General features: G+C 66.2%; 54 protein-coding genes and 1 pseudogene (1 of these 55 cut by a window edge). 32 read left to right on the top strand and 23 right to left on the bottom strand.

All coding sequences use genetic code 11. The annotated features are described in order from the left end of the window. Positions 1-62: 62 nt before the first annotated feature. From J1C48_RS15695 to lgt, 7 genes are all read right to left on the bottom strand, one after another. On the bottom strand, positions 63-1,307 hold the full coding sequence (locus tag J1C48_RS15695) for an autotransporter outer membrane beta-barrel domain-containing protein (protein ID WP_207258942.1): 1,245 nt from the start codon (positions 1,305-1,307) through the stop codon (positions 63-65). 522 nt (positions 1,308-1,829) lie between these two features. After that, positions 1,830-2,762 (bottom strand): ribose-phosphate pyrophosphokinase, encoded by a 933-nt coding sequence (locus J1C48_RS15700; RefSeq protein ID WP_207258943.1) that lies wholly within the window; start codon positions 2,760-2,762, stop codon positions 1,830-1,832. A gap of 456 nt (positions 2,763-3,218) precedes the next feature. Then, positions 3,219-4,262: a hypothetical protein gene (locus J1C48_RS15705; protein WP_207258944.1), complete on the bottom strand. Its 1,044-nt coding sequence runs from the start codon at positions 4,260-4,262 to the stop codon at positions 3,219-3,221. A gap of 227 nt (positions 4,263-4,489) precedes the next feature. Further along, entirely contained in the window at positions 4,490-5,641 is a 1,152-nt protein-coding gene (locus J1C48_RS15710) for a M24 family metallopeptidase (RefSeq protein WP_207258945.1), read from the bottom strand. Between the two features lie 4 nt (positions 5,642-5,645). Then, on the bottom strand, positions 5,646-6,449 hold the full coding sequence (gene pgeF, locus J1C48_RS15715) for a peptidoglycan editing factor PgeF (protein ID WP_207258946.1): 804 nt from the start codon (positions 6,447-6,449) through the stop codon (positions 5,646-5,648). Positions 6,450-6,482: 33 nt separating this feature from the next. After that, the gene (locus tag J1C48_RS15720; RefSeq protein WP_207258947.1) at positions 6,483-7,607 is read right to left on the bottom strand and encodes a class I SAM-dependent methyltransferase; all 1,125 of its coding nucleotides are present in this window, start codon (positions 7,605-7,607) and stop codon (positions 6,483-6,485) included. Next, the gene (gene lgt / locus J1C48_RS15725; protein ID WP_207258948.1) at positions 7,604-8,494 is read right to left on the bottom strand and encodes a prolipoprotein diacylglyceryl transferase; all 891 of its coding nucleotides are present in this window, start codon (positions 8,492-8,494) and stop codon (positions 7,604-7,606) included. Before lgt ends, J1C48_RS15720 begins: the two co-directional genes overlap by 4 nt. Before the next feature lie 262 nt (positions 8,495-8,756). On the opposite strand from lgt, the gene J1C48_RS15730 reads away from it, so the two are divergent. From J1C48_RS15730 to J1C48_RS15745, 4 genes are all read left to right on the top strand, one after another. Further along, positions 8,757-9,029, top strand: coding sequence for an accessory factor UbiK family protein (locus J1C48_RS15730; RefSeq protein WP_207258949.1), 273 nt, complete (start codon positions 8,757-8,759; stop codon positions 9,027-9,029). Positions 9,030-9,314: 285 nt separating this feature from the next. After that, entirely contained in the window at positions 9,315-9,815 is a 501-nt protein-coding gene (locus tag J1C48_RS15735; protein WP_207258950.1) for a type III secretion system chaperone family protein, read from the top strand. Between the two features lie 109 nt (positions 9,816-9,924). Further along, positions 9,925-10,731: a pyrroline-5-carboxylate reductase gene (proC, locus tag J1C48_RS15740; protein WP_207258951.1), complete on the top strand. Its 807-nt coding sequence runs from the start codon at positions 9,925-9,927 to the stop codon at positions 10,729-10,731. A 58-nt stretch (positions 10,732-10,789) separates the two neighbouring features. After that, positions 10,790-11,146 (top strand): tRNA-binding protein, encoded by a 357-nt coding sequence (locus J1C48_RS15745; RefSeq protein ID WP_207258952.1) that lies wholly within the window; start codon positions 10,790-10,792, stop codon positions 11,144-11,146. Positions 11,147-11,188: 42 nt separating this feature from the next. Here the strand turns inward: J1C48_RS15745 and lpdA are convergent, their stop codons facing one another. Genes lpdA through J1C48_RS15770 form a run of 5 tightly spaced genes read right to left on the bottom strand, consistent with a single transcriptional unit; the run spans position 11,189 to position 16,429 of the window. Then, entirely contained in the window at positions 11,189-12,586 is a 1,398-nt protein-coding gene (gene lpdA / locus J1C48_RS15750; protein WP_207258953.1) for a dihydrolipoyl dehydrogenase, read from the bottom strand. After that, positions 12,583-13,893, bottom strand: a complete 1,311-nt coding sequence (locus tag J1C48_RS15755; RefSeq protein ID WP_207258954.1) for a dihydrolipoamide acetyltransferase family protein — start codon at positions 13,891-13,893, stop codon at positions 12,583-12,585. The genes lpdA and J1C48_RS15755 overlap by 4 nt, the downstream gene beginning before the upstream one ends. Further along, positions 13,894-14,907 (bottom strand): alpha-ketoacid dehydrogenase subunit beta, encoded by a 1,014-nt coding sequence (locus tag J1C48_RS15760; protein WP_207258955.1) that lies wholly within the window; start codon positions 14,905-14,907, stop codon positions 13,894-13,896. It lies immediately after the preceding gene. Positions 14,908-14,956: 49 nt separating this feature from the next. Continuing rightward, positions 14,957-15,154, bottom strand: coding sequence for a DUF2283 domain-containing protein (locus tag J1C48_RS15765; protein ID WP_207258956.1), 198 nt, complete (start codon positions 15,152-15,154; stop codon positions 14,957-14,959). A gap of 48 nt (positions 15,155-15,202) precedes the next feature. After that, entirely contained in the window at positions 15,203-16,429 is a 1,227-nt protein-coding gene (locus J1C48_RS15770; RefSeq protein ID WP_207258957.1) for a 3-methyl-2-oxobutanoate dehydrogenase (2-methylpropanoyl-transferring) subunit alpha, read from the bottom strand. Between the two features lie 352 nt (positions 16,430-16,781). Here J1C48_RS15770 and J1C48_RS15775 point away from each other — a divergent pair, with 352 nt between their 5' ends. The 5 genes from J1C48_RS15775 (at position 16,782) to ruvB (ending at position 19,928) form a co-directional block, all read left to right on the top strand. Further along, a complete protein-coding gene (locus tag J1C48_RS15775; RefSeq protein ID WP_207258958.1) occupies positions 16,782-17,207 on the top strand; it encodes a hypothetical protein in 426 nt (141 codons plus the stop codon). A gap of 233 nt (positions 17,208-17,440) precedes the next feature. Beyond that, positions 17,441-18,061, top strand: coding sequence for a Holliday junction branch migration protein RuvA (gene ruvA, locus J1C48_RS15780; RefSeq protein ID WP_207258959.1), 621 nt, complete (start codon positions 17,441-17,443; stop codon positions 18,059-18,061). Between the two features lie 59 nt (positions 18,062-18,120). Further along, entirely contained in the window at positions 18,121-18,408 is a 288-nt protein-coding gene (locus J1C48_RS15785; RefSeq protein WP_207258960.1) for an AbrB/MazE/SpoVT family DNA-binding domain-containing protein, read from the top strand. After that, positions 18,405-18,803 (top strand): type II toxin-antitoxin system VapC family toxin, encoded by a 399-nt coding sequence (locus tag J1C48_RS15790; RefSeq protein ID WP_207258961.1) that lies wholly within the window; start codon positions 18,405-18,407, stop codon positions 18,801-18,803. The genes J1C48_RS15785 and J1C48_RS15790 overlap by 4 nt, the downstream gene beginning before the upstream one ends. Before the next feature lie 78 nt (positions 18,804-18,881). Continuing rightward, positions 18,882-19,928, top strand: coding sequence for a Holliday junction branch migration DNA helicase RuvB (gene ruvB / locus J1C48_RS15795; RefSeq protein WP_207258962.1), 1,047 nt, complete (start codon positions 18,882-18,884; stop codon positions 19,926-19,928). 152 nt (positions 19,929-20,080) lie between these two features. On the opposite strand, the gene J1C48_RS15800 is transcribed toward ruvB, so the two are convergent. After that, entirely contained in the window at positions 20,081-20,335 is a 255-nt protein-coding gene (locus tag J1C48_RS15800) for a hypothetical protein (protein WP_207258963.1), read from the bottom strand. A 349-nt stretch (positions 20,336-20,684) separates the two neighbouring features. After that, a complete protein-coding gene (locus J1C48_RS15805) occupies positions 20,685-22,064 on the bottom strand; it encodes a DUF2254 domain-containing protein (protein ID WP_207258964.1) in 1,380 nt (459 codons plus the stop codon). 286 nt (positions 22,065-22,350) lie between these two features. Here J1C48_RS15805 and ybgC point away from each other — a divergent pair, with 286 nt between their 5' ends. From ybgC to J1C48_RS15865, 12 genes are all read left to right on the top strand, one after another. Next, complete coding sequence (gene ybgC / locus J1C48_RS15810) at positions 22,351-22,803, top strand: tol-pal system-associated acyl-CoA thioesterase (protein WP_207258965.1); 453 nt, start codon at positions 22,351-22,353, stop codon at positions 22,801-22,803. Between the two features lie 476 nt (positions 22,804-23,279). After that, complete coding sequence (gene tolQ, locus J1C48_RS15815; protein ID WP_207259004.1) at positions 23,280-23,984, top strand: protein TolQ; 705 nt, start codon at positions 23,280-23,282, stop codon at positions 23,982-23,984. 50 nt (positions 23,985-24,034) lie between these two features. After that, a complete protein-coding gene (gene tolR, locus J1C48_RS15820) occupies positions 24,035-24,481 on the top strand; it encodes a protein TolR (RefSeq protein ID WP_207258966.1) in 447 nt (148 codons plus the stop codon). Positions 24,482-24,498: 17 nt separating this feature from the next. Continuing rightward, entirely contained in the window at positions 24,499-25,596 is a 1,098-nt protein-coding gene (locus J1C48_RS15825; protein ID WP_207258967.1) for a cell envelope integrity TolA family protein, read from the top strand. A 234-nt stretch (positions 25,597-25,830) separates the two neighbouring features. After that, positions 25,831-27,141 (top strand): Tol-Pal system beta propeller repeat protein TolB, encoded by a 1,311-nt coding sequence (gene tolB, locus J1C48_RS15830; RefSeq protein WP_207258968.1) that lies wholly within the window; start codon positions 25,831-25,833, stop codon positions 27,139-27,141. 235 nt (positions 27,142-27,376) lie between these two features. Beyond that, on the top strand, positions 27,377-27,904 hold the full coding sequence (gene pal / locus J1C48_RS15835; RefSeq protein WP_207258969.1) for a peptidoglycan-associated lipoprotein Pal: 528 nt from the start codon (positions 27,377-27,379) through the stop codon (positions 27,902-27,904). Between the two features lie 10 nt (positions 27,905-27,914). Further along, positions 27,915-28,202, top strand: coding sequence for a hypothetical protein (locus tag J1C48_RS15840; RefSeq protein WP_207258970.1), 288 nt, complete (start codon positions 27,915-27,917; stop codon positions 28,200-28,202). Between the two features lie 99 nt (positions 28,203-28,301). Further along, complete coding sequence (gene ybgF, locus J1C48_RS19185; protein ID WP_207258971.1) at positions 28,302-29,288, top strand: tol-pal system protein YbgF; 987 nt, start codon at positions 28,302-28,304, stop codon at positions 29,286-29,288. 99 nt (positions 29,289-29,387) lie between these two features. Next, complete coding sequence (gene tilS, locus J1C48_RS15850; protein ID WP_207258972.1) at positions 29,388-30,749, top strand: tRNA lysidine(34) synthetase TilS; 1,362 nt, start codon at positions 29,388-29,390, stop codon at positions 30,747-30,749. 144 nt (positions 30,750-30,893) lie between these two features. Then, the gene (gene ftsH / locus J1C48_RS15855; RefSeq protein ID WP_207258973.1) at positions 30,894-32,813 is read left to right on the top strand and encodes an ATP-dependent zinc metalloprotease FtsH; all 1,920 of its coding nucleotides are present in this window, start codon (positions 30,894-30,896) and stop codon (positions 32,811-32,813) included. A gap of 291 nt (positions 32,814-33,104) precedes the next feature. After that, complete coding sequence (gene glmM / locus J1C48_RS15860; protein ID WP_207258974.1) at positions 33,105-34,451, top strand: phosphoglucosamine mutase; 1,347 nt, start codon at positions 33,105-33,107, stop codon at positions 34,449-34,451. Between the two features lie 302 nt (positions 34,452-34,753). After that, entirely contained in the window at positions 34,754-35,695 is a 942-nt protein-coding gene (locus J1C48_RS15865) for an outer membrane protein (protein ID WP_207258975.1), read from the top strand. Positions 35,696-35,827: 132 nt separating this feature from the next. Here J1C48_RS15865 and J1C48_RS15870 read toward each other — a convergent pair whose 3' ends face one another. Then, positions 35,828-37,720, bottom strand: a complete 1,893-nt coding sequence (locus J1C48_RS15870; protein ID WP_207258976.1) for a monovalent cation:proton antiporter-2 (CPA2) family protein — start codon at positions 37,718-37,720, stop codon at positions 35,828-35,830. Positions 37,721-37,918: 198 nt separating this feature from the next. Between J1C48_RS15870 and J1C48_RS15875 the strand changes: the two genes are divergently transcribed. From J1C48_RS15875 to lpxK, 6 genes are all read left to right on the top strand, one after another. Next, positions 37,919-39,259, top strand: a complete 1,341-nt coding sequence (locus J1C48_RS15875) for a TldD/PmbA family protein (RefSeq protein WP_210345424.1) — start codon at positions 37,919-37,921, stop codon at positions 39,257-39,259. A gap of 1 nt (position 39,260) precedes the next feature. Further along, a complete protein-coding gene (locus J1C48_RS15880) occupies positions 39,261-40,067 on the top strand; it encodes an inositol monophosphatase family protein (protein ID WP_231081835.1) in 807 nt (268 codons plus the stop codon). Positions 40,068-40,109: 42 nt separating this feature from the next. Continuing rightward, complete coding sequence (locus J1C48_RS15885; protein WP_207258977.1) at positions 40,110-40,340, top strand: DUF4170 domain-containing protein; 231 nt, start codon at positions 40,110-40,112, stop codon at positions 40,338-40,340. A gap of 135 nt (positions 40,341-40,475) precedes the next feature. Next, entirely contained in the window at positions 40,476-41,174 is a 699-nt protein-coding gene (locus J1C48_RS15890) for a lysophospholipid acyltransferase family protein (protein WP_231081836.1), read from the top strand. Next, positions 41,171-42,502: a lipid IV(A) 3-deoxy-D-manno-octulosonic acid transferase gene (gene waaA / locus J1C48_RS15895; RefSeq protein WP_425523514.1), complete on the top strand. Its 1,332-nt coding sequence runs from the start codon at positions 41,171-41,173 to the stop codon at positions 42,500-42,502. Before J1C48_RS15890 ends, waaA begins: the two co-directional genes overlap by 4 nt. Beyond that, positions 42,499-43,623, top strand: a complete 1,125-nt coding sequence (gene lpxK / locus J1C48_RS15900) for a tetraacyldisaccharide 4'-kinase (RefSeq protein ID WP_207258978.1) — start codon at positions 42,499-42,501, stop codon at positions 43,621-43,623. Before waaA ends, lpxK begins: the two co-directional genes overlap by 4 nt. On the opposite strand, the gene J1C48_RS15905 is transcribed toward lpxK, so the two are convergent. Beyond that, positions 43,586-43,801: a DUF2093 domain-containing protein gene (locus J1C48_RS15905; RefSeq protein ID WP_207258979.1), complete on the bottom strand. Its 216-nt coding sequence runs from the start codon at positions 43,799-43,801 to the stop codon at positions 43,586-43,588. The genes lpxK and J1C48_RS15905 overlap by 38 nt on opposite strands. A 412-nt stretch (positions 43,802-44,213) precedes the next feature. Next, on the bottom strand, positions 44,214-46,106 hold the full coding sequence (mutL, locus tag J1C48_RS15910; protein ID WP_231081837.1) for a DNA mismatch repair endonuclease MutL: 1,893 nt from the start codon (positions 46,104-46,106) through the stop codon (positions 44,214-44,216). A 453-nt stretch (positions 46,107-46,559) separates the two neighbouring features. On the opposite strand from mutL, the gene J1C48_RS15915 reads away from it, so the two are divergent. From J1C48_RS15915 to xylB, 5 genes and pseudogenes are all read left to right on the top strand, one after another. Continuing rightward, the gene (locus J1C48_RS15915; protein ID WP_207258980.1) at positions 46,560-47,387 is read left to right on the top strand and encodes a hypothetical protein; all 828 of its coding nucleotides are present in this window, start codon (positions 46,560-46,562) and stop codon (positions 47,385-47,387) included. A gap of 252 nt (positions 47,388-47,639) precedes the next feature. Then, a pseudogene (locus J1C48_RS15920) lies at positions 47,640-48,131 on the top strand (sugar phosphate isomerase/epimerase family protein); the annotation flags it as partial. After that, positions 48,128-49,303, top strand: coding sequence for a Gfo/Idh/MocA family protein (locus J1C48_RS15925; RefSeq protein ID WP_207258982.1), 1,176 nt, complete (start codon positions 48,128-48,130; stop codon positions 49,301-49,303). The pseudogene J1C48_RS15920 and the gene J1C48_RS15925, both read left to right, overlap by 4 nt. A 456-nt stretch (positions 49,304-49,759) precedes the next feature. After that, entirely contained in the window at positions 49,760-51,073 is a 1,314-nt protein-coding gene (gene xylA, locus J1C48_RS15930) for a xylose isomerase (RefSeq protein WP_207258983.1), read from the top strand. 61 nt (positions 51,074-51,134) lie between these two features. After that, positions 51,135-52,592, top strand: coding sequence for a xylulokinase (xylB, locus tag J1C48_RS15935; protein ID WP_207258984.1), 1,458 nt, complete (start codon positions 51,135-51,137; stop codon positions 52,590-52,592). A 36-nt stretch (positions 52,593-52,628) separates the two neighbouring features. On the opposite strand, the gene J1C48_RS15940 is transcribed toward xylB, so the two are convergent. The 6 genes in view from J1C48_RS15940 to thiC are tightly spaced (at most 20 nt apart) and all read right to left on the bottom strand, a layout consistent with a single transcriptional unit that may run on beyond the window. Next, positions 52,629-53,453, bottom strand: coding sequence for a hydroxymethylpyrimidine/phosphomethylpyrimidine kinase (locus tag J1C48_RS15940; RefSeq protein ID WP_207258985.1), 825 nt, complete (start codon positions 53,451-53,453; stop codon positions 52,629-52,631). A 20-nt stretch (positions 53,454-53,473) separates the two neighbouring features. After that, the gene (locus J1C48_RS15945) at positions 53,474-54,106 is read right to left on the bottom strand and encodes a thiamine phosphate synthase (RefSeq protein WP_207259010.1); all 633 of its coding nucleotides are present in this window, start codon (positions 54,104-54,106) and stop codon (positions 53,474-53,476) included. Next, positions 54,106-54,891, bottom strand: a complete 786-nt coding sequence (locus J1C48_RS15950) for a thiazole synthase (RefSeq protein ID WP_207258986.1) — start codon at positions 54,889-54,891, stop codon at positions 54,106-54,108. Before J1C48_RS15950 ends, J1C48_RS15945 begins: the two co-directional genes overlap by 1 nt. Positions 54,892-54,894: 3 nt before the next feature. Beyond that, positions 54,895-55,083, bottom strand: coding sequence for a sulfur carrier protein ThiS (gene thiS / locus J1C48_RS15955; protein ID WP_210345430.1), 189 nt, complete (start codon positions 55,081-55,083; stop codon positions 54,895-54,897). A gap of 5 nt (positions 55,084-55,088) precedes the next feature. Further along, positions 55,089-56,066 carry an FAD-dependent oxidoreductase gene (locus tag J1C48_RS15960; protein WP_207258988.1) on the bottom strand — a complete coding sequence of 326 codons (978 nt, stop codon included), beginning with the start codon at positions 56,064-56,066 and terminating at the stop codon, positions 55,089-55,091. A 5-nt stretch (positions 56,067-56,071) separates the two neighbouring features. Then, positions 56,072-56,959, bottom strand: partial view of a phosphomethylpyrimidine synthase ThiC gene (thiC, locus tag J1C48_RS15965; protein ID WP_207258989.1) — the end only. Its footprint extends 948 nt past the window's final position; only the last 888 of its 1,836 coding nucleotides appear in the window; its start codon lies beyond the right edge, outside the window; the stop codon is at positions 56,072-56,074.

A 56,959-nucleotide genomic window follows, 5' to 3' on the forward strand; every position in this document is an offset into this window, starting at 1 on the left:
GCCGATGGGCCGGCTGAATAACAGGGCGCGTCCCTTGTGCGTCCTTTCAGACCCACGGCGCCCTAGAAGTCCCAGCTGGAGGACAGACGCAGGGTTTTCGGCCGCCCTTCGGCGATCGGCTGGGATTCGACGTCGAGGTCGAGCGCCACCTCGTCGAACAGCTTGACGCTGGTACCGATATCGAGGCGCAGCGTCCGTCTGGCGCTGAAGCTGCCTTCGGCCATGCCCGAGGCATTGCCGTTGAGGGCCGTGAGTCGGGCGTCGGCGCGTCGATCGAGGGAATAGCCGAATTCAACGCCGGCCTTCGGTTCGAGATGGATCCAGTCGGGCAGTTGGCGCAGCGGCAACTGGGCCTTGAGGCCGATGGTGCCGGATAGGCTCGAGGTCTGTTGAGCCGACAGGTGATAATCGGCCCCGTCGATTCGCTCATAGGTCGGGCCGAGGCGGATCGTCTGGCCGGCGGCGGTGAGATAGGGCGACAGCTTCAGATCGCCGAAATGCTCGACCCGGCCGACGGAGAGAGTGGCGAAGGCGCCGTAGCCGCTCGAATCGGCCGAGCCGGAGAGAGCGTCGGTGGTGCCGTCGACCCGGTCGCTGATACCGATGCGAGAGGCGCCGATCGCCGCTTCAGCAAAACTCGACTTGCTCGGATGCAGCGACACATAAGTGGCCACCGAACCGAGCGCAGCGCGGCCGACCGTTCGGCCTTGAGACACAATGGTGCTGCCATTCGATCCGCCGATGGCAAAACCGACGGCCAAATCGGCGGCAAGGCGCGCGTCGAGCCCGGCCGACAAATTGGTCTCGACGCGTTGGTAGCCGTGGCCCGAATCGTCAGGATCGTCCCGGGCGAGCGTTACGGCGCCCCGCGTCCAGGCTCTCCCGGCATTGGCGCAATTGTCGTCGGTGCTGTTCTTCAGCGTCTTCGATCGGCTGGTCGTGGCGTCGTCGTCGATCAGTGCCTGCCAGGAGTCTGTCGCCTCCGTCTGGCCAACCGAGACATTGACGGCGAGCGGGCCGCAGGCGTCGTTGCGCAGGCCTTCCAGATGGCTTTGGAGATTGGCGGTCTGCCCCTTCTCCAAGCGCATGGCCAAGGCGCTCTGCCGGCTGACCGTCGATAGGGCAAAGGATTGCGTGTCGTCATCGAGGTCGTCGGCGTGGGCGGCGGGCGTGTCGAAGGGCACCGTCAGCCCGGCAAGAATCAGGGCGGCGAGCGTCGAGGCGAGGCCGAAACCGAGGCCCCAACCTGCGGTCCGTCGCTTTCGTGTCGAAACCTTGCATGGCTGCAGGGTGGCACTGGTCGTCATGGTCCGCTCGTCTTCGCAGTTGCGAGAATTCGCCCTTCGAAGGACACTTGCGCTGGTTAACGAGCGGTTAATTTGGGTGCCACTCACCGCGACGTGAAGCCACCGCAGCCGATTGCGCGGTTCGCCGGTGAGATCGTCAGTCACTCTTCAAATGGCGTGGTTTTTCAGAAATCTAAGGGCGGCCATCGGTCGGAGCCGAAGGTGGGGCGGGTCGGCCTTGCTCAGGCTCTTTGCCAGCGCTGCGATGCACCAAAGTCACGATTACCGTTAGGGAATATTTTGCCCCTTTGACGTGTTTTTCCTTTGAATAAGCGTTTTCAGTGTCTGATTCTGAGCCTGGGTCAGGCCGCCAGCCGGAGCCGATCGTCGTGCTTGCGGTCATGCTGTTGACACCCGTCTGACCGCAGTGCGCGCGGCGGCGCCGGGCACCGTGCCGTGTGAAACGCGCGGGATGTGTTTTGAGGCCTCGGCCTCGGCGTCGCGCTTGGCCGAAGCTTGCGTCCCCTCAGTCGGGCGGGGGGCTCAGTCGAACAGGCTGGAGACGGATTCTTCGGACGCGGTGCGGGCGATCGCCTCGCCAAGCAGGTTGGCCGTGGTGATGACGCGGATGTTTCCGGCGCCCCGGATCGCCTTGGTCGGCAGGATCGAATCGGTGATCACCAGCTCTTTCAGGCTCGACGCGGTGATGCGCGAGACCGCGCCGCCGGACAGGACGCCATGGGTGATATAGGCCGAAGCGCTGATCGCGCCGGCCTTCATTAGGGCGTCTGCGGCGTTGCACAGGGTGCCGCCGGAATCGATAATGTCGTCGATCAGGATGCAGTTGCGTCCGGTGACGTCGCCGATGATGTTCATCACCTCCGATTCGCCCGGCCGGTCGCGGCGCTTGTCGACGATGGCGAGCGGGGCGTCGAGACGCTTGGCCAGCGCCCGGGCGCGCACCACGCCGCCGACATCCGGCGAGACGACCATCAGATTCGACAGATCCTGGTGTTCCTTGATGTCGCGGGCAAGCAGCGGCACCGCGAAGAGGTTGTCGGTCGGAATGTCGAAGAAGCCCTGGATCTGGCCGGCATGGAGATCGAGGGTCATTACCCGATCGGCGCCCGCTTCGGTAATCAGATTGGCAACCAGCTTGGCCGAGATCGGGGTGCGGCCGTTGGCCTTGCGATCCTGCCGGGCGTAGCCGAAATAGGGCAGCACGGCGGTGATCCGCCGCGCCGAGGCTCGCCGCATCGCGTCGATGATGATCAAGAGCTCCATCAGGTGATCGTTCGCCGGATAGGAGGTCGACTGGATGACGAAGACGTCCTCGCCGCGCACGTTTTCCTGGATCTCGACGAAGATTTCCTGGTCGGCAAAGCGCCGGACCATGGCGTCGCCCAGCGGCAGCTCCAGATATTGCCCAATGGCTTCAGCCAGGGAACGGTTGGAATTGCCGCTGAACAGCTTCATCTTTTTCTTTCCAGTCGAACGGAGGGCGGATTGATCGTGGTGGCGCAAGCTGCAGTTCCTTCCGGACAAGGACCGTTGCGTGGGGCTTCGAAAGGCCTGATGTCAGGCCGTGTAGACGAGAACATGGCGACCGTCGTCTCCGCCCCTTGCCAACCTGCCGCTCCGGATGTGTCGGGCATTGACGCCGTCGGATCGCGGAGACCAGTGCCGGCGGGGCGGCACGACATCCGCCTCATCTTCGTCCGATCTTCGCTGGACGCTCTAGCAGCCTTCGCCAAATCTTCAACCCGACTCGTGATGCGGGATATATCAAGGTAAAGGGGAGTCGCAATCCGAACTCATACCAGGTCAGGATTGTTTCTTCCTGAAGGTAAATCTTAAGATTGCTGAAGCGTTGTGCCGCGAGGCGGAAAGCGGCGTTCTGTGACGTCTATTCTGGCGGGCGTCGAAGGGTGTTCAGCTGATGTCGGCCGGCAGACTGGTGGTCTGGCGCATCGTTTCGGCCGCGACCTTCCGCAAGGTGTCGAAGTCGATCCTCGACCAGGGATCGGGGCTGGTCCCGGCGACGCGTTCCTGGCCCTGGAAGCGATGGACGCGCTGATCGTTGTGGTCGAGAACATCCCAGACATAGACGAGGACGGTTTGATTGCCCTCGGCGAAAGCGGAGAAGTAACCCTTCAGGCGGAGCGGCCCGACCGGTCCGCTGGCCGGGCGGATTTCGACATTGGTGCGGCTGGCTTCTTCCGACAGCGCCCGGGCGAGCAGCTCGGCGTCCTTTTGCGGGGCGCCGACCACCGGCAGGAACTGGATCTCGCGCCGTGCTGAGCCTGGCTGCGCGGTGCCTCGCATGGCGGCAGGGCGCAGCGGCGCCGGATTCGTCGTCGGCGGGGCGAGGGCGGCCTGGCGCTGTTCGGGCTGCGGCTCGGGGCTCAGCGGCTGGTCGGCTGCCGGTTCTTCATCGATTCGCGGCAGGCGCCGTGGCGGGCTGGCCGGCGGCTCGCCGTCGGCGACGCGCGTCGTCGCCGGCTCGGGGATCCGAGTCTGGACTTGGGTCTGGGCGAGATCTGCCTCCGGCAGGTGCGGCTGCGGGCGATGCGGCGTCGCGACCGGCTGTGGCCCGGTCTCCCAGCGCAATCTGGTCGTGCCACGGCTTGCGGTTTCCTGGCGCGACGGCTCGTAGCGTGGTGTTTCATAGCGCGGAGCGGTGTCGGCGTCTCGCGGTGGTGGCGGCGCCAGCGGACTCTCGCTGATCGGCTCGGAAGGCGGTAGCGGTTCGGCGGCGACCCGTCCGACGGGGCTCGGACGCAGTGGCGCGGCCGAGCGGAGCGCCAAGGTCGAGGCGGGCGGAGCGCCGAGCGCCAAGGTCGAGCCGATGTTTTCGGGCGGGACCGGGCCGTTCGGGCCCATGGCGATGTCGATGTCGGAGCCCGTACAACCGGACAACAGCGCCCCGACGCCCACGGCGACGAGCGGTCCGAATCTGGCGATTTTCGTTGCCACGGGCGATCTCCTTCCGGCCGTTTAACGGCATCGAAGCAGGAGCGATCTTGCCGCCTCGGTCGGAAGATTTCGTTAAAATCGTCACCAAATGTTGCAATGCATTGCCAGGGCCGCGCAGTGGTTGGCGCGGGCCGTCCTCCTGCCGCCGGACACATGACGAGACCGCGAAAATCAGGTCTCGTCCGCCCAAGGGCTTCATGCGCCACTCAGGGATCTCACTGTCGACGTCAGCCGGCGATCGGCAGGTCGAGGGAAAGCCGCGATAGCGGTTCCGGATCGCCTTCGGTGGTCAGATAGGTGCGCCCGAGGGTCATCGCGGTGCCGGTCTCGGAGTCCATGATGATCATATGGGCAAACAACGTCATGTTGGGCACGATCTCCGCCGGATTGCCGACATGGAACATCGGTGAATCCATCCAGGAGGGCGCATAGCGGGCGCCGAGCGAATAGCCGCAGGCGCTCAGCCGGTGGCGCACCAGCTCGTGCTTTTCCATGACCGACGCATGAGCGTCGAAGACGTCGCCGAAGCTTTGCGGTGGCTGCATTGCGGCCTCGACCGCTGCGAGCGCCTCGGTCGCGGCCCGATGCAGCGCCAGGTGCCGCTCGCTCGGTTCGCCGACGATCACCGTGCGCATGAGTGCCGCATGATACTGCGCTTTTACGCCCGCCCATTCGAGGGTCAGCTGATCGTTGGCGTCGAGTTTGCGCCGGCCGGATTTGTAACGGCACAAGAGCGCGTCGCGGCCGGAACCGACGATGAACGGATTGGCCGGATAGTCGCCGCCGCGCTTGAGGATGTGCCCTTGCATGGCGGCGAGGATGTCGGCCTCGTCGGCGCCAGGGCCGATCAGCGGCAGTGCCACTTCGAAGGCCTCGTCGGCCAAAAGCGCCGCCTCGCGGACATAGGCGATCTCGGCCTCGGTCTTGACCGCGCGCAGCATCGGGACGAGGTCGGAGGCGTCCTTCAGCGAGGCGAAAGAGCCAAGCCGCTCGTTGACGGCAAGGCCGGCGGCGCCGGTCAGACCATGGCTTAGCCATTCGACGCCGATGCGAGTGCCGAGCAGGCCCATATCGTCAAGCATGTTGCGCAATTCGATGACCGGATCGGCGTTGCCCCGGTCGCGCCAGACGACGATCGTGCCGAGGATCGAGGTGTGCCGCGCCTGGCGGATGTCGGCCGAGCGCGTCAACAGCTGCATCTCGCCGTCGGCCTTCATGACCAGGCACTGGAAGAAGCAGAAGCCGAAGCTGTCATAGCCGGTCAGCCAGTACATCGACTCCTGGGCAAACAGCAGCATGGCGTCGAGTTTGCGATGGGCCATCTCGGCGAGCACGCGCTCACGCCGCTGGGCGAATTCGTCGCGTTCAAAGTGAAGCATGACATCAATCCCGCAAGGCGATCGCCGCGAGCTGCCGTCCGTAATCGGGCTCGCCGCGATGGGTGGTGCGACGAAACGAGAAGAAGCTCTCCGGCTCGCCATAGGTGCAGCGACCGACGAATCGGCCCGCAACACCAGCCTCTTCGAGCACACAGACGATGAATCCGGGAAGATCGAACTGCCGCTTGTCCGAGCTTTTCCCGGGTTCAAAGAAGCGCTCGCGCGAGGGATCGCCGTTGAGGAACGCGTCCATCATGTCGAGACCGACTTCGTAATTTTTTTGGGTGATCGCCGGGCCGAGCACGGCTTTGATCGAGGACCGCTTGGCGCCGGCCGTTTCCATCGTCGCGATGGTCGCGGCGATGACGCCGCCGAGGGCGCCGCGCCAGCCGGCATGGGCCGCCCCGATGACGCGGTTGTCCGGATCGGCAAAGAGCAGCGGGCCGCAATCGGCAGTGACGACGCCGATGGCCAGGCCCGGCGTCGCGGTGACGATGCCATCGACCCGGGGGCGGTCGCCCTCGAACGGCCGGTCGACCAGCACGGCCTCGGCGGAATGAACCTGCCAGGGGGTCGCCAGCCGGCTCGCCTCGAGGCCGAGGGTCGCCGCCGCCCGGGCCCGGTTCTGCGCGACGTCGGCTGGCGCGTCGCTCGAGCCGCTGCCGACATTCAGCTCCGCGTAAAGGCCGCCGGAGACGCCGCCCCGCCGGGTGAAAAAGGCATGCGCGATGCCGTCGCCCATCAGCTCAGGGGCGCGGATGACGTCCGTCTCGGACAAAGGCGGGGCCGTTCGGGTCGCGTCGGACATGGGGCGGGATGGTGGTTGAGCGGGCACGGGAAGTCAATCGGCTCCGGATGGGGGCGCGTGCGACGGCGCTGCGGCGAAGGGCGGCAGGGCGAGCGGTGCGTTGGCGACGGCGAGAACCTTGAACAGCGCGCCCATCTGGCCTTTGCCGGTGCCGGCGAGGCGGGCGACGGCGGCTTCGATCGCCTGGCGTCCGGCGGCATCGAGCGGTGCGCCGAGCACGCCGGCGCGCTGGACCAGCCCGAGGGCGATGAGGAAGTCGCCCTGGCCGACGATCGGCGAAACCGCCAGAGATCGCGCGGCGAAGAAGCCGGCGAGACGGGCGAAGTCGACATGGCTGGTGATGTCGCATTCGCCGGGGCGATCGAGCGGGTCGGCAAAGGCGTGGTCGTGCAACGCTTGCAGCGTGTCGCCGTAACCGGTGACGGCGTGGCCGTAATCGATGAACAGCCCGGCGCCGCCCTGATCCGCAAGGCGCGCGGCGAGCGCGCCGGCGAGGCGGTCGCGCTCCGGCGAGACTTCGATGACGGCGCCCGCCGCCGGGGGATGCGGCAGCATGTTGGCGCCGGGCTGCGTATGATGGCACCGGCACAGGACGAATTCGAAGGTGCCGTTGTCGCGCAAGGCCACGCAGCGCTGGCGAAAGACCTCGCCATCGAAGACCAACTGGCGGATGGCGACGGCGTCGAAAAGCTCGTTGGCGACGACGATGCTCGGGCCGGGGCCGATTTCGGCAAGGCTGCGATGGCGCAGGATCGGCAGGTCGAAGCCGGTCAGCGTTTCGGCCTGGATCGCCGCCAGCGTCTCGCTGGTTTCGACGAGATGGACTTGCGCGGCGGCAAGGCAGCCTGGCGCGACGCGGCGCAGGGTGCGCAGCATATCGGCCATCAGCGTGCCGCGGCCGGGGCCGATCTCGACCAGCCGGAACCGGCGCGGGGCGCCAAGCCCTATCCAGGCGGCCGCGACCCAGGCCCCGATCAACTCGCCGAACATCTGGCTGACCTCTGGCGCGGTGACGAAGTCGCCGGCCCGCCCAATCGGATTCTGCGTCGCATAATAGCCGGCCTGACGGTCGAACAGCGCCAGATTCCAGAAGCGGTCGAGGCCGATCGGGCCTTCGGCGCGGATGATGGCAGCGATTTTGCGATGCAGATCGTTCAAGGCCGGGCCACGTCCTCGCTGGTCGTGCCGCTCGCGTCGTCCGGACGCGGCTCGTAGGTCTTCGGCTTGGCGGTGGCGATTGCCCAGAGGCCGACGAGCAGCATCGGGATCGACAGCACCATACCCATCGTCAGCCAGCCGCCATAGAGATAGCCGAGCTGCTTGTCGGGCATGCGCCAGAAGGCTTCGACCATGATCCGGAAGATGCCGTAGCAGAGGATGAAGATGCCGGCGGTCAGCCGGGGCCGGCCGAAGCTTTTAAAGACATGGGTGGCGATGCGCAGGATGATCCACAATAAGATGCCCTCGAGCGCCGCCTCATAGAGCTGGCTCGGATGGCGCGGCATCGGGCCGCCGGTCGGAAACACCATCGCCCAGGGCATGTTGGAGGGGGAACCCCAAAGCTCGCCATTGATGAAATTGGCGATGCGGCCGAAGAACAGGCCGAAGGGCACCGCCGCCGCGACGACATCGATCAGGCTGAAGAACGGCACGCCGCGCTGCTTGCAGAACAGAATGATCGCAACGGTGACGCCGACCAAGCCGCCATGGAACGCCATACCGCCGTCCCAGACGGAGAATACCTGCAGCGGATGGGCGAGATAGACCGCCGGATCGTAGAAGATGACGTAGCCAAGCCGCCCGCCGAGGACGATGCCGAGGGTGAGGTAGAGGATGGCGTCGTCGATTTCGAGCTTGGTAATCGGCGAGACGCCGTTCGGCCAAAGCTTGCGGTTGGAGACGAGATGCCGTCCGTAGAGCCAGCCGAGCAGGATACCGGCGACATAGGCAAGGCCGTACCAGTGCAGCTGCACCGGTCCGATCGACAAGAACACCGGATCGATATGCGGGTACGCCAGGACGCCGAAGGTCGAGAGTGGGAGCATGTGCGGATCGGGCCTCGTCGTCCATTTTTCAACCGTGATGGCCGTTCGGGGCGCGGCCGCTCGGCTCCCTCATAAGGCGAAGCCGCGACGCTTTGAAGACCGCGGGCGCAAGAGCGGTGCTCGGCCGCGCATCGCCGGGCGCTTTTGCCGCCGGCCGTCGGTCCGCTTTGGCGCAAACGAGGGCGCGGCATGGCAGCGGCACTATTGTCTTGAGCGCGCCGCGCCTCTACCTGCGAAGAGACAGTTCAACCCGGAGACGACGATGCCGAACCGAGCCCCCAATCGCCTGCTAGACGAGTTCGCCCGCGTGATGACCGATGCGGCCGGCACGGCCCAAGGCATGCGCCGCGAGGTGGAAAACCTATTCCGTACGCAAGGCGAGCGTTTTTTCAACCAGCTCGATCTCGTCCAGCGCGAGGAGTTCGAGGCGGTGCGCGAAATGGCGATGAAGGCGCGCATGGAGAACGAGGCGCTGAAGAAGCGGCTGGCCGATCTCGAGGCCAAACTGGCCGAGACGCCGCCGGCCGAGGCCTGATCGGCGATTATCCACAGGGATTCAACAGCTTCCGCGGCGTATTTTCGCGCCGTGGCTGATTCCGAAAGTCCTGTCGGCAGAGTCGCTTAAGCATTTCGGCTTGCGCGATTCGGTGAACGCTCGACGCCAAAATCGTGAAAAAACGGTTAACGGCCTTAGCGTGAAGACTCCCCCACTGTATGCTGATTCTCAAGGGTGATTCGTCGGCGGCGGCGAAAGGATCGCCCTGCGGGTGGCTGCCGCGGCGGGCGGCTGCCCGCCCAATTTTTGAAACGAGGAATCAGCATGCATTTCGACGATATGGCGGTGTTGCGACAGTCGAACCCTGTCGACGTGATCGAATGGGTTGCGACGTCGCGCGAATGGGCGTTCGAGCGCTCCTGCGAGGACGAGCTGGCGGTTGCGGTCGCCGGCGTGTGGACCGACTATTCGGTGTCGTTTTCCTGGATCGACGACATGGAGGCCCTGCATCTGGCCTGCGCCTTCGATCTCAAGGTGCCTCCGCACCGCCAGGCGGAGATCCAAACCCTGCTGGCGCGGATCAACGAGAAGCTGGTGGTCGGCCATTTCGACCTGTGGCGCAAGGAAGGCGCGGTGATGTTCCGCCATGCGCTGCTTCTGTCGGGCGGTCTCGACGCGACCAGCGGCCAGGCCGAGCGGATGCTGGCGATGGCGCTGGAAAGCTGCGAGCGGTTCTACCAGGCGTTCCAGTTCGTCATCTGGGCGGACAAGTCGGCCGAAGAAGCTTTAACCGCAGCGATGTTCGAGACCCACGGGCGGGCCTGAGCGCGCTTTGCGGCGGTTTCGACCGGCACGCTTGGAAACCGGTACCGGTCAAGGTCTCGATATTGTAGGGGGACAGCATCCTTTCCACGGCATTGGAGGCCTCAGTCCGATGATCGACGCGCGCATTCTCCTCCTAGGCGGCGGCAATATGGGTTCGGCGCTGCTCGGCGGCTGGCTGGACAACGGCCTTGACCCGGCGAAGGTGACGGTGGTCGATCCGGCCGTCGGGCCGGCCTTGCAGCCGTTGCTGAACAAGGGCGTCACCCATCGCAGCGTGGTGCCGGACGAAGCGTTTGACATCGTGCTTCTGGCGGTCAAGCCGCAGATGATGAGCGCCGCCGTGCCGCCGCTGAAGGCGGCGATGCAGCCCGACACGATGGTGGTCTCGATCGCGGCGGGGACGACGATCGCGGCGATCGAAGCGCTTCTCGGCGAGCGGCCGGTGGTGCGGGCGATGCCCAACACGCCGGCGCTGATTGGTCGCGGGATCACCGGCGCCTATGGCAATGCGAGCACCAGCGCGGACAACCGCGCGGCGGCGACGAGCCTGCTCGAGGCCAGCGGGCCGGTGGAATGGGTGGACGCCGAGCCGCTGATCGACGCGATCACCGCGGTGTCCGGCAGTGGCCCGGCCTATGTGTTCCATCTCGCCGAATGCATGGCGAAGGCGGGCGCGGCGCTCGGCCTCGATGCGGATCTTGCCATGCGCCTGGCCCGCCACACGGTGGCCGGCGCCGGCGAATTGATGATCCGCTCCGACGATGAGCCGGCGCAGCTGCGCAAGAACGTCACTTCGCCGAACGGCACCACCCAGGCGGCGCTCGACGTGCTGATGGGCGAAGAGCGGCTGGCACGGCTGATGGACGAGGCGATGCGCGCCGCGCGCGACCGGGCGGCCCAACTCGCCAAGGGCTAAGCTCCAGCGGAGCTCGCGCAACGACTGAGATTTAAAGACACGGCGACGGAGCAACGGCATGGCAGGCAGCGAGCGCGCGCCGGAGATCGGCTTTGACGATTTCCTGAAAGTCGATATTCGCGTCGGCACCATCGTCGAGGCGGTGCCATTTCCCGAAGCGCGCAAGCCGGCGATCAAGCTGATGATTGATTTCGGCGACGAGATCGGAGTGAAAAAGTCCTCGGCCCAGATCACCGTGCATTACACGCCCGAAGAACTCGTCGGCCGGCAGGTGATCGCCGTCGTCAACTTCCCGCCGCGCCAGATCGGCCCAATGCGCTCGGAGGTGCTGACCCTCGGCGTGCCGGACGACAACGGCGAGGTGGTGCTGCTCGGCCCGGGGCATTCGGTGCCAAAGGGCGGCCGGTTGTATTGAGGGCGGACGAGCGCATTGTAATGCTGCCTGTGGAGAGAGGTCTCACACATGCAGCGCCTTGCCGAGGGCGGCCAGCGCGGCTTCCTGAAAGCTTTCGCCGAGCGTTGGATGGGCGTGGATGGTGCCGGCGACGTCTTCGAGGCAGGCGCCCATTTCCAGGGCGAGCGAAAAAGCCGCCGACAATTCACTGACCGTCGCGCCGACCGCCTCAATGCCGAGGACGAGGTGATTGTCGGTCCGCGCCACCACCCGCACGAAGCCGTCCTCGCGGTCAAGGCTCATCGCCCGGCCGCTGGCCGAAAGCGGAAACCGGCCGATGGTCGTCTCGATCCCCGCTGCCTTGGCGCCCAGCGGCGACAGGCCGACCGTGACGATTTCCGGATCGGTGAAGCAGACGGTCGGGATCGCCCGATGGTCGAACACCCGGCGGTGGCCTGCCGCGATCTCGGCGACCATTTCGCCCTCGGCCATCGCCTTATGGGCGAGCATCGGCTCGCCGGCGACGTCGCCGATCGCATAGACGCCGCACATCGCCGTGCGGCGGCTGTCGTCGGTGCGGATGAAGGGGCCGTCCATTTCGAGCACCAGTTCGTCGCGGCCCCAGCCTTCGGTGACCGGACGCCGACCAACGGTGACGAGCACGCGGTCGCAGGCGATCCGGCGCTCCTCGCCCTTTGTGGTCTCGATGATCAGATCGCCGTCCTCGCCGGCGAGCCCTTGCGCCGTGGCGCCGGTCATCACCGTCACGCCGAGCTTTTGCAGGCGCTGGCGCACCGGCTTGACGAGATCGCCGTCATAGAGCGGCAGGATCTCGTCGGCGGCCTCGACGATCGTGACCCTCGAGCCGGCCTTGGCGAAGGCCGTGCCGAGTTCGACGCCGATATAGCCGCCGCCGACGACCGCGAGCGTTTCAGGCGGGGCGGACAGCGACAGCGCCTCGGTGGACGAGATGACCTTGCCGCCGAAGGGCAGGGTCTTCAGTGCGATCGGTTCGGAGCCGGTGGCGATCACCACGGTTTCGGCCGAAATGCGCTGCTCGCCGGTCTCGCTGGTGACGATGACCGTCTTGCCGTCGACGAAGCGGGCGCGGCCCTCGACGAGCTTGACGCGGGCCTTTTTGAACAGGCCGGTGACGCCGTTGTTGAGGCGGTTGACGATGCCGTCCTTCCAGCCGACGACGTCTGACCAATCGAGGCTGGGCGTGCCCGCCGTGACGCCGGGAATGGCTTCGGCTGCCGCGGCTTCCCGCATCCGGAAATATTCGTCCGCGGCGTGGATCAGCGCCTTGGACGGGATGCAGCCGATATTGAGGCAGGTGCCGCCGGGCTTGATGGAATCGACGACGACGGTGTCGAGGCCGAGCTGGCCGGCGCGGATCGCCGCGACATAGCCGCCGGGGCCGGCGCCAATGACGAGAAACTGGCAGGACATCTCGTTCATGCAGACGCCTCGACGAAGATCATGGCCGGGGTTTCCAGAAGTGTTTTGATCCGCTGGACGAAGACGGCCGCGTCGTAGCCGTCGATCACCCGGTGGTCGAAGCTCGACGACAGATTCATGCGCCGGCGGGGGACGAATTGGCTGCCGTCCCAGACCGGCCGGACCTCCATCTTGTTGACGCCGATGATCGCCACCTCCGGATGGTTGATGATCGGGGTGGTGGCGATGCCGCCGAGCGCGCCGAGCGAGGTGATGGTGATGGTCGAGCCGGACAGCTCCTCGCGCTTGGCGGTGCCGGCTTTGGCGGCTTCGCTCAGGCGGGCGAGTTCGCCGGCGCAGCTCCAGATGTCCCGCGCCTCGCAATGGCGCGCCACGGGCACCATCAGGCCGGAGCCCGTCTGCGCCGCAACCCCGATATGGACGCCGCCATGCTGGTGCAGGATGCCGGCCTCGTCGTCATAGAGCGCGTTCATCACCGGTTGCTCGCGCACCGCGATCACCAGTGCCTTCATCAGGAAGGGCAGGAGGGTGAGCTTCGGGCGGTCGTCCCGGCGGTCCTTGTTCATCGCCGCCCGCAGCTGCTCGACCGCCTCCATGTCGATCTCGTCGACATAGGTGATGTGGGCGATGCGCCGGCTCGCCGTTTCCATCTTTTCGGCGATGCGGCGGCGCAATCCTGCGATCTTGACCTCGGTGACCGTGGTGTCGACCATCGCCGCGCGGCCGGGCGCGGTTGTGTCGCCGGCTTCGAGATAGGCGTCCAGGTCGTCGGCGAGAATGCGCCCGGCGGGACCGGAGCCGGCCACCCGGCGAAGATCGATGCCGGCCTCCATCGCCCGGCGGCGGACGGCCGGCGCGGCGAGCGGCTTTTCGCCGGCCTTGCGCTGCGGCGCGCGCGGCGGCGGCACTGTGGAGCGGAAGTGGTCGTCGGCCGTCTTGTCGGCGCGTTGGCTGGCGTGTTGATCTCCGGCCGCGGGCGCGATGTTTTCAGATGGGCGTTCCGAAGGATCGTCGCCGGTCTGAAGCTGCTCTTGCGGGTTCGCTTCCGGCTCGGTGCCGCCGGGGCCGTCGACCTCGAGCTTCACCAGCGGCGAGCCGACGGCGATCGTGTCGCCGATTGCGCCTGCCAGCCAATTCACCGTGCCGTCGACCGGCGAGGGGATATCGACCGTCGCCTTGTCGGTCATCACCGCGGCGAGCGTCATATCCTCCTTGACCGGATCGCCGACCTCGACATGCCATTCGACCAGTTCGGCCTCGGCGACACCTTCGCCGACATCGGGAAGCCTGATGGTGACGGTGCCCATTCAGCCCTCCATTACGCGCTTCATCGCTCCGCCGACCCTCGCCTGGCCGGGAAAATAGTCCCACTCCTGGGCATGCGGATAGGGCGTGTCCCAGCCCGCGACCCGGAGGATCGGGGCTTCGAGATGGTAGAAACAGGCGTCCGCCACCACCGCGACCAGCTCGGCGCCGAAGCCCGAGGTCAGCGTCGCCTCGTGGACGATGAGACAGCGGCCGGTCTTTTTCACCGAGGCTTCGATCAGCGGCATGTCGAGGGGAATGAGGGTGCGCAGATCGATCACCTCGGCGTCGATGTCGACGCTCTCAGCGGCGGCCTCGGCGACGTGCACCATGGTGCCATAGGCCAGCACGGTCAGGTCGGCGCCCTCGCGCCGGATGATGCCCTGGCCGAGCGGAACGGTGTAGCGGCCTTCCGGCACCTCGCCGAGCGGATGTTTCGACCAGGGCGTGACCGGCTTGTCGTGATCGCCGTCGAAGGGGCCGTTATAGAGGCGCTTGGGTTCGAGGACGATCACCGGATCGTTGTCCTCGATCGCGGCAATCAGCAGGCCCTTGGCATCGTAGGGATTGGACGGGACGACGGTCTTCAGCCCCGAAACGTGGGTGAACAGCGCTTCGGGCGACTGGGAATGGGTCTGGCCGCCGAAAATGCCGCCGCCGGTCGGCATGCGCACCACCAGCGGGCAGATGAAGTCGCCGGCCGAGCGGTAGCGGAGGCGGGCCGCTTCCGAGACGATCTGGTCGAAGGCCGGGTAGACATAATCGGCGAACTGCATCTCGACGACGGGCCTCAGGCCAAAGGCGGCCATGCCGATCGCCGTGCCGACGATGCCGCTTTCGTTGATCGGCGCGTCGAAGCAGCGGTTTTTGCCGAAGCGCTCCTGCAGCCCCGCCGTGCAGCGGAAGACGCCGCCGAAATAGCCGACATCCTCGCCATAGACGACGACATTGTCGTCCTCAGCCATCTTGACGGCATGGGCATCGCGGATCGCCTCGATCATCGTCATGCGCGGCATGGACGGCCTCGATTTGTCGGCAGGGAGGAGTGGGGCTGTATACGGGCGCTCAGGCGGCTTGGCCGAGACGGTCGGGCGACAAGTGGCGCGAAGCGTCCATAACTTCGATGCCGACGAGGCGGCCTTCGGCGTCGAAGTCGAAGACAATCCCCTCCGAGACCTCTTCGCTGTCGGTCACCGGTGTCGGGGAACAGCGGATAGAGGCCGCGTTCGCGTCTGCGTCGTAGCGCACGGTCGGGGTCGCCATGGCCTGCTCGCCTTTCGATCGACATGCCATCGGCGTTCACGGCCGTCCTCAATATCCCGCCTCCTGGCGCTGGCGCCGCAGGTGGGGCGGCATTTCTTCGTAGACCCCCTCGAACATGTCGCGCACCGAGGGCCTCGGGCCGGTGTGCAGCGTGCCGTGGCTCTCGGCCTGCTTCTGGGCGGCCAAAATTTCGGCGTCGATCTCGGCCTCGGCCTGGACGTGGCGCTCCTCGCTCCAGACGGCCTTGAGGATCAGATGGTTCTTCAGCCGCTTGATCGGATCGCCGAGCGGCCAGGCGTCGGTCTCCTCCTTCGGGCGATAGGCCGAGGGATCGTCCGACGTGGAATGGGCGGCGGCGCGGTAGGTGACCCATTCGATCAGCGTCGGTCCGAGATTGCTGCGGGCCCGCTCGACCGCCCATTGTGCCGCCGCATGGACGGCCAGATAGTCGTTACCGTCGACCCGGAGCGACGGAATGCCGAAGCCGAGACCCCTTGCGGCAAAGGTGCCGGAGCCGCCGCGGGCGATGCCCTGGAAGGTCGAAATCGCCCATTGGTTGTTGACGATGTTGAGAACGACCGGCGCCTTATAGGTGGAGGCGAAGACCAGGCCGGAATGAAAGTCACTTTCCGCCGTCGAGCCGTCGCCGATCCAGGCCGCCGCGATCCGGTCCCCGCCCTTGATCGCCGAGGCCATGGCCCAGCCGACCGCCTGTACGAACTGGGTCGCGAGATTGCCCGAAATCGAAAAGAAGCCGTGCGCCTTGGAGGAATACATGATCGGCAATTGCCGGCCCTTCAGCGGGTCGCGGCGGTTGGAATAGATCTGGCACATCATGTCGCCGAGCGGATAGTCATCGGCGATCAAAAGGCCCTGCTGGCGATAGGTCGGAAAGTTCATGTCGCCGGGCTCGAGCGCCTTGCGGAAGGCGCAGGCGATCGCCTCCTCACCGAGGCACTGCATGTAGAAGCTGGTCTTGCCTTGGCGCTGGGCCATCAGCATGCGTCGGTCGAAGGCTCTGACCCGCATCATCGTCTTCAGGCCGGCGAGCAGCTCGGTGTCGCTCAGGCTTCCGGACCACGCGCCGACCGCTTCGCCGGCGCGGTTCAGCACCCGGATGATCGAATAGGCCATGTCGCGGATCTCGGCGGGATCGACGTCGACCGGCGGGCGTCGGACCGATCCGGCCTTGGCGATTTTGACGCCGGAAAAGTCCGGCGCGCCGCCGGGGCGCACTTCCGGCTCCGGCACATGCAAGCGCAATCCACCGCTCATGCGAGACCTCCCAGGCTCTCTTTAAAGGCAGATAGATCGCCGCGCGCCGGAAAGAAGCGGTGAGATCAGGCCGGGCTGCGACCGGCTGCCGCGCCCTGATCGCGGCTGAGACCGCGACAAGCCTTCAGGTTCGGCCCGTCTTGGCGACGGTGTCAGGCGGACGGATGGCGCCCTGGCATTCGACAAAATTCCGTAGCGTCATATTTGGTATCGGACGCTCTTTGTCCGCGATTGTCGCTTGCGCCTGATCGCCGCCGACGAGCGGTTGGGCGGCGGGCCTTCAAACCACAGACAATGCAACGACCGTCGCCCCGGAGGATATGCAAGGGACAGCGGAAAAGGGAGACCCCGCATGAATATCTTCAAATGGCCCCGGCGGTCCGGCGGCGCGGAGCCGATGGCCGAGCCGGACCCGGCGCGGCGGCGGCTGCTGATCGGGTTTGGCGTTGCCACCTGTGCGGTCGCATTCGGCGCACCGTCTTTCATCCGGCCGGCGGAGGCGGCGCTCGGCGAGATGCCGGCGGACGATCTTCTTGCCGCGATCGACAACGACGGGGAGGACGGCGAGGACGGCAGCTACGAGCTCGCCCATTACACCGGCTACCGGCACCGCCATGGGCGGCGTATCCGCCGCCGCCGGCGGCGGTTGCGCCGGCTGCGGCGGGAATGCCGCAATCCGTATTTTCGGCGGAACAATCCGCGGCTGTGCGGCGTGCCGCGCCGGCGGCGCAATCGCCGCGGCTGCGTGCGGATCGGCAATGTGACGGTCTGCGACTGATCGAAGGAGCGGCGCCAGTCAAACGGCGCCACTCAAGCAGCATCGTCAGGCGATGCCAAGGGCGGCGGGGACCGGCACTGTGGTCTCCGCCGCCCTTTTGTTTGTTCTTGACATGTTCTTTGGTGTTGCCTACCGCCGAGGGATGAGGGGACGCGCCAAGCCCGTTTCGGCCGCATTGCGCCGGCGGCGCGGCTGGGCGGGCGTTCTCGGCGGCGCGCGAGGGGCAGGGTCTGATGATCGGCAAGCTGAAGGGAACGGTCGACGAGATCGGCGAGGATCATCTGGTGGTCGACGTGCACGGCGTTGGCTATGTCGCCTATTGCGGCGCGCGGACCTTGGCGGCGATCGGCGGTGTCGGCGAGGCAGTGGTCCTGTTCATCGAGACGGTCGTGCGCGAGGATATGATCCGGCTCTATGGCTTTGCCTCGGCGCCCGAGCGCGACTGGTTCCGCCTGTTGCAGACGGTGCAGGGCGTCGGCTCCAAGGTGGCGCTGGCGGTGATCGGTACGCTGTCTTCCGGCGATCTTGCCAATGCCGTGGCGCTGCAGGACAAGGCGATGGTCGCCCGGGCGCCGGGTGTTGGCCCGAAGGTCGCCGCGCGCATCGTCGCCGAGCTGAAGGACCGCGCGCCGGCGTTTTCCGGCGCCGGGGCCGAGGAGAGTTTCGGCCTCAAGCGCGACATCGGTGGCGGCACCGCATCGGCGCCGATCGCCGATGCGGTCTCGGCGCTCACCAATCTCGGCTATGCCCGCGACCAGGCGGCGAATGCCGTCGCCGCCGCCGTGAAAGAGGCCGGCGAAGGCGCCGACAGCGCGAAGCTGATCCGCCTCGGGTTGAAGGCGCTGAGTCGGTGACGCGCGTATTGAGCTTTCAGGGTCGCCTTACTACTCTGGCTTGGTAAGGAGATGTGGTGATGGGCCATCAATCAAAGCTGACCGCCAAGGGCCAGACGACGATTCCGCTGGAAGTCCGCGAACATCTGAAGCTGAAGCCCGGTGATCGAATCGCTTATGTGCTCGATTCCGACGGCGGCGTGCGGCTCGTTCCGAAGAACCGATCGATCGGCGAGCTTGCCGGGATTCTCGCCAATCCTCGGGCCGGAGCGGGCGCCACCCTCCAGGCGATGGATGATGCGATCGGCGATTATCTCGCCGATGAGGATGAGCGCATCCGCCGGGATCTGGATGATGGACGATCATGAATGCCGTCGATACGAATGTGTTGCTGCGCTATCTCGTCGCCGACGATCCGGAGCAATCGGCCAGGGCGACATCGTTCTTTTCGGCGAGGACCGCTGACGACCCGGCCTTTGTCGGGCTGGTCGTGCTCGTCGAGATGACTTGGGTTCTGAGAAGGCTTTACGGCTTTTCCAGAGCCGAGGTTCATGCGGTCCTGGTGCGGATGGTCGAGACCGAGGGGTTGGTCTTCGAGGACGAGCATGTGGTCGCCGGTCTCATCCATGGCGACGCGGCGTTTCGGGGCGAACTCGCGGACCATTTGATCGCCCATGCCGCCTCGAAAGCCGGCTGCGGGCAAACCTTCACATTCGATGCCCAGGCCGCCAAGCGCGTCGCTGGAATGGAACTGCTGACGTAAGGATGGCATGGGGCTAACGATGATCGACACAGGGCCCGACGGGAAAGAGCAATCGATGGCGCAAACGCGAGGGCGGTCATGAGCGACGCCTCACGCCTGATTTCGCCGGACAAGCGGGGCGAGGACGTCGATGCGACGCTCCGGCCGCAGCGGCTGGACGATTTCGTCGGCCAGGCGGCCGCCAGAGCCAATCTGAAGGTGTTCATCGAGGCCGCCAAGGCGCGGGGCGAGGCGCTCGATCACGTGCTCTTCGTCGGCCCGCCCGGCCTCGGCAAGACGACGCTCGCCCAGATCATGGCCAAGGAACTCGGCGTCAACTTCCGCTCGACGTCCGGCCCGGTCATCGCCAAGGCCGGCGATCTCGCGGCGCTGCTCACCAATCTCGAAGAGCGCGACGTCCTGTTCATCGACGAGATCCATCGCCTCTCGCCCGCTGTCGAAGAGATCCTATATCCGGCGATGGAGGATTTTCAGCTCGATCTGATCATCGGCGAGGGGCCGGCGGCGCGCTCGGTGAAGATCGACCTGTCGAAATTCACCCTGGTCGCGGCGACCACCCGGCTGGGCCTCTTGACGACGCCGCTGCGCGATCGCTTCGGCATTCCGGTGCGGCTGAATTTTTACACCGTCGACGAACTCGAACAGATCGTTGCCCGCGGCGCGCGGCTGATGAGCCTGCCGATGAGCGAGGATGGAGCGAAGGAGATTGCTCGCCGGGCGCGGGGCACGCCGCGCATCGCTGGACGGCTCTTGCGCCGGGTGCGCGACTTCGCCGATGTCGCCGGCGCTGCGATCGTCAACCGCCAGGTGGCTGATGCGGCCTTGTCGCGGCTCGAAGTCGACAGCCTTGGCCTCGACCAGCTCGACCGGCGCTATCTGGAGCTGATCGCGCTGAATTTCGGTGGCGGCCCGGTCGGCATCGAGACTATCGCGGCGGCCCTGTCGGAGCCGCGCGACGCGATCGAGGACATTGTCGAGCCCTATCTCTTGCAGCAGGGCTTCATCCAGCGCACGCCGCGCGGCCGGCTGCTCACCCAGCATGCCTTCCGGCACATGGGATTTGCCGTGCCCGCCACCGTCCAAGGCACCCAGGCGACGCTGTTCGAGGATGACGGCGAAGGCTGAGCAGCCCCGCCGGGCTTGGCCGCCGCCTCGAAGAGGCCGTTGAGCGCGACAGGCGCGTCGAGGGGCGCCGCAAACCCGGCCGGTCTTGGAGCTTGGCCAGTCTCGGAGCCGGGGTGGCCCGGCGATCGGGGGCAAGGCCCGGACCGGACGCGTCAGTTCATGCGGCCGTCGGCGGTCATCTTGCGGCCCATCGCGAGTGTGCGTTCCTGGCGCTGCATGTCGGTGACGCAGGACTGATAGGGCTGAGTGCCGGCTTGATAGCCGAAGCGCGTGCATTCGGCCTCGGCCGATCCCGGCTGCTGGAAGGCGGTTGCCGCGGCGCTGGCGGACGGAGCGGTGTCCGTCGATTCGCAGGCGGACAGAGCGGCGAGGCCGGCGAAGGCCGTCAAGAGCAAGAGTGGTTTCATTGGGAATACCATCACAGTGAACAGGAACGGTCGAACGGGGCGACGTGTCGATTGTCGTCTGTCAGGCCGCAAAACGCCATCTTCTGAAGGGCGACGGTCTGCCCAACGCTTCCTGCCGTGCGCCGCATCGGGGCGTTCGGCGGTCGGCGTCAGGTCAAGACGCGTCGCCCGCAAGACGCGGGCGATTTTGAGACAGAGATAGACCACGGCCGGCGCTTGGAAATCCCACCCGAGAGCGAGCCCATTCCAAGCGCGGCAGGCCGGCCACACTCGGCCCGCATGCGCTCCTCGCCCTTGATCCTGGCGGTGCAGACAGGATGCGAGCACGCAACACCGCTCTGACGCTTGGTTAGCTTTGAACTCGTTCGCCCTTCGGCCGGACGTCTGCCGCCGCGGCCTCGACGGTTGCGAGGCATGCTCCCGAAAGTGCCTCGCGCGCCAATTCGATAAAGTGCGCCGCCTGATTGTGAACGGCCGAGCGCTGGTCATCGGTCCGGCAGGCGCTGAGCACGGCACCGAGACAGTTGATGAAATGCTCGCCGGCGATCATGTCTGCCGCCGCATATTGGCGCAGATGGCCGAAGGCGATGTCGAGATAGTCGGCAAAGCTGCCGGCCTGGATGATGGCTCTCAGCTTGCCGTCTTCGTCGACGATGTAGGGATCGCCGGAATAACGGCCGGCGATCGCCGCCATTGCCGCGGTCAGCCAGTCCATGCAGGTGATCGCGGTGTAAGGATCGTTGACGCCTGGCGAGAGCGCGCGGCCGGCGATCTCGACCAGCTCGTCGAACAGAAAGTTGATGTCCTGGCGAGGACTGCGGCTGTTGCCGGCGGCCAGGCATGCGCGCAGCCGCTCGCCGGTCTCCTCATCCGCCCGCTCGGCCGGCCAGACGTCGAAGAGCTTGAAACCAGGATAGACGAAGACGCCCGGCCGACAGGTAAGGCGCACGATGATCGCGTCGCGCGCCGCCGCAGCGATCAGCGATTCCCGATCGATGATCTGCAGATAGCCGACCCGGTCGCAGGCGATCTGCGCGAAGGGCGCCGTCGCGCCGGCTGTGCCTGTCTCCGCTTCGTCGCCGCGAAAACATGGCGGCACCTGCCACTTCAGCGCCGCCTCCGCCTTGGCATCGCGCGGCTCGTCTTGCGGAAATTCGTCGGCGACCCGGCTGAGAAGATTTTGGCCGATGCCCGCAATCACGTTGGAGATGTGGATGTTCGAAGGGACGTGATGGATGAAGTAGATCAAGACGCCGATCGAGCCGATGGCGAGGATGATCGCGCCGAAGATCGCGAGATTGGGGACGAACATGTCGCCGAAGCCGCTATCGGCCCCGCCGTCGCGCACGCTGCGCAGGACCAGCATCGAATAGACGAAGGTCGCGACGAAGACGCCGAGGGTCACCTGGTTGCCGCGATCGTTCATGAAGTTGGTCAAAAGCCGCGGGCCGAAGCTGCCCGATGCGAAGACGACAGCGGCCATTGTCACCGAGAACACCGTGCCGGCAACGCCGATCATCGAGCCGCCGATGGCGCTGAGGATGGCGCGGGCGCCGTCCGGCTGGGTGGCATAGAGGAACGGGCTGGCGCCGAAGGCGTCGGGTTTGACCAGGCTGTCGAACGTGATCAGCAGGAAGGCGAGCAGCGAGGCCGCGACCGCCATGATCGAGGGGATGAACCAGTAGCTGCCCAGCACACGCTCGTAATATTGCAGGATCAGTGCACGCATCGGGCCTCCTCGATCGTCGCCGCAGGCTGGCGGGGGCCTCGGGGAATCGGATCAAATATGGGACGCAGCGTCAATCGCCAGAGCCCCTCCGTCGTTTCCTCACCCGCATGGCGATCGAGACCGACGGCTCTCGACATCGGCGCAGGTCTTGCCCCAGAACGGGCGAGCTGTTACCGCCCGCCGCTTCATGTCGCGCCTTGTGGCCGGTCCGGCCGCGGGCGCCGCAATGGCGCGGCCGCGAGGGCACAACGGCGCGACTGCAATGCGAACGAATGAGACGCCGCCGATGACGACCACCGACCTTGCCGGAACGCTCGACGGCGACGGCCACCGCCTCGACGTTCGGGTTTATTTCGAGGACACCGACTTTTCCGGTGTCGTCTACCACGCCCGCTATCTGCATTTTCTCGAGCGCGGCCGCTCGGACTTCCTGCGGCTGAAGGGCATCGGCCATCGCGAATTGATGGACGGGGCGTTCGGCGCGCCGATGGCGTTTGCCGTGCGGCGGATGGAGATCGACTATCTGCGCCCGGCGCGGATCGACGATATCTTGACCGTCATCACCCGCACCCGCCAGCTCGGCGGCGCACGGGTGCTGCTCGATCAGACCATTCGTCGCGGCGACGACATTTTGATCGAGGCAAATGTGAAGATCGCGGTGATTTCGCTCGACGGCAAGCCGATGCGCATGCCGAAAAAGGTGCTGGAGGTGCTAGCGCCCGGCCTGGGAGTCGGCTGACGGCGCTCCGCTTCAAAGGCCTTTCGAAGGGGAGCGTTTCAGGCCCTCTTTGTCCGAACGATCCGCCCAACATAGCCCGCTTGCGCGCCCGGCCCCGGTTCGATCGGGACGGTCAGCGGTGCGGGGCCAAATTTTCGGTCCCGTCAAATCTCGTAACCGCTTGTTAACCATGATCGGTTCACAACGGAAAACGGCGGATTCGAGACAAATTCGCCATGCTTTCACCGGAATCGCTTGTGAAAGCGAAGCAGGCGGTACGATTTGCGGGGATCTGGACGATCTTGACCGGGCACGCCGTCAAGCCGGACACCGTTCGAGCCCGGGGGAGGGGCATGGACGCGACGATCCGAGCGACACACGGCCGGGGCTGCCGAGCGCAAGCGATGCGGTGAAAACAAGCAAGCCGGAGGAAACCTGCGGTTTCCGGTCCGGCGATTGGTATGTTCGAGGGGCTTGGTCTGAACATGGATGGGCAAATCGCTCAAAGTGCGCTGTCGGCGGCGGGTTCGGTCTCGCTGTGGGATCTGTTCTGGCAGGCCGGCTTCGTCGTCAAACTGGTCATGATGGGGCTGCTCCTCGCGTCGATCTGGTCCTGGGCGATCATTATCGACAAGGTGATGCGCTATGGCGCGTTCCGCCGGCAGCTGAACAAATTCGAGAGTCACTTCTGGTCCGGCCAGTCGCTGGAGGAACTCTATCATTCGCTGTCGGAGCGGCGCACGAGTGGTATGGGCGCGCTTTTCGTCGCGGCGATGCGTGAGTGGAAGAAGTCCTTCGAAAAGGGCGCCCGCTCGCCGATCGGCCTGCAGCAGCGGATCGAGAAAGCGATGGATGTCACGCTTGCTCGAGAGATGGACAGTCTGGAGTCGCGGCTCGGCTTCCTGGCGACGGTCGGCTCGGCCGCGCCCTTTGTCGGGCTGTTCGGCACGGTGGTCGGCATCATGACCTCGTTCCAGGCGATCGCCGGCTCGCAGCAGACCAGTCTTGCGGTCGTGGCGCCGGGGATCGCCGAAGCACTGCTCGCCACGGCGATCGGCCTCGTCGCGGCCATTCCCGCGGTCGTCGCCTACAACAAGCTGTCGTCGGACGCCGGCAAGCTCGGCATGCGGCTCGAGGCCTTTGCCGATGAGTTCTCGGCGATCTTGTCGCGGCAGATCGACGAAAAACTGACGCAGCGCTGAAACGCGCGGCGGCTTGCGGCCGCTGCAGGATGTGAAGAGAGGGTCGGGCGATGGGAATGTCGACGGGCAGAGCCGGTGCCAGGCATACGCGGCGCGGCCGCTCGCGCCGCGCGCCGATGAGCGAGATTAACGTCACGCCGATGGTCGACGTGATGCTCGTTCTGTTGATCATCTTCATGGTGGCCGCGCCGATGCTGACGGTCGGCGTGCCGATCGAGCTGCCGAAGACCCAGGCCAAGGCGCTGAATGCCGAAACCCAGCCGATCACCATTTCAGTCAATTCCAAGGGCGAGGTCTACATCAACGAAACCGAAATCGCGGTGAACGAGGTGGTGGACAAGCTCAAGCAGATCGCCAAGACCGGCTATCAGGAGCGGATCTTCGTCAAGGGGGACAAGTCCGCCGATTATGGCACGGTGATGCAGGTCATGGGGCGGATCAGCGCCGCTGGCTTCAAGAATATCGGCCTCGTCACCGATCAAGATCCCAACGCCTGAGCCGCGCGAACCCTGTCATGAGATCCGGTCTCGTCGTTTCCTCCATTCTGCATGCCGTGGTCCTCACCTGGGGACTGTGGGCCTTGAGCGCGCCCGAGCCGCTCAAGAGCGCAGCCGTGGATTCGCTGCCGGTCGATCTGGTGCCGATCGAGGAATATTCCCAGTCGATGGTCGGCAAGAAGGATGCGCCTAAGAGCAAGACGCCGGCGCCGCTGCCGACCAAGAAGCCGGCCGAGAAGGAGCCGGCGCAGAACGTCGGCGACAATTCGACGGATCTGCAGTCGCCCCCCACCCCGACGGAGCGTCCGAAGGCAACCGAAGAGGCGGCGCCGCCGGCGGCCTCCGAGCCGCCGCCGCCGCAGCCCAAGGTGCAGCCGAAGGCCGAAGCGGTGCCGACGCCGAGCCCCGAGCCGACGCCGCAGCCGAAGGCCGCGCCAGCCAAGACGGCACCGCCGAAAGCTTCGCCCCGGCAGGTAACGCCCGATCCGGTGGAGGCGGCGATCGCCTCGGCCGACGCGCAGCCGCAACCACGACCGCAGCCCGAGGATAAGCCGTCCGAGCCGCAGGTCGCGGGGCTGCCGGAGAGCGGTCCGGTGCCGACCGCGCGCCCGACACCGCCGACGCCGGAGCGCAGCGAGGCCAAGGATCGGCCTGACAAGCCAATCGAAAAGCCGGCTCAAAAAGCACCCGACAAGAGCGACTTCGATCCGAACAAGATCGCGGCCCTGATCAACAAGGAGAAGTCGGCCGGCGGCGGCGCCAAGCGCTCGCAGCAACAGGCCTCCCTCGGCGGCGAGCGTCGCACCGGTAACAAGCTCTCGCAGAGCGAACTCGACGCGCTGCGTGGTCAGGTCAGCCGCTGCTGGTCGCCGCCGGCGGGCGTGTCCGATGCCGGATCGCTGCGGGTGACGATCCGCATGCGTCTCGATCCGAGCGGCGGGCTGGAAGGCCGGCCGGAGCTGGTCGACGGCGGCAACGGCTCGCCTATGGAGCGGGCCGCCGGCGAGGCGGCGCTGCGGGCGGTCATGCGCTGCGCGCCCTACAACCTGCCGGCCGACAAATACGACACCTGGTCGGAAGTGATTTTGAATTTCGACCCCAGTCAGATGCTTTGAGGACGACGTCGAAGGCGATCTGCCATCAAATCTCCTGAAAATGACCTATCAAGAACGCGTCATGCCGAACGATCGCCGCGGCAGGCGCGGCGATTGCAAAGACCAGACCGGTCGCGACGACGAAACGGCGTCCGCCGTCCTGCCGGACCGGAAGCGTAATGGAATATTCGGCCGGGCCGCTCACGGGGATGGCGGAGCGCGGTAAGCCGCAATGGAAGAGGGGAAAGTCCGCTCATGTCTAATCTTATCGGGCGCCTGTGCGCAGCGATCCTCACACTCGCTTGCGTGTTTGCCGTCGTGACGCCCGCTTCGGCGGTCGTCGAACTCGACATCACCCAAGGCAACGTCCAGCCCCTGCCGATCGCCATCGCCGACTTCCAGTCCGGCGACGGCATGGGCAAGAAGATCTCCGACGTCGTCAGCGCCGATCTGAAGCGCTCCGGGCTGTTCGCCCCGATCGATCAGGCGGCCTTCATCCAGAAAGGCCTCGGCCCGGACGTCACGCCGAGCTTCAAGGACTGGACGGTGATCAACGCCCAGGCGCTGGTGGTCGGCCGCGTCTCGCCCGAGGCGGACGGCCGGCTCAGGGTCGAGTTCCGGCTGTGGGACACCTTCGCCGGCCAGCAGCTCGACGGCCAGCAGTTCTATACCAATCCGGAGAACTGGCGGCGGGTCGCCCACATCATCGCCGACGCGATCTATCAGCGGGTCACCGGCGAGAAGGGCTATTTCGACACCCATATCGTCTTCGTCGCCGAGAGCGGCAGCAAGCAGGACCGGGTCAAGCGTCTCGCCATCATGGATCAGGACGGCGCCAATGTGCGCTATCTGACCGACGGCCGCGACCTCGTCCTGACGCCGCGCTTTTCGCCGAACCGACAGGAAATCACCTACATGTCCTTCGGCAAGGAGGGGCCGCGAGTCTATCTGTTGCAGCTGGAGACCGGCCAGCGCGAGATCGTCGGCAACTTTCCGGGCATGACCTTCGCGCCGCGCTTTTCGCCGGATGGCCAGAAGGTGATCATGAGCCTGCAGCAGGAGGGCAACGCCAACATCTATGCGATGGACCTGCGCTCGCGGGCGACCACCCGGCTGACCTCGACCAATGCCATCGACACGTCGCCCTCCTATTCGCCGGACGGCACGCGCATCGTCTTTGAATCCGATCGCGGCGGTCGTCAGCAGCTCTATACGATGAATGCCGACGGCTCGAACCAGCAGCGCATCTCCTTCGGCGAGGGATCCTATTCGACGCCGGTGTGGTCGCCGCGCGGCGATCTGATCGCCTTCACCAAGCAGACCGGCGGCCAGTTCCAGATCGGCGTGATGCGGCCGGACGGCTCGGGCGAGCGCATCCTGACCTCGGGCTTCCATAATGAGGGGCCGACCTGGGCGCCGAACGGCCGCGTGCTGATGTTCTTCCGCGACCAGAAGGGCGGCGGCGGGCCGCATCTCTATTCGATTGATCTGACCGGCTACAACGATCAGGAGGTGCCGACTCCGGGTTACGCCTCCGATCCGGCCTGGTCGCCGCTGCTCGAATAGGCTGTGGCAGGGGACACCAGCCTGACACAAGTTTCGGACCATAGATCATTTGGCTGTTGCCTCCTGGCATCAGCTTTGGGTGAAAACCGGTTCGGGCCTGATTTCTTCGGCTGTTGTGCGGGCTTCGCCCCATCGCCGCCGCGGCGGCCGGAGAGAATTGGATTTTACCGACCGTTAAGCTTGCGCATGGTAAGACGACGGTAACGAAACTTCCTTGGATTTGAAGGAGTTCACCATGCTAAGCATGGTCTGTGAAGGCAAAGGCCGCATCGCTTTCGCGCTGTGCGCCGCTCTGTTGATCGCTGGTTGCGCGAGCAAGAAGGACGCGCTGCCCGACAGCGCCGCCGGTCTCGGTTTGGGAGGCGCCAACGGCATGAATGGCGGCGCCGCCACGCCGGGTTCCAGCCAGGATTTCACGGTCAATGTCGGCGACCGGGTGTTCTTCGACACCGACTCGTCGTCGCTGAGCCCGAAGGCTCAGCAGACCTTGCAGCGTCAGGCGCAGTGGCTGAACCAGTATCCGCAGTATCAGATCACCGTCGAAGGCCATGCGGACGAGCGCGGCACCCGCGAGTACAACCTCGCGCTCGGCGCTCGCCGCGCGGCGGCCACCCGCGATTATCTCGCCTCGCTCGGCGTCGCGGCCAACCGCATGCGGACCATCTCCTACGGCAAGGAGCGACCGGTCGCCGTCTGCGATGATATCTCCTGCTGGTCGCAGAACCGCCGCGCCGTCACGGTGCTTCGCGGCGCCGGCAGCTAAGGTGACGGTCTTGGGCGAGGCGTTGCCTCGCCCATTCGATCCGCCCGCGCCGTCTCCCGGCGATGTCGCCGAGGAGCATGATGGCGAAACGCTGGATGACGTTTCGGATCCCATCCTGCGGCAAAACAAAGACGTTGAGCGCAATGGCGGTTCCGCTTTATCGCATCCCGCTCGAACGCCCATCGTCTTTTTCAAAAGACGTGGACGATCAGAAAAGCGTCAAATTTTGGCCGAAGTCGCTCGTTCCAAGCTTTTTCCGATTGACCGCGCCGTGATGCGCTATGCCTGTTTCGGGTGAGCTGGTAACGTTTTGAGTGGCGCCCGTCGGACTCGGCGGGGCTGGCGCCGCATGTGGCTCGCGCGAAGGCCGCATGTGGCTCGCGCGAAGGAAAGAGACGTGACCAAGGTGACAATTTCTCCGCGCCGCCTCGTGGCGGCCGTTGCCGTGCTGGCCAGCCTGACGCCCTCGGCCGCGTCGGCCTTCGGTCTTTCCGGCATCTTCGATAATGCCGCCGGAACCCGCGTGCCGACTGCGGACACTGCGCCGCTCTATGGCCGTGCCCAGGACAACGCGCCGCGCCGCGCGCCGGTCCAGCTTGCCCAGGCCGGTGACGCGCTGGTGCGTCTCAACCAGCTTGAGGACGAAGTCCGCCAGCTTAACGGCAAGGTCGAGGACCTGCGCTTCCAACTCCTCCAGGCGGAGGAGAACATGCGCAAATATCGCGAGGATACCGAGTTCCGCTTCCAGCAGCTCGAAGGCGGCGGCGGCAAGACGCCGGCCGCTTCGTCGGGCGGCGATGGCCGCCGCGGCGATGCCGGCACGGCGGGTGCGACGGACGGCTCGGCGACCGCCTCGAACGGCGCTGGCGACGACGGTATCGGCAAGCTCCTGCAGAACGGCATCGATACCTCGTCGATCGGCGGCCAAGCTTCGGGCTCAGCATCGGCCGACGGCGGCTCGGCCAAGCAGCGCTCCGACACCGTCGCCAACATCGATCCGAAGGGCCAGAGCGAGATGTACGATCTCGCCTACAACTATCTGCTCGCCGGCGACTATGCCCGGGCCGAACAGTCCTTCCGGCAGTATTCGCAGACCTATCCGAACGCCAAGGATGCGCCCGATGCCGATTATTGGCTCGGCGAGAGCCTCTATCAGCAGCAGAAATATGCCGATGCCGCCGAGGTTTTTCTCGACGCGCAGAAGTCGCATCCGAACAGTGCCAAGGCGCCGGAGATGATGTTGAAGCTCGGCATGTCGCTTGCCAAGCTGAAGAATCGCGACACCGCCTGCGTGACCTATAAGGAAGTGGCGCGGCGCTATCCGAATATGAGCGTCAACGTCAAGCGCAAGCTGAAGGACGAAGAGTCGGCGGCAAGCTGCTGACGACCTGACGGGGAGGCTGCGATCGACGCCGATCCGGGTCAAGCGCCCGCGTTTCGTTCCGTTGCCGATCTCGTCCACGCCTTCTCGGCGCTGCTGACGATGGCTCGGGTCTCCTCAGGATCGTCCGCCGGCATCGTGCTGGCGGTGTCCGGCGGCCCGGATTCCCTGGCGCTGATGCGTGTTGCCGACATCTATCGCCGCCATGTGGGGGCATGCGCGCCGGCCATCGCGATTGCGACCGTCGACCACCATCTTCGTCCCGAATCGACAAATGAGGCAGCGTTCGTCGCGGCCTTGGCGGCGCGGTGGGGCTTTCATCACACGACGCTGCACTGGCAGGGCTTCGACGGCGCCGGCAATCTCTCCGCCAAGGCCCGCGAGGCGCGCTACGCGTTGTTGCGCGACCATGCGCGAATCCACGGGGCAGGGTTAATCCTGACCGCTCATCATCGCGGCGACGACATCGAGACCCATGGCCTCGCGGTCGCGCGCGGCGCCGGCCTCGGCGGCCGCGCCGGCATGCGGGCGCTGCGCTGGCTGGCGCCCGACATCGGCTTGGGCCGGCCGTTTCTCGCCTTCGAAAAAAGCGCGCTCGCCGCCGTCGTTGCCGCCGCCGGCCTTCAGCCGATCGACGATCCGACCAATCGCGACCTTCGCTACGACCGCGCCAGGATCCGCCAGAGACTGGCTCAGGATCCGGCCCGGCGCGCAGCGCTCGCCCGGCGGCTGTCACGCAGCAAAGCTGCGCGCGAGCGGGGGGAGGCGGCGCTTGCCGCGTTGCTGCGCTCGCTCGAGGCGGACGGCCGACTGCGCTACGAGACCGACGGCGCCATCACCCTCGATCGAACGGTGCTGAGCACGCTGTCGCGCCGCTGCGCCGCGCATCTTATCTCACGGGCGATCGTCGCAGCCGCGGGAGGTGACACGCCGCCGGCCGGACCGGCCGTTGCCGCGATCCTCGATTGGCTGCTTGCGGGCAATCCGACGCCGCTGCAGCGTTCGCTCGGTGGCGCGCTTTTGGCCTGCGATAACGGCCGGTTGACGCTGATGCGCGAGTTCGGCCGATCGGGAATTCCACCGGTTTTTCTTGCGACTTCGGTGCCGCTTGGCGCTGGCGCAAGGATTGCCGCAATGGAAGACTGTGATTTGCGCGGGTCCGTTGCGCCCGATCAGACGAAGTTGCAAGGCCGCGTTCTGCCGATGGCCTGGCCGGTCTCGTTCGATGGCCGTTTCGTCGTCGATGTCGGACCGTGGCGGACACATGCCGGTGCGCGGATTGTCGCACTCGGCAGCCTTAAACGCGGCAATGCGCGCGACCGTTGTCGGCCGGTCGTCATCGACGCGGCGGGCACGCCGCTGGCGGCCGAAGCGCTGATCGCGCGGCGACTCGGGCTGAAGGCCGCCCCCCTTGTCATGCGGTCGCTGACACGACATCTTCTGCTGCGGGATCTGCCCGTATGACGGGTGCTAACCCCTCCGTCACCATGATCGCAGCGACAGGGCGCTTTTTGCCTCAAATTCGGGCGAATGTGTTGGCAAGAGGGCTCACAACACCTATCTTTGCTCCGCACCTTTGCGGTCGACTTCGCCGATTCAGGACGAGTGATGAACCAGAACTTTCGAAACTTTGCGCTGTGGGCGATTATTGCGCTGCTGTTGATCGCGCTGTTCCAGCTCTTTTCGAACGGCACCCATAACGGCAACGCGCGCGAGGTTCCGTATTCGGTCTTCCTGTCGGATGTCGATAGCGGCCGGGTTCAGGCTGTCACCATTCAGGGGCAACGCATCACCGGAAAGTACACCGACAGCTCGACCGCGTTCCAGACCTACGCGCCGGAAGATCCGCAACTCGTCTCGCGGCTCGAGGGCAAGAACGTCCAGATCAACGCCAGCCCGCCGGGCGACACCAACAACCCGATCTGGTCGATGCTGATGTCCTTCGGTCCGATCCTCCTCATTCTCGCAGTCTGGATTTTCCTGATGCGGCAAATGCAGGGCGGGGCCGGCGGCAAGGCGATGGGCTTCGGCAAATCCAAGGCCAAGCTTTTGACCGAGGCGCATGGCCGCGTGACCTTCTCCGACGTTGCCGGTGTCGACGAGGCCAAGGAGGATCTGGAAGAGATCGTCGAGTTCCTGCGCGAGCCGCAGAAGTTCCAGCGGCTCGGCGGCAAGATCCCGCGTGGCGTACTGCTCGTCGGCCCTCCGGGCACCGGCAAGACGCTGCTCGCCCGCTCGGTCGCCGGCGAAGCCAATGTGCCGTTCTTTACCATCTCCGGTTCGGACTTCGTCGAGATGTTCGTCGGCGTCGGCGCCAGCCGTGTGCGCGACATGTTCGAGCAGGCCAAGAAGAATGCACCCTGCATCATCTTCATCGATGAGATCGATGCCGTCGGCCGGCATCGTGGCGCGGGCCTTGGTGGCGGGAACGACGAGCGTGAGCAGACCCTGAACCAGTTGCTCGTCGAGATGGACGGCTTTGAGGCCAATGAAGGCATCATCCTGATCGCCGCGACCAACCGGCCAGACGTGCTCGACCCCGCACTGCTGCGCCCGGGCCGCTTCGACCGCCAGGTGGTGGTGCCGAATCCGGACTTCACCGGCCGCGAGAAGATCCTCAAGGTCCATGTGCGCAATGTGCCGTTGGCGCCGAATGTCGATCTGAAAACGATCGCGCGCGGCACGCCGGGCTTTTCCGGCGCCGATCTCGCCAACCTCGTCAACGAGGCGGCGCTGATGGCGGCGCGGCGCTCCAAGCGTCTCGTGACGATGCTCGAATTCGAGGACGCCAAGGACAAGGTCATGATGGGCGCCGAGCGCCGGTCGATGGCCATGACCGAGGAAGAGAAGAAGCTGACCGCCTATCACGAGGCCGGCCATGCGCTCGTCGGTATCCACGAGCCGTTCAACGATCCGCTGCATAAGGTCACGATCATTCCGCGCGGCCGGGCTCTCGGCGTGACCATGAACCTGCCCGAGCGCGATCGCTACGGCATGCGCAAGAACGAGATGGAAGCCCGTCTGGCGATGATCTTCGGCGGCCGCGCGGCCGAAGAGATCATCTATGGCGAGGAAAACGTCACAACGGGCGCTTCCAACGACATTCAGCAAGCGACCAATATGTCGCGCGCCATGGTCATGGAATACGGCATGAGCGACAAGCTCGGCCGCCTGCGTTACAAGGAGAACCAGGACGAGGTTTTCCTCGGCCATTCGGTCTCCCGCCAGCAGCACATGTCTGAAGAGACCGCCCAACTGATCGACTCGGAGGTTCGCCAGATCGTCGAGACTGCCGAGAATAAGGCGCGCAGGATCCTCACCGAGCATATCGATGAGCTGCATCTTCTGGCCAAGGCACTGCTCGAATACGAGACGCTGTCGGGCGACGAGGTGCACGATCTTCTGGCCGGCCGGCCGCTCAATCGCGACATGGGCGACGACACCCCGCCCTCGCGCGGCTCGGCGGTACCGAAGGCCGGCAGCCAGCGCCCGGCCCGCGGCGACGGCCTCGAGCCGCAGCCGACGTAACGAAGCGACGCAAGACGTGAATGCGCAAAAGGCGGCCCTCGGGTCGCCTTTTCGCATGAAGAATGGCTTAACCCTGTCGGTAAGTCGTTTAGCCGGATCGCAAGTCATCCGAAACGCTTGTATGGCATGGCTGAACAACGTCGCGCGCGATGTCCCACGGGATTTCGCTGGCGCGCCAACGGGACAATCAGCGCATCACGCCCGTGTCGGCCGTCGGACCTTTGCCGACACGGGCGTGGCAGGCGGCTTTCGCACCAAACGGCGTTGGTCGAAGTGAAGAAAGAAGATCTGATGGCCAAAAGCTATTTCGGTACGGATGGAATCAGGGGGACGGCAAACCGCCATCCGATGACCGCCGAGGTCGCGATGAAGGTCGGGATGGCTGCCGGCATCGTCTTCAAGCGCGGAAGCCACCGCCACCGGGCGGTGATCGGCAAGGACACCCGCCGATCCAGCTATATGATCGAAAACGCCATGGTGGCGGGTTTCACCGCCGCAGGTGTGGACGTGTTCCTGCTCGGGCCGATGCCGACGCCGGCTGTGGCGATGCTGACCCGGTCGCTGCGCGCCGATATCGGCGTGATGATCTCGGCCTCGCACAACCCCTTTGCCGATAACGGCATCAAGCTGTTCGGGCCGGATGGCTACAAGCTGTCCGACGACATCGAAGCGGAGATCGGCAGCCTGATTGGTGAGGATCTCTCGGCGAAGATGCCCACCGGCGAGGCGATCGGCCGGGCCAAGCGCGTTGACGGCGACATCTACCGCTACATCGAATTCGCCAAGCGCACCTTGCCACGCGAGCTGTCTCTTGAAGGCATGCGGGTGGCGATCGACTGCGCCAATGGCGCCGGTTACCGTGTCGCGCCCGAGGTGCTGTGGGAACTTGGCGCCGAGATCGTCAAGATCGGCGTCGAGCCGGACGGCGTCAACATCAATCGCGATTGTGGATCGACCGCGCCGACGGCGCTGATTGCCAAGGTGAAGGAGGTTCGCGCCGATATCGGCATCGCGCTCGACGGTGACGCTGATCGTGTTCTCATCGTCGACGAGAAGGGTGACGTTGTGGACGGCGACCAACTGATGGCCGTGATCGCCGAGAGCTGGGCCGAGGATGGCCGGCTGGCGGCTGGCGGCATCGTCGCGACGATCATGTCGAATCTCGGCTTGGAGCGCTTTCTGGAAGCCAAGCAGTTGCAGCTCGCCCGCACCAAGGTCGGCGACCGCTATGTCGTCGAGCATATGCGACAGCACGGCTACAATGTTGGCGGCGAGCAGTCCGGCCACATCATCCTGTCGGATTTCTCCACCACCGGCGACGGTCTGGTCTCGGCATTGCAGATTCTCGCCGTGGTGCGGCGAAAGGGAGGCACGGTGTCCGAGGTCTGCCGCCGCTTCGAGCCGGTGCCGCAGGTTTTGAAGAATGTGCGCTTTCGCAAGGGCGAGCCGCTGCAAGACGGGCGCGTGCAGGATGCGATCGCCGTTGGCCGCGACCGGCTCGGCAATGCCGGCCGACTGGTGATCCGCCCTTCTGGCACCGAGCCGTTGATCCGGGTGATGGCGGAGGGTGACGACGCGGGGCTGGTCAACATCGTCGTCGACGACATCGTGGGGGTGTTGCAGAGCGTCGGGGCGTAGGGCGTTTTGCCGCGTCGCTGCGGCGTATGGATGGCGGCGCGCGAGCTTAGTGACTACCGGTCTGGCAGCGAAGGGGCAGATCGGCCGGGCCCCTCCCTGGAACCAACGCGGGCGGAAGATCGCCAGCTGTCGCCAGTTGCTCCGACGATTTGCGTTTTTCCGCAGCAACGGCATTGATCGGGCTGCGTATGCTTAATGCTCTATGAACGCAACCGTTCGTTAACCACTTCCATTTACCGTCTTCATCGTGCTCAGCGCGCTGCTTTGGAGCGTGGACACCGACCTTAATGGAGACGTGAACGATGAACAAATTCCTTTCGACGGCCGTCGCCATGATCGGTGTATGGGCGATTTGCGTTCCGGCGGCGCATGCGGCCGACATCATCGAGCAGCCGAGCTATGTGGCGCCGCCTGCGCCGGCCCCGGTGGAGACCTCCGGCTGGTATCTGCGCGGCGACATTGGTTATAACTTCAAGTCTAAGACGTCCGGCTACTATAATTTCTACAATGTCGGTTTTGGCGACGACGGCATCGACAATGTCGAACATTACGACGAGATCGCACTCAAGAACTCGGCGAATTTCGGCGCCGGCCTCGGCTATCGCTTCAACGATATGTTCCGCACCGATCTGACGCTGAACTATGTCCGCACCGGTGCCAGCGGCTCCAGCCGATGCGGCTATCTCGTCGAGGTCGGCTACGGCCTCGATCCGGTGACCAACGATTGCCGCTACAGCGACGCCTCCCACGCCTCGATCTGGACGGCGATGGCCAACGCCTATGTTGATCTCGGCACCTATGGCGGCATCACCCCTTATATCGGTGCCGGTCTCGGCGCGGCGCATGTCAAATATGACGACGTCAGCAACGAGATCTCCTGCGGCGGCGGTCTTTGCGGCACGCAGACCGCGATTTTCCGCGCCACTCATCCAGGCCTTTCGTCCTGGCGCTTCGCCTCGTCGCTGATGGCCGGCGCGAGCGTCGACATCACCCAGAACCTGAAATTCGACGCCGGCTATAAATACACCCGCATCGCTGGCGGCCGGGCGACTGGCTACGATTCTGTGGATACGGCGGCCGGCGCTTCGGGCACGCAAGGCACCGACAACGGTTTCAACATCCACACCGTGACCGCGGGCCTGCGCTACGAGTTCGGCGGCGGCACTGGCTTCGGCAAAGGCAAGGAACCCGCGCCGGTCTATGCCGATGCGCCGGTGTACCAGGACACCCCGGTCTACAAGTAAGGCTCCTGGCGGGGAGGGCGCCGGCGCAATTTTCCGGGGCGCTTCAGACAAATCATTTCGCTCGCCCGCCATGGTTTGATCGCCATGGCGGGCGGGCGCCGTTTCAGGCGGTGTCGGCTGGCGGGCGGGATTTCAGCGTGAAGCCACCCGGTCCGGTCGGCGACGGCGGCCGGCGAACAGGCGGCCGCGCCGGCGCCGCTTCGGCGCGCCGTCGTCGATGATCGAATCGCCATCGCCGCCGTCCGGCATCTTTTCCACCGCATGCAGGCCGGGCCGCGGTTTGACCAGAGGCTCCGGCGTCACCACCCGGGTCGTCATCATGTCGCTGCCGGCATAGATGCCCTCGGCCTCCTGCAGCTTCAGTCGGGCGGTGTCGCGGCTGCGCACATCCTCGACGATGCGGCTTGCCAGATCGTCCTCGACGCCGAGGGCGCGGATCGTTTCACCGCCGAAGGAAAGAGCCGATTCCACCGTCTCGCGGATCTCGTAGTCGACGCCGCGGGCGCGCAGCGACAGCGCGTGGCTGCGATCGTAGGAGCGCACATAAAGCCGGACATTGGGGAATTCGGAGCGGATCATGTCGACCACCCGGTCGGTGGTCTCGCGCTTGTTGGTGCAGACCGCGACGAGGCCGGCCTTGCGGATTCCGGCCGCTTCCAGAACGTCCTTGCGCACGCCCGAGCCGAAATAGATGCGAAAGCCGAAGCGCTCGGCGGTGCGGATCCTCTCGACCGAAGAGTCGAGGATGGTGACGTCGATGCCGCTCGACAGCAGCACCTGGGCGACGATCTGGCCGAAGCGCGAAAAGCCGACAAGGAGGACCTCCGAACCGGCGCCGTCGAAGGTTTCCTCCATCTCCTCTTCTTGGCCGGGCTTGTCGAGCTTCCGGCCGAGCCAGGTCGACAGCGGCGTCAGCACCATCGACAGGGAGACGATGGCGACGAGGATCGATGCCGTTTCGGCGGGAAAGATCTTCTCGCTGGCGGCCGTTGAAAACAGCACGAAGCCGAACTCACCGGCCTGGGCGAGCAGCGTCGCCACCCGGATCGACAGGCTGTGGCTGTCGCCGAAAGCACGGCAGATGCCGTAGATCAGGCCGGCCTTGGCGAGCATCAGCAGCGGCGCGGCGGTGAGGATGATCCACCCGAAATTCTGAAGCACCGACAAATCGATCGACAGGCCGACGCCGATGAAGAACAGGCCGAGCAACAGCCCGCGAAACGGCTCGATATTGGCTTCGAGTTCGTGGCGATAGGAGGAATCGGCAAGGAAGATGCCGGCGATGAAGGCGCCCATCGCCATCGAGAAGCCAGCCAGTTGCATCAGCATCGCCGAGCCAAGCACCACGAACAGCGCCGCGCCGAGCATCACCTCGCGGGCACCGGCCGAGGCCATGATTCGGAACAGCGGGTTGAGCAGATAGCGGCCGACGACGACCAGCGCCGCGACGGCGCCGAGCGAGAACAGGATCTGGACCGGATCGAACTCCGCCTCACCACCGCCGGGAGCGAGAAACGGCAGCAGCGCCAGCAGCGGGACGACCGCGAGATCCTGGAACAACAGCACCGAAAAAGCCGCTTGGCCGTGCCGGGTGTTGGTCTCGCCGGCCTCGTCGAGAAGCTGGATGCCGAAGGCGGTGGAGGACAGCGCCAGGCCGTAGCCGACGACCAGCGAAGCGCCGAAATCGAGCCCGATGACGAGATCGGCGGCCGCCGCAAGCAGGGCGCCGCTGATCATCACCTGGGCAAGGCCGGTGCCGAAGATCTGCCGGCGCAGCGCCCAGAGCCGGTCGAGCTTCAGTTCGAGGCCGATGATGAACAACAGGAAGACGACGCCGAGTTCACCGATCGACAGGATCTGCTCGCCCTCGCCGATCAGCCGCAGGATCGGGCCCATGACGATTCCGGCGGCTAGATAGCCGAGCACCGTCCCGAGCCCGATACGCTTGAAAAGAGTCGCCGCGACGATGCCGCCGCCCAAAAGCAGGACGACTTCGAGGAAAATGGCTATCGATCCGTGTTCCACTGCGCTGCACTCGCTCCTATCTGATAGAGGATATCTTCACCCAAATAGGGTGGAAATGGCATGCGAGCCGGCGATGCGGCACAAAAGCTGCGCAGGCTTGCCGTAAGATGCCGTAACGTCGCCGACAGCTTGGTGATAGCTTGTGCTTCTTGCAGTGCACAATAGGGTGTCGGGCGACACCGATCGATAGGCAAAGCGATGGATGAGAATACGAAGCGGCTCCTGACAACCGGCGAACGGCTGATCGCCGCGGCGCGCAAAGCCGGAGCGGACGCGGCGGACGCGGCGGTCGTGCGTTCGCTCGGACGCTCGGTGCAGGTGCGGCTCGGCAAGATCGAGGATACCGAGAGCGCCGAGAGCGAGGATCTGGCGCTGCGGGTGTTTGTTGGCCAACGGGTGGCGACGGTCTCCGCCGACGTTCACGCCGACGTTGACCGCCTCGCCGAGCGCGCCGTTGCCATGGCGAAGGTCTCGCCGGAGGATCGCTTCGCATCGCTCGCGCCGAAGAATCGGCTGGCCCCAAATGACGGTCTCGACCTTGATCTCTACGACCCAACGACACTTTCCAGTCAGACCATGGTCGCCGAGGCACTGGCGCTGGAAGAGGCGGCGCGCGCGGTTAAGGGCGTCAGCAATTCCGGCGGCGCTTCGGTGTCAGCCGGGGCGAGCGGCCTGATCCTCGTCACCTCGGACGGGTTCGTCGGCGAAAAGATGCGCTCGGGCTTTTCAAGATCGGTCAGCGTGATCGCCGGCGAGGGCACGGCGATGGAGCGCGACTACGATTTCGATTCGCGCATCCATTATGCCGACCTCGACCCGGTCGAGGCGATCGGCCGGCGCGCCGGCGAGCGCACCGTCAAGCGGCTCGACGCCGGCAAGGTGTCGACCGGCAGCTATCCGATCGTCTTCGATCCGCGCGTCGCGCGCGGCCTGTTCGGCAGCGTCATCGGCGCGATCAACGGCGCGGCGATCGCCCGCAAGACCTCCTTCCTCAAGGACCGGATGGGCGAGAAGATCTTGCCGGCCGGCGTTACCATCCTCGACGAGCCGCTACTCAAGCGGCGGCCGGGTTCGCGACCCTTCGATGGCGAGGGCGTGCGCGGCGAGACGCTGCGCCTCGTCGAGGACGGCGTGTTGCAAAGCTGGATCCTCGACACCGCCACCGCCAAGGAACTCGGGCTTGAGACCAACGGCCGCGGCGCGCGCACGGCCGGCGGCGTGTCGCCGTCCTCCTCCAACGTCGCGGTCAGCCCCGGTCGCCTGTCGCCGCAGGAACTGATCGCCGAGACCAAGAGCGGCATCTATGTTCACGAGTTGATCGGCCAGGGCGTCAATCTCGTCACCGGCGACTACAGCCGCGGCGCCACCGGCTATCTGATCGAGAATGGCGAATTGACCCGGCCGGTTTCCGAATTCACCATCGCCGGTAATCTCAAGGAGATACTGCTCGGCCTGACGCTCGCCAACGATCTCGACACGCGCTTTTCCCTGGTCGCGCCAACGCTGCGGCTGGAGCGCATGACGGTTGCGGGACATTGAGGTGAGCGGCGCGGCGATGGCCAGCCTGTCGGACGACCTCGCGCTGCTGCTTGCGGCGGCGAAGGAGGCCGGCGCGGTGGCGGGGCGCTATTTCCGCCGTGATCCCAAGGTTTGGTACAAGGACGGCAACTCCCCCGTCAGCGAGGCCGACTATGCGGCCGACGCCGCGCTCAAGGCGGCGCTGATCGGTGCGCGGCCGGATTATGGTTGGGTGTCGGAGGAAATGCCCGATGCCGAGCGTCTGCCGCAAACCGAAGGTCGCGCCTTCGTCGTCGATCCGATCGACGGCACCCGGGCATTTTTGCGCGGCGAGGACGTCTGGTGCGTGTCGGTGGCGGTGGTCGAGGCCGGCCGGCCGATCGTCGGCGTGGTGCATGTGCCGGCGCGCGGCGAGACCTTTCAGGCGACAAGCGACGATCCCGCGCTGATGAACGGTCGGCCGTGCCAAGTGAGCGCGGCGGGGTCGGATGACATCATGCGGCTGTCGTTGCCCGATTCGATTCGCCGGGCGATCGCCCCCGCTGACCAGCCTTCCGTTGATGCGCTTCCAGCGATTCCCTCGCTCGCCTATCGCCTCGCCCTCGTCGCCGCTGGCCGGCTCGACGGCACGCTGGTGCGCCCCCGCGCCAACGACTGGGATGTCGCGGCCGCCGATCTCATTCTCGAAAAGGCGGGCGGCTTGTTCTGCGACCGGTATGGCGAGCGTTGGCGCTACGGTGCCGAAGCTGGCGCGATGGGGGTGATGGTCGCCGCCCCTCTTGGCTTGGCGCCGCGTCTGCGCGATATCGCGGGGGCGCTCGGCACCTGAGCGTGGAGCGCCCCCGCGATTGCAGACAGAAAGGACTTTGCCATGCAGGAAGAAAAGCCCAAGCAGCTCCTCCACCTGGTTTTCGGGGGCGAGCTGTCGGACCTGTCGTCGGTGACCTTCAAGGATTTGGAAAGCCTTGATATCGTCGGAATTTTCCCTGATTACGCATCGGCGCTCGCCGCTTGGCGAGGGAAGGCCCAGCAGACCGTCGACAACGCCGCGATGCGCTATTTCATCGTGCATATGCACAAGTTGCTCGACCCACAAAAATAATGATGCCAATTCGAAGGGGGCGAGGTGTCGCAGACCGTGGCGAATGAGGAGTTGTCCGCACAAGGACCCGCCGACCGGTCGGATGCGAACAAGCCTGCTCGTTCGAAGAAGCGCCGTCGGCGGGGGAGTGGCCTGTTGCGGCGGTTCTGGCGCTCCGACGGTGTGAGCGCCAGCGTCAGTGCCGCGATCTACGCCCTGTTGCGCGCCGTCCACGCCACCCAGCGCCCGGTCGCCGGCTCCTGCGATTTCCGCCGCATCCTGACCGAGCAGCACCCGGCGATCGTCGGGCTTTGGCACGGCCAGCATCTGCTCGCGCCGTTCTTCCGGCCGCGCGAACTGCCCTATGCCGCGCTGTTGTCGCGCAGCGCCGATGCCGAGTTGAACGCCCGCGTGGTCGAAGCTTTCGGCATCGCCACCATCCGCGGCTCCGGGGGACGACAGACCACCAAGCGCACCAAGCGCAAAGGCGGCGCTCGGGCGTTGGTCGCCATGCGCCGGCTGCTCGCCGAGGGGACAGGCATCTGCATGATCGCCGACATTCCGAAGGGTACGGCCCGTGAGGCCGGGCTCGGCATCGTCACGCTGGCGAAGATTTCCGGCCGCCCGATCGTGCCGTCCGGCGCTGTGACCAGCCGGCACCACATCGTCGAAGGCGCCTGGGATAAGACCCGCATCCCGCTGCCTTTTGGCCGGATCGCCGTGGTGATGGGCGCGCCGATCCACGTCCCGGCCGACGCCGATGACGAACTGCTGGAGATCAAGCGCCGGGAAGTGAGTTGCGCCATCGAAGCGGCGAACCGCGAGGCTGAACGTCTGGTCGGGATAACCTCGTGAGCGATCCGATGACCAAAGCCGCCTTCGCCGCCTATGCCTTTGCTGGTACCCTGGCCTATCCGTTTCTGCGCCCCTATGTCGGCTGGCGGGTCTCGAAGGGTAAGGAGGACAAGCGCCGGCAGCGCGAGCGCTACGGAATTGCCAGCAAGCCGCGGCCCAAGGCCGGGCCGCTGATCTGGCTGCATGCGGCAAGCGTCGGCGAGAGCCTGGCGGTGGCCCCGCTGGTGCGGGCGATGGCCTGCGACGGCCTGCAGATCGTCATGACGACCGGCACGATCACCTCGGCCAATCTTGTCGAGGAGCGTCTCGCCGACTGTGTCATCCACCAATATGTGCCGCTCGATGTCGGGCCGGCGGTCGGACGGTTCCTCGATCACTGGCGCCCGGACCTTGCCATCGTCGCCGAGAGCGAAATCTGGCCGCTGACCATTCACGAGCTGGCGCGGCGACGGATCCCGCAGATTCTCGTCAATGCCCGGATGTCCGACCGGTCATTCCAGCGGTGGAAGGCGCGGCCGCGGATCGCCGAGGTCTTGTTCGAAAAATTTGCCCATGTCATCGCCCAGTCGGATGTCGATGCCGAGCGTTTCCGGTTGCTCGGCGCCCATGCTGTCAGCCTCGCCGGCAATCTGAAGGCCGACGCCGCGCCGCTTTCGGCCGACTCAGCCGCACTGGAGGAACTGTCCGGGGCGGTCGGCGCGCGGCCGCGCTTTGCCGCGATCTCGACCCATCCGGGCGAAGAGGACCTCGTCGCCGAAACCCATCTGGCGCTGCGTTTGCGCCATGAGGGCCTTTTGACGATCCTGGTGCCGCGCCATGCTGATCGCGGCGCGGCGATCGCCAAGATGCTGGCGGACAAGGGACTGACGGTCACGCGGCGCAGCGAGGGCGTGCTGCCGGATGCGGCGACCGACGTGTATCTCGGCGATACGATGGGCGAACTCGGCCTTTATCTGCGGCTATCGGAAATCGCCTTCATCGGTAAGTCGATCACCGGTCAGGGCGGGCAGAACCCGATCGAGGCGGCGATGCTGGCGACGGGGATCCTGACTGGCCGCTATGTGCAGAATTTCCGCGACACCTATCAGCGGCTGCTGAGGGCCGGCGGGGCGCGGATCGTGCGTGATGCCGACGAGCTGACGGTGCAGGTCGATACGCTGCTGGTCGATCCGATCCAGCGCATGGCGATGGCGCGGGCCGCGCTACGGGCGATCGACGACATGCGCGGAGCGCTCGACCGGACCCTCGCCGCGCTCGATCCCTTCCTGCATCCCTTGCGCCTGTCGGTCAGTCTGGAGCGGCAGGGCCGCGTCGGGAGCGTGCGGTGAAGGCCGGGCGGGCGCCCGATTTCTGGTGGCGACCGCCGGGCCTGGAGGCTGGACTGCTGAGCCCGGTCGCGGCGCTTTACGGCGCGCTGGCCCGGCGCAATCTGGCCAACGGCGCGCGCGCCGCCTTCGACCTTCCGGTCCTGTGCATCGGCAACTTTACCTCCGGCGGCGGCGGCAAGACGCCGGCGGCCCTGGCGCTGGCCGAGGCGGCGGCGCGGCTTGGCCGCAAGCCGGGCTTCGTCTCGCGCGGCCACGGCCGGGTGACCGGCAAGCCGCTGGTCGTCGATCCGAGCCACCACGGCGTGCGCGATGTCGGCGACGAGCCGCTGCTGCTGGCCAGCCGCGCACCGACGGCGGTGGCGAAGAACCGGGCGACGGCGCTCGCCCTGCTGATCGCCGAGCGGGGCGTCGATTTCGCCATCATGGATGACGGCTTTCAGAGCCAGCGGCTGTTGATCGATTATGCGCTGATCACCCTCGACGCGCGGCGGGGCATCGGCAATGGCCGGGTGGTGCCGGCCGGGCCGTTGCGCGCGCCGCTGATCGATCAAGTCCGCCGCGCCGATGCGCTGCTGGTGATCGGCGGCGAGGCGGGAGCGGGCGAGGCGGCCCGGGCTGCGCCGGTGCGGGCGATGGCGCGGGCGGGCCGCGCGATCTATGCGGCCAAGCTCGTGCCGAAATCGCGCGCCATCCTGATCGGCGAGCGGGTGCTCGCCTTTGCTGGCATTGCCGATCCCGGAAAGTTCTATACGACGCTCAGCGAACTCGGGGCGGAGGTCGTGGAGACGCACGACTTTCCCGACCATCACGGCTTTTCGGACGACGAGCTGCTTGACCTCACCTCGCGGGCCGCCGAGGCGCAGCTGGTGCTTGCCACCACTCGCAAAGACGCGGTGCGGCTGGCGACCGGCAGCGAGACCGCCCGGGCCGTCCTCAAAGACTGTACGGTGCTCGACGTCGAACTGGAATTTGCCGCGCCAAGCCAAGCCGATTGGATCGTGCGGCAGACGCTCGCCGCCTTCGAGCGGCGACGCTGGCGGCCGCAAAGACCCCCCAAAGAGCGTGGCGGGCGGCTGAGACGCCTCAGCGCGGCGACCTGCGGCTTTCCAGATCGCGTTTGAAGGCGGCGGCGGCGTCGACATAGGCTTCCTGGCGCAGGACGCTCCAGTATTTCAGAAGATCGAGGGGAATGGCCTCTCCGGTGACGGCGCAGCGGACATAGGAGCCCGCCCGGATCACTTGAAAATCAGGCGTTCCGTAGCGCAACTTGGCCTCGCCGGAGTTTTCAAAACGGTTCATTCTTATCCTCAAAACGATGGTATCGTCGCACGCCGCCGGGAGAGGCGCGGATCGACCGTAGGGCCGCACTACGCCCTTCCGGGACCAAGATCAAACCGGAACGCATTACAGCATCGCCTGGTCGGTCGAAAATGATTTTCACGCCGGGCGGGGCGCTGTGACGCAAGTCGGGATAGCCGCTCGCTGGCTTTCACCGGGCTGCCAAGCCTGGAGCGGCATGCGCCCAACCGGAATCGCCGTTGCGCGCGAAGCCCTTGTTCGCCGCATGATGTGACCCGAAACGTCCCGCCACATTTCAGCACCATACTCTACAGCCTCACCCCGAAAATCGGAATCGATTTTCGGCAAAGCACGATTCGTCAATTCAGAGATTAAGAGCGTCCTGTCTGCGTCCGATAGGACGCGAGGCGGTCTAGCGGCGGCCGAACAGCTTCTCGATGTCGTTCAGGCCGAGTTCGATGAAGGTCGGCCGGCCATGGTTGCATTGACTGGCCGAGGGCGTGCGCTCCATCTCGCGCAGCAGGGCGTTCATCTCATCGAGCTTCAGGATCCGGCCCGAGCGTACCGAGCCGTGGCAGGCGATGGTTGCGGCGACGTGATCGATCCGGCTGCGGATGGTATCGGCGGTGCCGAACTCGGCAAGCTCGTCGGCGAGATCCCTGATCAGGCGGGCAATGTCGGTCTGACCGAGGATCGCGGGGGTCTCGCGCACGGCGATTGCCGCCGGGCCGAAGCGCTCGATGCCGAGGCCGAGACGTTGAAGCGCCTCGGCATGCTCGCACAAGCGCTCGGCATCGTCGGCCGGCAGATCGACGATCTCCGGGATCAGCATCATCTGGGCGGCGAGCCCCTTGCCGTGGATCGCCTGTTTCAGGGCCTCATAGACCAGCCGCTCATGGGCGGCGTGCTGGTCGACGATGACGAGACCGCTGTCGGTCTCGGCGACGATGTAGTTGCCATGAAGCTGTGCCCGCGCCGCGCCGAGGGGAAACGCCGCGCTCTCCGGGGTAGGTGTCGTTACCGGTGCGGCCTCGGCGTGATAGGCGGTCTCGGCCTCGGCAAAGCCGGACGAGGCACGGCGGGGCTCGGGGGGAGACGCGAAAGGGGGCTGCTCTAGGACGTGGTCCACGGTTTCGGTCTCAGCCGTCGCGAACGGCCGGAAGGCGGCCGTCGCGGGATCAAACGGGCGGGGGCGCGCCGGGGCGCTGGGCGCATAGCCGCCGGGGGCAAAGCCCTCGAAACGCCGGGGCGCCGGCGTGACCGTATCGGCCTTGGCCCGCATCCGGGTGAGAATGCCCGCCGTTCCTTCCGAGGAGGAGCGCAGGCCCGCCTCGCCGAAAGCCTGGCGGAGCGCACCGACGATCAGCCCGCGCACCAGGCCGGGATCGCGAAACCGCACATCGGCCTTGGCCGGATGCACATTGACGTCGACGAGGGCGGGATCGAGGGTCAGAAACAGGACCGCGACCGGATGGCGATCCTTGGCCATCACATCGGCATAGCCGCCGCGCAGCGCCGAGACGAGCAGCCTGTCGCGCACCGGCCGGCCATTGACGAAGAGGAACTGTTGCAGCGAATTGCCGCGCGAAAAGGTCGGCAGGCCGGCAAGGCCCGTCAGTCGGATCTCTTCGCGCTCGGCCTCGATCGCCACGGCGTTGTCGCGCAGCTCCTGACCAACCACCTGGGCGATACGCTCGGTCATGTCGCGCGCGGCTTCGAACACGGTCGGCGTGCGGTCGGGCCCCGAGATTTCAAAGCGAACTTCGGGTTCGGCAAGTGCCAGGCGCCGCACGACGTCGGTGATTGCCGAGGATTCGGCGCGGTCGCTTTTTAAAAATTTCAGCCGCGCCGGCACCGCATGAAACAGGTCGCGCACCTCGACCACCGTGCCGCGCGACAGTGGCGTCGGCCGCGGACCGTCGCAGCGGCCCTGATCGACGGCGATCTCGAAGGCGCCGGCGGCGCCCTCGGCCCGCGAGCGTAGCGACAACTTGGCGACCGAGCCGATCGAGGGCAGAGCCTCGCCGCGAAAGCCAAGGGTGGCGATTTCATCGAGCCCGCCGGCAAGCTTTGAGGTGCAATGTCGTCGCACGGCAAGGCGCAGTTCGTCTTCGGGAATGCCGCAGCCGTCGTCGGTGATTCGCAGCAGCGTCTTGCCGCCGCCGGCCGTCGCGATCTCGATCCGCGAGGCGCCGGCATCGATGGCGTTCTCGACCAGTTCCTTGACGACGCTCGCCGGCCGTTCCACCACTTCGCCGGCGGCGATCTGGTCGATCAGATGCTCGTCGAGTTGCACGATGGGCAAGGCGCTGCTCCCAGGTCGCGGGCGGTGATCCGAACGATGGCCGATCCGCTTGCTTGTACGCCAGCGCCCCCGGGGCGGCAAACCGCTGACCCGCGCAAGGCGAGCCGCGGTTGAGTTTTCCACCAAAGGCTTGCGGCCGCTCACCTCGCGGCGTCGCGCATCAGCCGGCGGCAGGAAGGGCCGCATCATCGGGTGAAACAGTTTTAAGATTGAATAGTTTTTAAAATAAACTTATAATCGAAGCGCGGCGAAGGCCAGCCGATGGAGAGGCGGGCGGTGTTCGTGCATGGTCACGGGGCCTGGATCGGCATGGCCCGGATCGGAAGGCGCTGGGGTTTGCCGTTACGCTTGCCCCAGCACGCGTCGGGGCTTCGCTGGCGTGCGCGGCGCGTCATGTGGCGCGGTGGTGTCGCGACGCTTGAACTGGCACGGGCTACAGGCCCGGCGGCGGCCATGGGACTCGCGACGGCCATGACGCGGGCGCTGGCCATGGTCCTGGCCACGGGGATGTGCTGCGGCGTCGGCTCGTTCGACGGTGGCGAAGCGCGCGCCGGCGCCTGGACCCTTGAAGCGGGAACCGGGCAGATCATCGCCACCGGGCTTCAATCCGTCGCGTCGGAGAGCTTCGGCGAGGGGGGCGGGTCGCCGCGGCTCAATGCTTTTACGAAGACCGCGGTCGACACTCATATCGAGTACGGCGTCAAGGATTGGCTGACCGGGGTCGTCGACGTCAAGGTCGGCAAGGAGGGAGACGGGCTCACCGGCTATGCCCGCTCCGGCGTCTCACATGTGGCGGCGGGGGCGCGGCTGCGGCTGTTCGAGGCCGGCGGGTTGGTTGGCTCCGCTCAAATTCTCGGCCGCTTCGTGACGCCGGACGCCGCGGGCCGCGCCAAGGGTCTCGCCTGGAGCGCCCCGCAATTTGAGCCGCGGCTCTCGGCCGGCTACGGCTTCACTCTCGCCGGCATACCCGGCTTCGTCGACGCCGAGGCGGCGCTCCGTTTCGGCACCCACCGCGGCATTGGCCGCGACGCGGTGAAGCTCGACATCACCGCCGGGTTGCGGCCCTGGCGACGCTGGCAGATTTTGGCGCAGACCTTTTCGACCGTGGGGGTTTCTCTCGGCGGCAGCAGTGCGCACTATGCCGAACACAAGGTTCAGGCCGCGCTGGTCTACGACATCAACCGGCACTGGTCGATCGAGACCGCCGGCTTTGCCACCGTCGCCGGCACCAACGCGCTGAAAGAGCGTGGGGTGATCTCGGCGCTGTGGTTTCGCTATTGAGGCGAGGCGTTGGTGGGGCCGGCGCGTCGCAGGCAATGGGGTTTGCGAGTGCGCATTCTGGCCCCTGCCGTTGCGGTAAAACTTGGCGGCTCGGCCCTTCAAAATCCGCGCCTGCCGTGGCACGTTTTGACTCAGCCGGACCCGCGGCAGCAGAATCGCGGCCGGGCTACGCCGCGACACGGATACGCGGCGAGGGAGGACAGCATGACAAGGATGAAGGGGCCGGGGATCGTCCTCGCCCAGTTCGCCGGCGATGGCGCGCCGTTCAACGATCTGGCGTCGATCGCCCGCTGGGCGGCCTGCCGCGAGCATCCCCGCGGCCAGATCAATGACGATCCGCCGCACTTCGCCCGGCAGATGTTCGATTACCTCGACTTCATCGACATCTATCACGCGCGGATATGCGCCTTTCACGTCAAGGATGCCGAATTCAATGCGACCGGCCGGCAGGGCGTTTATTCCGGCGTCCAGCCCTGGCTGAAGCGGGCCGGGCGGTTCCGTTCCTTCGGAGACCGTCAGGTCGATTTCGCCGCGGTCTTTTCCAAGCTGGCCGAATATGGCTACGATTCCTGGGCCGGGCCCGAATGGGAATGCGCGCTTAAGGATGCCGAACAGGGGGCGTCCGAGGGCGCGCCCTTCATCACCCATCACATCATCGCCGTGACCGATAAGGCCTTCGACGATTGCGCGGCGGGCGTCACCGACGACGCGGCGAAGAGGCGCCTTTGGGGGATCACGTCATGACCGTTCAAGGACGCAGCGACGGACAGGCGGGGCGCATCCGGCTCGGCATGGTCGGCGGCGGCGAGGGCGCCTTTATCGGCGCGGTGCATCGGATCGCCAGCCGCATCGACGACCACTTCACCCTGGTCGCCGGCGCGCTGTCGTCGACGCCGGAAAAGGCCCATGCGTCGGCCCGAGCGCTCGGGCTCGATGATCAGCGCAGCTACGGCTCCTATGAGGACATGGTGAGAGGCGAGGCGGCTCGCCCCGACGGCGTCGAGGCGGTGGCAATCGTCACTCCCAACCACATGCATTTTCCGGTGGCGAAAACCTGTCTCGAGGCCGGCTTTCACGTCATCTGCGACAAGCCGATGACGGTGACGCTTCAAGAGGCGAAGGCGCTGGCTGAGATCGCCGCGGCTTCCGGCCGGGTCTTCGTGCTGACCCACAATTACACCGGCTATCCAATGATCCGCCAGGCGCGGGCGATGGTGGCGCGCGGCGATCTCGGGACGATCCGCGTCGTCATCGCCGAATATGCCCAGGACTGGCTCGCCGCGCGGGCCGAGGACGCCGGCTCGAAACAGGCGAGCTGGCGGGTCGACCCGGCCAAGGCAGGGGCCGGCGGCGCGATCGGCGACATCGGCACCCACGCCCACAATCTCGCCTGTTACGTCACCGGCGCGCGGGTCGCGGCGCTCTCGGCCGATCTGACCAGTTTCGTCAACGGCCGTGTGCTCGACGACAACGCCTCGATGCTGCTGCGTTTCGACAATGGCGCGAAGGGCATGTTGTGGGCGAGCCAGGTGGCCGTCGGCAACGAGAATGGCCTGACCTTGCGGGTCTATGGCGACAAGGGCGGGCTGGAATGGTCGCAGGAGGAGCCGAACCGGCTTTGGTACACGCCGCTCGGCGAGCCGAAGCGGCTCCTCACCCGCAATGGTGCCGGCGCGGATTCGGCGGCGATCGCCGTCGCCCGCGTGCCCGCCGGCCATCCGGAAGGCTATCTGGAGGGGTTCGCGACGATCTATATGGAAGCGGCAGAGTTGATCCGTGCCGCCCGCGACGGCCGGTCGCCGGCAGACGGCATCGCCTTGCCAACGATCGCCGAGGGCCTGGCCGGGCTTGCTTTCATCGAGGCCTGCATCGCCTCGTCGAAGGCGGATGGCGCCTGGGTGCGGCTGGAGGCGTAGGGCGTGCGGGCCCGCTCACGGCATGCTAAGCTCACCGCCGGTCGGGCACTTTTGCGGTCCGTGGTTGATGTGTTGGTGCTCTTGCGCGCGATATGGGTCGAAGGCGCGGGAGAGGATGATCCGCATGGCGGCCACGGGGCTTCGATTCCCACCTCAGCGAACAATTTCTTCATGCGCTCGGGCCGGCTTTGAAGCCTTGTATGCAATCGACTGATGTCATTTGATTTTCTCGATTGTATGTCCAGTAACGTCAACTTGCTCTTGAGCACGGCGTTGCGGGATTTCGCGTTCATTTGGTGGCGATCGTTCGCTTGCCTTATCGCGGTCTCTGCCATACGCAAACGCCGATATTTTGGACCTGCGCCCCGCCCTCGACGGCGTCTGCCAGTCGCAAGGGCTTGAGTCGGATACTCTACCGTCTTGATTTTCAACGCGATGCCGCAGGGAGGCCATTCGATGTCATTGCAAAGCTTTTTTGATCGCAAGACGCCCGTCGCTTATGAAGGGCTCGACAGCCGCGACCCGCTCGCGTTTCGCTTCTATGACAAGGATCGGATGGTGATGGGCAAGCGGATGGAGGACCATCTGCGCTTCTCCATCGCCTATTGGCATTCCTTCACCTGGCCGGGCGGCGACCCGTTCGGCGGGGAGACCTTTAATCGGCCTTGGATGCACGGCGACGACGCGCTGTCGCTGGCGAAAGCCAAGGCCGACGTCGCCTTCGAGATGTTCCGGCTGCTCGATGTGCCGTTCTTCGCCTTTCACGATGTCGACGTGGCGCCGGAGGGCGCGACGCTGTCGGAATCGATCGACAATCTGACGGCGATCACCGACATCTTTGCCGAGAAGATGGAAAGCGCCAAGGTCAGGCTGCTCTGGGGTACGGCGAATCTCTTTTCCAACCGCCGCTATATGGCGGGGGCGGCAACCAATCCCGATCCTGAGGTCTTTGCTTATGCCGTCGGCCAGGTGAAGGCGGCGATCGACGCCACCCATCGCCTCGGCGGCGCCAACTATGTCTGCTGGGGCGGCCGCGAGGGCTACGAGACGCTACTCAACACCGACATGAAGCGCGAGCTAGACCAACTTGGCCGGTTCATGGCGATGCTCGTCGACTACAAGCACAAGATCGGCTTTGCGGGCCCGATCCTGATCGAGCCGAAGCCGAAGGAGCCGACCAAGCATCAATACGACTTCGACGTCGCGACGGTTTACGCCTTTCTGCAGAAATATGATCTCCTCGCCGATGTGAAGGTGAATATCGAGCAGAACCACGCGATCCTTGCCGGCCACTCGCTGGAGCACGAGATCAAGCTTGCTTTTGCCAACGGCATTTTCGGCTCGCTCGACATCAATCGCGGCGATGACCTGCTGGGCTGGGATACCGATCAGTTCGCGATGGATGTGAAGGAGATCGCGCTCGCTTTCCACGAGATGCTGAAGCATGGCGGCTTCACCACCGGCGGACTGAATTTCGACGCCAAGATCCGCCGCCAGTCGATCGATCCCGACGATCTCCTGATCGCCCATGTCGCGTCGATGGATGCCTGCGCCCGCGGGCTTCTGGCCGCCGAGGCGATGCTGTCCGATGAAGCGCTGACCGGGCCGCTCACGGCGCGCTATGCCGGATGGGAAGCAGCCGAGGCCAAGGCGATCCTCGCCGGCAAGCGCAGCTTCGAAGACGTCGCGGAGGCGGCGCTCACGCTGAACCCGCAGCCACGCTCGGGACGGCAGGAATATCTGGAAGGCGTCATCAACCGCTACGTTTAAGTATGACCGTCAGGGCAGCGTCTTGACGCGTCCCTGGGGGCTGAAAGGGACCTCAACGACTATGGCTACCTATCTCGGACTCGACCTTGGAACCTCGTCGCTGAAGGCTTTGCTGATCGGCGAAGACCAGTCGGTGATCGCGTCGGTCTCCGTGCCGCTGACGGTGGAGCGGCCGAATTTCGGTTGGTCGGAGCAAAATCCGCAAAGCTGGATCGTCGCCTGCGAGGTGGCGCTGCACGAATTGCATGCCAAGGAGCCGAAGGCGTTCGCCGATATCGAGGGCATCGGCCTGTCGGGCCAGATGCATGGCGCGACGGTGCTTGGCGAAGACGGCAAGGTGCTGCGACCCTGCATCCTGTGGAACGACACCCGCAGCCATGCCGAGGCCAAGGCGCTCGATGACGCCGAGGCGCGGGCGGTCACCGGCAATATCGTGTTTCCCGGCTTTACCGCGCCGAAGCTCGCCTGGATGCGCGCCAACGAGCCACGGCTGTTCGCCATGACGAGCTGCGTGCTGTTGCCGAAGGATTATCTGCGGCTTTGGCTGACCGGCGAAGCGGTTTCCGAGATGTCGGACGCGGCCGGCACCTCCTGGCTCGATACCGGCAAGCGCGCCTGGTCGCACACCATGCTCGCTCGCACCGGCCTCACCGAAAAGCACATGCCGCGTCTCGTCGAAGGCACCGAGGTTTCCGGTCAACTGCGGCCGCTGCTGGCCGAGACCTTCGGCCTGAAGCCGAACATCGTGGTCGCTGGCGGCGGCGGCGACAATGCCGCCTCGGCCTGCGGCGTGGGCGTCGCCGAGCCCGGCACCGGCTTTCTGTCGCTTGGCACCTCCGGCGTTTTGTTCACCGCGACGGCCGGCTATGACCCGGTGCCCGCGACCGCGCTCCACACCTTCTGCCACGCCATTCCGGGCCTGTGGCATCAGATGGGCGTAACCCTGTCTGCGGCCGGCTGCGTCGATTGGCTGTCGAAGCTCTTGCGCGAGGAGCCGGCAGCGCTGACCGGCGAACTCGACGACGATCTCGCCGATCCCGGCCGGCTGATGTTCCTGCCTTACCTTTCCGGCGAGCGCACGCCGCACAACGACGCCGAGATCCGCGGCGTTCTCGCTGGGCTCGAAGCCGATACCGACCGCGAGGCGATAACCCGCGCGGTGCTCGAGGGCGTCGCCTATTCGATGCGCGACTGTCTCGACGCGGCCGGCGAGGCGCCGAAGCCCGACCGGTTGATCGCCGTTGGGGCGGGATCGCGCTCGGCCTATTGGCTGGAGCTGATGGCGACGGTGCTCGAAACTGAAATCGTGCTGCCGGCGGCTGGGGATTTCGGCGCGGCCTTCGGCGCGGCGCGCCTGGGGCTGGCGGCCAAGACCGGCGCGGATCCGAAGACGATCTTCACCCAGCCGCCGATCGCCGAGAGTTACCAGCCGGTGAGCGCGAAGGTCGCCGCCTATCGTGAGGCGCATCAGCGCTACAAGGCGCTCTATCCGGCGGTGAAGGGCGTGATGGCCGGCTGAAGCAAAGCGGAGCGGGGCGGTCTTGCCGCAGTGCTGTCAGCGAGATGCCGGCGATGCGGCGGCGGCAAGCAGGCCACCGACATAGGTCTTGGCAATGCGACAGGCGTCCTCCAGCGCATCGCCGTCCGCCAGGCGGCAGGCGATGGCGCTGGCGAGTGCGCAGCCGGTGCCGCGGAGCGACGCATTCAGGCGGGGCGCGGGCAGGCTGAAGGGGTTTGGCTCTCCGCTTCGGTACAGCGTGTCGACCGCCTCGGCGCCGCCGGCGTGGCCGCCTTTGACGAGAACCGCCCGAACGCCGGTTGTGAGCAAGGCTGAGACACCGGTCGCATGCTGGGTGTGGTCATCGGCGGTCCCTGCCGCGTCCGGCTGCATGACGCCGAGGCGGGCGGCGAGGATCGCAAGCTCGGGCAGGTTCGGCGTGACGAGGGTAACCCGTGGCACGAGCACCGCGATCAGGGCATCGAGGCCGGCCTCGCTGAGGAGCAGTCCGCCGGAACTTGCCGCGATCACCGGATCGAGGACGATCGGGCCGGTGTAGCCCCGGAGCGCCTCGGCTACCGCCGCAATCACCGCGGCATCGCTGAGCATGCCGATCTTGACGGCGGCCACCTGGCCGTCTTCGAGTGCTAATGCGACCTGCTCGCCGACCAGCGCCGGCGGCATCGTCAAGACCTGCCCGACTGCCCGATCGCTCTGCGCCGTCACCGCCGTCACCGTGAGCCGGGCGGCGATGCCGTGATCTCTGGCGGTGCGGATATCGGCCGCAAGCCCGGCGCCGCCGGAGGAATCGGTGCCGCCGATCGCCAGGATCACCGGTCGGCCGGCGCGTGCGCTCTCGGGGTTTGGATCGGTGTTTGCCATCTGGGCTGTCGCGAAGACCTTCAGCTCCGGTCCGCCGCCGCTTCATCCCCGAGATAGGTGCGCGTTGCGGCGAGCCACTGCCGTGTGCGGGCTTCGGGATCGGCGTTGCGGGTGATGTCGGTGACGACGGCGGCGCTGTCGGCCCCCTTGGCGAAGACCTGCTGCAGACGCTCGACCGTGACGCCGCCGATCGCCACCAGCGGCACGTCGCCGATGGCTTTCCTCCAGGCCGCAAGGCGGGCCGGCGTCTGCGGCGCCCAATTCATCGCCTTGAGGATCGTCGGCCAGATCGGTCCGAGCGCCACATAGTCGGGCTTGGCGGCCAAGGCGGTCGCCAGCTCCGCCTCGTCATGGGTGGACAGGCCCAGCTTCAGCCTTGCTGTCCGGATCGCCGCGACGTCGGCGACGGCGAGATCCTCCTGGCCGAGATGGACGAAGTCGCAGCCCTCGTCGATGGCGAGCTGCCAATAGTCGTTGACGATCAGCTGGCAGGCATGCCGGCGGCAGGTCGCGCGCGCCCGGCGGATTTCGGCCCGCAGTTCGGCGTGCGGGCGGTCTTTGATCCTGAGCTGCACCAGCTTGACGCCGAGCGGCACCAGCCGGTCGATCCAGTCGGCGCTGTCGACGATCAGATAGAAGGGGTCGAGCCGGATCATTGAAGGGCTGCTCCGCCGAGGGTGGCCTGACCGAGAACGGGCGTCGAGGGTTCGGCCATGTCCCGCGGCAGCAGGGGATCGGCCTCGAAGGCGAGGCGACCGGCCGCGACCGCAAGCTTGAACGCCGACGCCATCGCCACGGGATCGCCGGCGAGCGCGACCGCCGAGGACAGCAGCACGCCGTCGTAGCCGAGCTCCAGCGCCTGCGCGGCATGTGAGGGCACGCCGAGCCCGGCATCGACGATCAGCGTCAGATCGGGATAGCGCGCCCGCATCGCCCGCAGGCCGTAGACATTGTTGAGGCCGCGGGCCGAGCCGATCGGTGAGCCCCAGGGCATCAGCACCCGGCAGCCTGCCTCGACCAGCCGGTCGGCGGCGACGAGGTCTTCGGTCGTATAGGCGAGCACCGCGAAGCCGTCGTCAGAAAGGATCCGTGTTGCCTCGACAAGGCCAAAGAGATCGGGCTGCAGCGTGTCGGCATCGCCGATCACCTCCAGCTTGATCCAGTTGGTGCCGAACACTTCGCGGGCCATCTGCGCCGTCGTCACCGCCTCGCGCACCGAATGGCAGCCGGCGGTGTTGGGCAGGACCTTGACGCCGGTCTCGCGCACGATATCCCAGAATTTCCGGCCGGCCCGCTCGCCGGCGGCCTCCCGGCGCAGCGAGACGGTGACGATCTCGGCGCCGGAGGCTTCGATCGCCCGTTTGAGGATGTCCGGCGAGGGATAGCGCGCCGTGCCGAGCATCAGCCGGCTGGCGATGGTCTGTCCGTAGATCTGCATCGCTCAGCCTCCCTGCATCGGGGCGATCACCTCGACCGCGTCGCCGTCCTCAAGCGGCGTCGCGCTACGCTCTCCGGCGGGCACGAATTCGCGGTTGAGGGCGGTGGCAAAGGGGCCGTCGTCGTAGCCGAGCTCGGCCAGCGCGTCGGCGAGGGTTTTTGCGGCAATGTCGGTTGGGGCGCCGTTCAGCATGATCTTCACGCGGCGATCTCCGAGACTTTAGCAGTGCCGAGCGCGAGGTCGGCGGCGCGGGCGGCGCAATCGGGCGCGAGCAGGAAGCCGTGACGATAGAGCCCGTTGACCGAGACGATCCGGCCGTTACGGGCAACGCGGGGCAGATTGTCGGGAAAGGCCGGGCGGCGTCCGGCCCGCATTTCCACCACTTCCGCCTCGGCGAAAGCCGGATGCAGTGCATAGGCGGCGTTCATCAGTTCGACCGCGGCGCGCAAGGTCACCGGGCCGGCGGCGTCGCTTTCGACCATGGTGGCGCCGACCATGACGCGGCCGCCTTCGCGGGGCACGACATAGACCGGGATGCGCGGATGGAGGAGCCGCACCGGCCGATGCAGCCGAACCTCCGGGCAGAGGAGCACCAGCATCTCGCCGCGCACGCTACGTAGCGCCGGCGCGCCAGCGGCGATCCCGCGGCAATCGACGACGACGTCGCCAGCGGCGTTCTCGGGCTCGGTGGCGGCACCGAAGGTTAGCACGCCGCCGTGCGCTGCAAGCCGATCGGCGAGCGCTTGCAGCGCCGCGCGGGGGTCGAGATGCGCCTCGGCGGGATAATAGAGGCCATGGCGAAAGCGGTCGGCCAGATCGGCTTCGAGCGCCCCGATGGCGTCCGCTTCGAGCGCTTCGCCGCCCGTCGTGCGCCGGGCAAAGCGTTTGAGCTCGCCGGCATCGCGGCCGGCGGCGACGACCAGCGTGCCGCCGCGCTGAACGTTCGGCACGCGGGCGTTCCACCAGTCGATCGCGGCAAGGCCGGGGGCGATGATCGCCGGATCGGCGGTTTCGGCCTCGCAGAACGGCGCCAGCATGCCGCCGGCGAGCCACGAGGCCGCGTTGTCGCCAAGACTCGCCGAGCGTTCGAGAAGCGTCACCGCCGCGCCCCGCTCGGCGAGGGTGAGGGCGGTGGTGAGGCCGGCGACGCCGGCTCCGATGACCGTGACCTGCATCGGGCCTACTCCGCCGGCTCGGCGTTTTCCGCCGCCACCTCGGCCGGCAGATAGAGGTCGCCGCCGTCGCGATATTTCGCCGCCATCGCTTCCATGCCCTCCTTCTGGGCTTCGGAGCGGATGTCGTGGGAAATCCGCATCGAGCAGAATTTCGGCCCGCACATCGAACAAAAATGAGCGACCTTGTGGGCTTCTTTCGGCAGCGTCTCGTCGTGATAGAGTCTTGCGGTTTCGGGATCCAGCGAGAGGTTGAACTGATCCTCCCAGCGGAACTCGAAGCGGGCGCGGGACAAAGCATCGTCGCGCAGCTGCGCCGCCGGATGACCCTTGGCGAGATCGGCCGCATGGGCGGCGATCTTGTAGGTGATGACGCCGACCTTGACGTCGTCGCGATCAGGCAGGCCCAGATGCTCCTTCGGCGTGACGTAGCAGAGCATCGCCGTGCCGAACCAGCCGATCATCGCCGCGCCGATGCCCGAGGTGATGTGGTCGTAGCCCGGTGCGATGTCGGTGACGAGCGGTCCGAGCGTGTAGAAGGGCGCGTCGCCGCACAGCTTCTGCTGCTTTTCGACATTCACCTTGATCTTGTGCATCGGCACGTGGCCGGGGCCCTCGATCATCACTTGGCAATCCTTGGCGCGGGCGATCTTGGTCAGTTCGCCAAGGGTCTCCAGCTCGGCGAACTGGGCGCGGTCGTTGCCGTCGGCGATCGAGCCGGGACGCAGGCCGTCGCCGAGCGAGAAGGAGACGTCATAGGCGCGGCAGATGTCGCAGATCTCGTTGAAATGCTCGTAGAGGAACGACTCCTTGTGGTGATGCAGGCACCATTTCGCCATGATCGAGCCGCCGCGCGAGACGATGCCGGTGACCCGCTCGACGGTGAGCGGAATGTA

The organism is Jiella flava (genome assembly GCF_017349315.1).
Taxonomy (GTDB): domain Bacteria; phylum Pseudomonadota; class Alphaproteobacteria; order Rhizobiales; family Rhizobiaceae; genus Jiella; species Jiella flava.

Coding starts and splice junctions, on each gene's coding strand:
- J1C48_RS15695 (WP_207258942.1), bottom strand. CDS start 1,307: ATGACGACCAGTGCCACCCTGCAGCCATGCAAGGTTTCGACACGAAAG.
- J1C48_RS15700 (WP_207258943.1), bottom strand. CDS start 2,762: ATGAAGCTGTTCAGCGGCAATTCCAACCGTTCCCTGGCTGAAGCCATT.
- J1C48_RS15710 (WP_207258945.1), bottom strand. CDS start 5,641: ATGCTTCACTTTGAACGCGACGAATTCGCCCAGCGGCGTGAGCGCGTG.
- pgeF (WP_207258946.1), bottom strand. CDS start 6,449: ATGTCCGACGCGACCCGAACGGCCCCGCCTTTGTCCGAGACGGACGTC.
- lgt (WP_207258948.1), bottom strand. CDS start 8,494: ATGCTCCCACTCTCGACCTTCGGCGTCCTGGCGTACCCGCATATCGAT.
- J1C48_RS15730 (WP_207258949.1), top strand. CDS start 8,757: ATGCCGAACCGAGCCCCCAATCGCCTGCTAGACGAGTTCGCCCGCGTG.
- J1C48_RS15735 (WP_207258950.1), top strand. CDS start 9,315: ATGCATTTCGACGATATGGCGGTGTTGCGACAGTCGAACCCTGTCGAC.
- proC (WP_207258951.1), top strand. CDS start 9,925: ATGATCGACGCGCGCATTCTCCTCCTAGGCGGCGGCAATATGGGTTCG.
- J1C48_RS15745 (WP_207258952.1), top strand. CDS start 10,790: ATGGCAGGCAGCGAGCGCGCGCCGGAGATCGGCTTTGACGATTTCCTG.
- lpdA (WP_207258953.1), bottom strand. CDS start 12,586: ATGAACGAGATGTCCTGCCAGTTTCTCGTCATTGGCGCCGGCCCCGGC.
- J1C48_RS15755 (WP_207258954.1), bottom strand. CDS start 13,893: ATGGGCACCGTCACCATCAGGCTTCCCGATGTCGGCGAAGGTGTCGCC.
- J1C48_RS15760 (WP_207258955.1), bottom strand. CDS start 14,907: ATGCCGCGCATGACGATGATCGAGGCGATCCGCGATGCCCATGCCGTC.
- J1C48_RS15765 (WP_207258956.1), bottom strand. CDS start 15,154: ATGGCGACCCCGACCGTGCGCTACGACGCAGACGCGAACGCGGCCTCT.
- J1C48_RS15770 (WP_207258957.1), bottom strand. CDS start 16,429: ATGAGCGGTGGATTGCGCTTGCATGTGCCGGAGCCGGAAGTGCGCCCC.
- J1C48_RS15775 (WP_207258958.1), top strand. CDS start 16,782: ATGAATATCTTCAAATGGCCCCGGCGGTCCGGCGGCGCGGAGCCGATG.
- ruvA (WP_207258959.1), top strand. CDS start 17,441: ATGATCGGCAAGCTGAAGGGAACGGTCGACGAGATCGGCGAGGATCAT.
- J1C48_RS15785 (WP_207258960.1), top strand. CDS start 18,121: ATGGGCCATCAATCAAAGCTGACCGCCAAGGGCCAGACGACGATTCCG.
- J1C48_RS15790 (WP_207258961.1), top strand. CDS start 18,405: ATGAATGCCGTCGATACGAATGTGTTGCTGCGCTATCTCGTCGCCGAC.
- ruvB (WP_207258962.1), top strand. CDS start 18,882: ATGAGCGACGCCTCACGCCTGATTTCGCCGGACAAGCGGGGCGAGGAC.
- J1C48_RS15800 (WP_207258963.1), bottom strand. CDS start 20,335: ATGAAACCACTCTTGCTCTTGACGGCCTTCGCCGGCCTCGCCGCTCTG.
- J1C48_RS15805 (WP_207258964.1), bottom strand. CDS start 22,064: ATGCGTGCACTGATCCTGCAATATTACGAGCGTGTGCTGGGCAGCTAC.
- ybgC (WP_207258965.1), top strand. CDS start 22,351: ATGACGACCACCGACCTTGCCGGAACGCTCGACGGCGACGGCCACCGC.
- tolR (WP_207258966.1), top strand. CDS start 24,035: ATGGGAATGTCGACGGGCAGAGCCGGTGCCAGGCATACGCGGCGCGGC.
- J1C48_RS15825 (WP_207258967.1), top strand. CDS start 24,499: ATGAGATCCGGTCTCGTCGTTTCCTCCATTCTGCATGCCGTGGTCCTC.
- tolB (WP_207258968.1), top strand. CDS start 25,831: ATGTCTAATCTTATCGGGCGCCTGTGCGCAGCGATCCTCACACTCGCT.
- pal (WP_207258969.1), top strand. CDS start 27,377: ATGCTAAGCATGGTCTGTGAAGGCAAAGGCCGCATCGCTTTCGCGCTG.
- tilS (WP_207258972.1), top strand. CDS start 29,388: ATGGCTCGGGTCTCCTCAGGATCGTCCGCCGGCATCGTGCTGGCGGTG.
- ftsH (WP_207258973.1), top strand. CDS start 30,894: ATGAACCAGAACTTTCGAAACTTTGCGCTGTGGGCGATTATTGCGCTG.
- glmM (WP_207258974.1), top strand. CDS start 33,105: ATGGCCAAAAGCTATTTCGGTACGGATGGAATCAGGGGGACGGCAAAC.
- J1C48_RS15865 (WP_207258975.1), top strand. CDS start 34,754: ATGAACAAATTCCTTTCGACGGCCGTCGCCATGATCGGTGTATGGGCG.
- J1C48_RS15875 (WP_210345424.1), top strand. CDS start 37,919: ATGGATGAGAATACGAAGCGGCTCCTGACAACCGGCGAACGGCTGATC.
- J1C48_RS15885 (WP_207258977.1), top strand. CDS start 40,110: ATGCAGGAAGAAAAGCCCAAGCAGCTCCTCCACCTGGTTTTCGGGGGC.
- J1C48_RS15905 (WP_207258979.1), bottom strand. CDS start 43,801: ATGAACCGTTTTGAAAACTCCGGCGAGGCCAAGTTGCGCTACGGAACG.
- J1C48_RS15915 (WP_207258980.1), top strand. CDS start 46,560: ATGGGACTCGCGACGGCCATGACGCGGGCGCTGGCCATGGTCCTGGCC.
- J1C48_RS15925 (WP_207258982.1), top strand. CDS start 48,128: ATGACCGTTCAAGGACGCAGCGACGGACAGGCGGGGCGCATCCGGCTC.
- xylA (WP_207258983.1), top strand. CDS start 49,760: ATGTCATTGCAAAGCTTTTTTGATCGCAAGACGCCCGTCGCTTATGAA.
- xylB (WP_207258984.1), top strand. CDS start 51,135: ATGGCTACCTATCTCGGACTCGACCTTGGAACCTCGTCGCTGAAGGCT.
- J1C48_RS15940 (WP_207258985.1), bottom strand. CDS start 53,453: ATGGCAAACACCGATCCAAACCCCGAGAGCGCACGCGCCGGCCGACCG.
- J1C48_RS15950 (WP_207258986.1), bottom strand. CDS start 54,891: ATGCAGATCTACGGACAGACCATCGCCAGCCGGCTGATGCTCGGCACG.
- thiS (WP_210345430.1), bottom strand. CDS start 55,083: ATGCTGAACGGCGCCCCAACCGACATTGCCGCAAAAACCCTCGCCGAC.
- J1C48_RS15960 (WP_207258988.1), bottom strand. CDS start 56,066: ATGCAGGTCACGGTCATCGGAGCCGGCGTCGCCGGCCTCACCACCGCC.